Origin of the sequence: Pseudomonas sp. ArH3a (assembly GCF_022648765.1) — a bacterium.
Lineage (GTDB): Bacteria > Pseudomonadota > Gammaproteobacteria > Pseudomonadales > Pseudomonadaceae > Aquipseudomonas.
This window is the reverse complement of record NZ_CP080330.1, coordinates 5,885,515-5,932,500: the sequence shown is the minus strand read 5'-3', so window position 1 is coordinate 5,932,500 and position 46,986 is coordinate 5,885,515. Positions and strand designations below refer to the sequence as shown.

Annotated in this window: 38 protein-coding genes and 2 rRNA genes (2 of these 40 cut by a window edge); 27 read left to right on the top strand and 13 right to left on the bottom strand. The window is 60.9% G+C overall.

Going from position 1 to position 46,986, the window contains the following annotated elements; translation table 11 throughout:
* From K0P33_RS27235 to K0P33_RS27200, 8 genes are all read left to right on the top strand, one after another.
* Positions 1–542: ribosomal RNA gene (locus K0P33_RS27235) — 23S ribosomal RNA — on the top strand; it begins 2,350 nt to the left of the window's first position.
* A 170-nt stretch (positions 543–712) separates the two neighbouring features.
* Positions 713–828: ribosomal RNA gene (rrf, locus tag K0P33_RS27230) — 5S ribosomal RNA — on the top strand.
* A 172-nt stretch (positions 829–1,000) separates the two neighbouring features.
* Positions 1,001–4,453, top strand: a complete 3,453-nt coding sequence (gene recC / locus K0P33_RS27225; RefSeq protein WP_242152529.1) for an exodeoxyribonuclease V subunit gamma — start codon at positions 1,001–1,003, stop codon at positions 4,451–4,453.
* Positions 4,450–8,121, top strand: coding sequence for an exodeoxyribonuclease V subunit beta (gene recB, locus K0P33_RS27220; protein WP_242152525.1), 3,672 nt, complete (start codon positions 4,450–4,452; stop codon positions 8,119–8,121). Before recC ends, recB begins: the two co-directional genes overlap by 4 nt.
* Positions 8,118–10,184 (top strand): exodeoxyribonuclease V subunit alpha, encoded by a 2,067-nt coding sequence (gene recD, locus K0P33_RS27215; protein ID WP_242152522.1) that lies wholly within the window; start codon positions 8,118–8,120, stop codon positions 10,182–10,184. The genes recB and recD overlap by 4 nt, the downstream gene beginning before the upstream one ends.
* 160 nt (positions 10,185–10,344) lie before the next feature.
* Positions 10,345–10,911: a YfiR family protein gene (locus K0P33_RS27210; protein ID WP_242152518.1), complete on the top strand. Its 567-nt coding sequence runs from the start codon at positions 10,345–10,347 to the stop codon at positions 10,909–10,911.
* On the top strand, positions 10,908–12,170 hold the full coding sequence (locus K0P33_RS27205; protein WP_242152515.1) for a diguanylate cyclase: 1,263 nt from the start codon (positions 10,908–10,910) through the stop codon (positions 12,168–12,170). Before K0P33_RS27210 ends, K0P33_RS27205 begins: the two co-directional genes overlap by 4 nt.
* A 4-nt stretch (positions 12,171–12,174) precedes the next feature.
* Positions 12,175–12,666 carry an OmpA family protein gene (locus tag K0P33_RS27200; RefSeq protein ID WP_094951800.1) on the top strand — a complete coding sequence of 164 codons (492 nt, stop codon included), beginning with the start codon at positions 12,175–12,177 and terminating at the stop codon, positions 12,664–12,666.
* Between the two features lie 318 nt (positions 12,667–12,984).
* On the opposite strand, the gene K0P33_RS27195 is transcribed toward K0P33_RS27200, so the two are convergent.
* Positions 12,985–13,275 (bottom strand): DUF3077 domain-containing protein, encoded by a 291-nt coding sequence (locus K0P33_RS27195; protein WP_094951799.1) that lies wholly within the window; start codon positions 13,273–13,275, stop codon positions 12,985–12,987.
* A 323-nt stretch (positions 13,276–13,598) separates the two neighbouring features.
* Entirely contained in the window at positions 13,599–14,546 is a 948-nt protein-coding gene (locus tag K0P33_RS27190; RefSeq protein WP_094951798.1) for a LysR family transcriptional regulator, read from the bottom strand.
* 129 nt (positions 14,547–14,675) lie between these two features.
* On the opposite strand from K0P33_RS27190, the gene K0P33_RS27185 reads away from it, so the two are divergent.
* A complete protein-coding gene (locus tag K0P33_RS27185) occupies positions 14,676–16,193 on the top strand; it encodes a CoA-acylating methylmalonate-semialdehyde dehydrogenase (protein WP_094951797.1) in 1,518 nt (505 codons plus the stop codon).
* A gap of 15 nt (positions 16,194–16,208) precedes the next feature.
* Positions 16,209–17,096, top strand: a complete 888-nt coding sequence (gene mmsB / locus K0P33_RS27180) for a 3-hydroxyisobutyrate dehydrogenase (RefSeq protein ID WP_094951796.1) — start codon at positions 16,209–16,211, stop codon at positions 17,094–17,096.
* Positions 17,097–17,153: 57 nt separating this feature from the next.
* Here mmsB and K0P33_RS27175 read toward each other — a convergent pair whose 3' ends face one another.
* Both K0P33_RS27175 and K0P33_RS27170 read right to left on the bottom strand, forming a co-directional pair.
* Positions 17,154–18,437, bottom strand: a complete 1,284-nt coding sequence (locus tag K0P33_RS27175) for an OprD family porin (protein ID WP_242152513.1) — start codon at positions 18,435–18,437, stop codon at positions 17,154–17,156.
* A gap of 95 nt (positions 18,438–18,532) precedes the next feature.
* Positions 18,533–18,877 (bottom strand): cupin domain-containing protein, encoded by a 345-nt coding sequence (locus K0P33_RS27170; RefSeq protein ID WP_003194115.1) that lies wholly within the window; start codon positions 18,875–18,877, stop codon positions 18,533–18,535.
* Between the two features lie 386 nt (positions 18,878–19,263).
* Here K0P33_RS27170 and kynB point away from each other — a divergent pair, with 386 nt between their 5' ends.
* Together kynB and kynA are read left to right on the top strand one after the other, a co-directional pair.
* Positions 19,264–19,914 (top strand): arylformamidase, encoded by a 651-nt coding sequence (gene kynB / locus K0P33_RS27165; protein WP_094951794.1) that lies wholly within the window; start codon positions 19,264–19,266, stop codon positions 19,912–19,914.
* A complete protein-coding gene (kynA, locus tag K0P33_RS27160; RefSeq protein WP_242152510.1) occupies positions 19,911–20,768 on the top strand; it encodes a tryptophan 2,3-dioxygenase in 858 nt (285 codons plus the stop codon). Before kynB ends, kynA begins: the two co-directional genes overlap by 4 nt.
* A 161-nt stretch (positions 20,769–20,929) precedes the next feature.
* Here the strand turns inward: kynA and K0P33_RS27155 are convergent, their stop codons facing one another.
* The 4 genes from K0P33_RS27155 to antA form a co-directional block, all read right to left on the bottom strand.
* Positions 20,930–22,333 carry an amino acid permease gene (locus K0P33_RS27155; RefSeq protein WP_094951792.1) on the bottom strand — a complete coding sequence of 468 codons (1,404 nt, stop codon included), beginning with the start codon at positions 22,331–22,333 and terminating at the stop codon, positions 20,930–20,932.
* Positions 22,334–22,404: 71 nt separating this feature from the next.
* Positions 22,405–23,412: an anthranilate 1,2-dioxygenase electron transfer component AntC gene (gene antC, locus K0P33_RS27150; protein ID WP_094951791.1), complete on the bottom strand. Its 1,008-nt coding sequence runs from the start codon at positions 23,410–23,412 to the stop codon at positions 22,405–22,407.
* Between the two features lie 112 nt (positions 23,413–23,524).
* Positions 23,525–24,016: an anthranilate 1,2-dioxygenase small subunit gene (gene antB / locus K0P33_RS27145; protein ID WP_094951790.1), complete on the bottom strand. Its 492-nt coding sequence runs from the start codon at positions 24,014–24,016 to the stop codon at positions 23,525–23,527.
* Positions 24,016–25,407 carry an anthranilate 1,2-dioxygenase large subunit gene (antA, locus tag K0P33_RS27140; protein WP_242152507.1) on the bottom strand — a complete coding sequence of 464 codons (1,392 nt, stop codon included), beginning with the start codon at positions 25,405–25,407 and terminating at the stop codon, positions 24,016–24,018. Before antA ends, antB begins: the two co-directional genes overlap by 1 nt.
* A 326-nt stretch (positions 25,408–25,733) precedes the next feature.
* On the opposite strand from antA, the gene K0P33_RS27135 reads away from it, so the two are divergent.
* A complete protein-coding gene (locus K0P33_RS27135; RefSeq protein ID WP_242152503.1) occupies positions 25,734–26,726 on the top strand; it encodes a helix-turn-helix domain-containing protein in 993 nt (330 codons plus the stop codon).
* Between the two features lie 133 nt (positions 26,727–26,859).
* Here K0P33_RS27135 and K0P33_RS27130 read toward each other — a convergent pair whose 3' ends face one another.
* On the bottom strand, positions 26,860–27,735 hold the full coding sequence (locus K0P33_RS27130; protein WP_094951787.1) for a LysR family transcriptional regulator: 876 nt from the start codon (positions 27,733–27,735) through the stop codon (positions 26,860–26,862).
* Between the two features lie 114 nt (positions 27,736–27,849).
* On the opposite strand from K0P33_RS27130, the gene K0P33_RS27125 reads away from it, so the two are divergent.
* From K0P33_RS27125 to catA, 3 genes are read left to right on the top strand one after another with little or no spacing between them, the layout of a single operon-like run.
* A complete protein-coding gene (locus K0P33_RS27125) occupies positions 27,850–28,977 on the top strand; it encodes a muconate cycloisomerase family protein (RefSeq protein ID WP_242152500.1) in 1,128 nt (375 codons plus the stop codon).
* Between the two features lie 12 nt (positions 28,978–28,989).
* Complete coding sequence (catC, locus tag K0P33_RS27120) at positions 28,990–29,280, top strand: muconolactone Delta-isomerase (protein ID WP_094951785.1); 291 nt, start codon at positions 28,990–28,992, stop codon at positions 29,278–29,280.
* Positions 29,281–29,321: 41 nt separating this feature from the next.
* Complete coding sequence (catA, locus tag K0P33_RS27115) at positions 29,322–30,251, top strand: catechol 1,2-dioxygenase (protein WP_242152498.1); 930 nt, start codon at positions 29,322–29,324, stop codon at positions 30,249–30,251.
* Positions 30,252–30,379: 128 nt separating this feature from the next.
* Here the strand turns inward: catA and K0P33_RS27110 are convergent, their stop codons facing one another.
* Entirely contained in the window at positions 30,380–30,853 is a 474-nt protein-coding gene (locus tag K0P33_RS27110; protein ID WP_003176072.1) for an Lrp/AsnC family transcriptional regulator, read from the bottom strand.
* 143 nt (positions 30,854–30,996) lie between these two features.
* Here K0P33_RS27110 and kynU point away from each other — a divergent pair, with 143 nt between their 5' ends.
* Together kynU and K0P33_RS27100 are read left to right on the top strand one after the other, a co-directional pair.
* A complete protein-coding gene (gene kynU, locus K0P33_RS27105; protein WP_242152496.1) occupies positions 30,997–32,247 on the top strand; it encodes a kynureninase in 1,251 nt (416 codons plus the stop codon).
* A 137-nt stretch (positions 32,248–32,384) separates the two neighbouring features.
* Complete coding sequence (locus K0P33_RS27100) at positions 32,385–33,791, top strand: amino acid permease (protein ID WP_094951782.1); 1,407 nt, start codon at positions 32,385–32,387, stop codon at positions 33,789–33,791.
* Here K0P33_RS27100 and K0P33_RS27095 read toward each other — a convergent pair.
* Positions 33,737–34,633: a LysR substrate-binding domain-containing protein gene (locus tag K0P33_RS27095; RefSeq protein WP_242152494.1), complete on the bottom strand. Its 897-nt coding sequence runs from the start codon at positions 34,631–34,633 to the stop codon at positions 33,737–33,739. The genes K0P33_RS27100 and K0P33_RS27095 overlap by 55 nt on opposite strands.
* Before the next feature lie 286 nt (positions 34,634–34,919).
* Between K0P33_RS27095 and K0P33_RS27090 the strand changes: the two genes are divergently transcribed.
* From K0P33_RS27090 to K0P33_RS27070, 5 genes are all read left to right on the top strand, one after another.
* Positions 34,920–35,684, top strand: coding sequence for a sulfite exporter TauE/SafE family protein (locus tag K0P33_RS27090; RefSeq protein WP_242152492.1), 765 nt, complete (start codon positions 34,920–34,922; stop codon positions 35,682–35,684).
* A gap of 122 nt (positions 35,685–35,806) precedes the next feature.
* The gene (locus tag K0P33_RS27085; RefSeq protein WP_094951779.1) at positions 35,807–36,397 is read left to right on the top strand and encodes an NAD(P)H-dependent oxidoreductase; all 591 of its coding nucleotides are present in this window, start codon (positions 35,807–35,809) and stop codon (positions 36,395–36,397) included.
* 31 nt (positions 36,398–36,428) lie between these two features.
* On the top strand, positions 36,429–37,325 hold the full coding sequence (locus K0P33_RS27080; protein ID WP_094951778.1) for a LysR family transcriptional regulator: 897 nt from the start codon (positions 36,429–36,431) through the stop codon (positions 37,323–37,325).
* A 103-nt stretch (positions 37,326–37,428) separates the two neighbouring features.
* Positions 37,429–38,322 carry an NAD-dependent epimerase/dehydratase family protein gene (locus tag K0P33_RS27075; protein ID WP_242152491.1) on the top strand — a complete coding sequence of 298 codons (894 nt, stop codon included), beginning with the start codon at positions 37,429–37,431 and terminating at the stop codon, positions 38,320–38,322.
* A gap of 1,034 nt (positions 38,323–39,356) precedes the next feature.
* Complete coding sequence (locus K0P33_RS27070; RefSeq protein ID WP_242152489.1) at positions 39,357–40,802, top strand: SulP family inorganic anion transporter; 1,446 nt, start codon at positions 39,357–39,359, stop codon at positions 40,800–40,802.
* A 4-nt stretch (positions 40,803–40,806) separates the two neighbouring features.
* On the opposite strand, the gene K0P33_RS27065 is transcribed toward K0P33_RS27070, so the two are convergent.
* Complete coding sequence (locus K0P33_RS27065; protein ID WP_094949342.1) at positions 40,807–41,199, bottom strand: lysozyme inhibitor LprI family protein; 393 nt, start codon at positions 41,197–41,199, stop codon at positions 40,807–40,809.
* 248 nt (positions 41,200–41,447) lie between these two features.
* Here K0P33_RS27065 and K0P33_RS27060 point away from each other — a divergent pair, with 248 nt between their 5' ends.
* From K0P33_RS27060 to K0P33_RS27045, 4 genes are read left to right on the top strand one after another with little or no spacing between them, the layout of a single operon-like run.
* Positions 41,448–42,797 (top strand): gluconate:H+ symporter, encoded by a 1,350-nt coding sequence (locus K0P33_RS27060; protein ID WP_242152487.1) that lies wholly within the window; start codon positions 41,448–41,450, stop codon positions 42,795–42,797.
* Positions 42,798–42,823: 26 nt separating this feature from the next.
* Positions 42,824–43,684 (top strand): MurR/RpiR family transcriptional regulator, encoded by an 861-nt coding sequence (locus K0P33_RS27055; RefSeq protein ID WP_242152485.1) that lies wholly within the window; start codon positions 42,824–42,826, stop codon positions 43,682–43,684.
* 1 nt (position 43,685) lies between these two features.
* Positions 43,686–45,149, top strand: coding sequence for a D-aminoacylase (locus K0P33_RS27050; RefSeq protein ID WP_242152483.1), 1,464 nt, complete (start codon positions 43,686–43,688; stop codon positions 45,147–45,149).
* Positions 45,150–45,178: 29 nt separating this feature from the next.
* A complete protein-coding gene (locus K0P33_RS27045) occupies positions 45,179–45,547 on the top strand; it encodes a glyoxalase superfamily protein (protein WP_094949345.1) in 369 nt (122 codons plus the stop codon).
* Between the two features lie 640 nt (positions 45,548–46,187).
* Here K0P33_RS27045 and K0P33_RS27040 read toward each other — a convergent pair.
* Positions 46,188–46,986: the end of a methyl-accepting chemotaxis protein gene (locus K0P33_RS27040; RefSeq protein ID WP_094949346.1), read on the bottom strand. It continues 1,121 nt past the right edge of the window; the window shows 799 of its 1,920 coding nt (coding positions 1,122–1,920); the start codon falls outside the window, past its right edge; it ends in the stop codon at positions 46,188–46,190.

Genomic DNA, 46,986 nt, shown 5'->3' with positions numbered 1-46,986 from the left:
TCGAGCAGGTACGAAAGTAGGTCTTAGTGATCCGGTGGTTCTGTATGGAAGGGCCATCGCTCAACGGATAAAAGGTACTCCGGGGATAACAGGCTGATACCGCCCAAGAGTTCATATCGACGGCGGTGTTTGGCACCTCGATGTCGGCTCATCACATCCTGGGGCTGAAGCCGGTCCCAAGGGTATGGCTGTTCGCCATTTAAAGTGGTACGCGAGCTGGGTTTAGAACGTCGTGAGACAGTTCGGTCCCTATCTGCCGTGGACGTTTGAGATTTGAGAGGGGCTGCTCCTAGTACGAGAGGACCGGAGTGGACGAACCTCTGGTGTTCCGGTTGTCACGCCAGTGGCATTGCCGGGTAGCTATGTTCGGAATAGATAACCGCTGAAAGCATCTAAGCGGGAAACTAGCCTCAAGATGAGATCTCACTGGGACCTTGAGTCCCCTGAAGGGCCGTCGAAGACTACGACGTTGATAGGTTGGGTGTGTAAGCGCTGTGAGGCGTTGAGCTAACCAATACTAATTGCCCGTGAGGCTTGACCATATAACACCCAAGCAATTTGACTACTTCGGACTTGGAAACAAGTAGAAGCATCAGATTGCGGTGTGTGAAGACGATAGAACCGAAAGTTCGATCTCACAAAACACCGAAAGCTATCACATACCCAATTTGCTGAAGCGAGGCCATAAGGTCACGACTCAGTACCCGAATTTCTTGACGACCATAGAGCATTGGAACCACCTGATCCCATCCCGAACTCAGCAGTGAAACGATGCATCGCCGATGGTAGTGTGGGGTTTCCCCATGTGAGAGTAGGTCATCGTCAAGATTAAATTCCAGAACCCCTGTTTGCTAACGCAAACAGGGGTTTTGTTTTGGGCGGTCGAAAACTGTAGCAACCTATGGACCATCGCTTAATGCGGCCCGCCTCGTTTGCAGCTTGCGGTCGCCTTCAATGCTAAAGTCCATGCCTCGATTTTGCTTTTCCCAAGGAAGCCGTTATGCCGGATGCGACGTCCCTCAGCGCTGGATTCATGGTGGTTCACGGCAACCGCCTGGACGAACTGCGCAGCCTGGTAGTCAGCTGGATGCGCCGTTATCCGCTCGCTCCCCTGGAAAACGAAATCGCCCTGGTGCAAAGCAACGGCATCGCCCAATGGCTGAAACTAGCCCTGGCCGAAGACCCGGAAGAGGGTGACACGGGCGGCTGCGGCATTGCTGCGGCCATCGATGTGCAGCTCCCCGGCAGTTTCATGTGGCAGCTCTATCGCATGGTCCTGGGCAAAGACGAGATCCCACCCAAGTCCCTGCTCGATAAAGCCCCACTGACCTGGCGCCTGATGCGCCTGCTCCCGGAGCTCATCGACCAACCGCATTTCGAGCCCCTGCAGCGCTTCCTCACCCACGACACTGACCTACGCAAACGCTATCAACTCGCCGAACGTCTGGCCGACTTGTTCGACCAATACCAGGTCTATCGCGCTGACTGGCTAGAAGACTGGGCCGCCGGCCGCCACCAACTGCGCAATGGTCGAGGTGAATCAAAACCCCTTAACCCCGCGAACTGCTGGCAGGCAGAACTATGGCGTGCACTGCTGTTGGACGTAGGTGAAGAGGGCATGGCCGAAAGCCGCGCCGGTGTTCACCAGCGCTTCATCGAACGCATCAATACCCTGGAGAAAGCCCCGCCAGGCTTGCCGTCCCGAGTGATCGTTTTCGGCATTTCGTCACTGCCCGCGCAAGCCCTGGAAGCCCTCGCCGGCTTAGCAAGGTTCAGCCAAGTCTTGCTCTGTGTGCACAACCCTTGCCGCCACCATTGGTCCGACATCGTCGCCGACAAAGACCTGCTGCGTAACGAATACAAACGCCAAGCGCGCAAGGCTGGCATGCCGGTCGTCATCGACCCACAAACCCTGCACCAGCACGCACACCCGTTGCTCGCCGCCTGGGGCAAACAGGGCCGTGATTACATCAGCCTGCTGGACAGTTACGACGACCCCAACAGCTACCGCGCCGCCTTCCGCGACGGCCGCATCGACCTGTTCAGCGAAAGCGAGCCCACTACGCTGCTCAATCAGTTGCAGGACGACATTCTCGAACTGCGCCCACTCAACGAAACACGCGAGCTGTGGCCGGGCGTCGACCTCAATAACGACAGCTCCATCCGCTTCCATATCGCCCACAGCGCCCAACGCGAAGTGGAAATTCTCCACGACCAATTACTCCAGCGCTTCAGCGCCGATCCCACGCTGCGCCCGCGCGACATCATCGTCATGGTCCCCGACGTCGACAGCTACGCGCCGCACATTCGCGCCGTGTTTGGCCAGCTTGAGCGAAGCGACCCACGCTTTATCCCGTTCACTCTCACCGACCAAGGCCAGCGCGGCCGCGACCCTCTGCTGATCGCCGTCGAACACCTGCTCAAACTCCCCGACAGCCGCTTCCCCGTCAGCGAAATCCTCGACCTGCTCGACGTCCCCGCCCTGCGCGAACGTTTCGCCATCAAGGAACGCGATCTGCCTACGCTGCACCGCTGGATCGAAGGCGCAGGCATCCGTTGGGGCCTTAATGCCGAACAACGCGCCGGCCTCGGCCTTCCCCATGAGCTGGAACAAAACAGCTGGCGGTTCGGCCTGCGCCGCATGCTGCTGGGTTACGCCGTCGGCACCGGTGTCGCCTGCGACGGCATTGAACCCTACGACGAAATCGGCGGCCTTGACGCGGCCCTCATCGGCCCCCTGGTCTCGTTGCTCGATGCGCTAAACGACGCCCATCAAGCCCTGTCCCAACCGGCAGCCCCTCAAGCATGGGGCGAGCGCCTGCAACGCCTGATGCAACTGTTCTTCCTGCCCAGCAGCGAACACGACGACTACCTGCTGGGCCAACTCGAACAGCTCAGAGAAGACTGGCTGGAAACCTGTGAGTCCGTCGGCCTACAAGATGAGTTACCGCTCACCGTAGTTCGTGAAGCCTGGCTGGCCGGCTTGGACCAAGGCCGGCTGTCCCAGCGTTTTCTCGCTGGAGCTGTCAATTTCTGCACCCTGATGCCCATGCGCGCCATCCCGTTCAAACTCGTCTGCCTGCTCGGCATGAACGACGGCGACTACCCGCGCGCGCAACCGCCGCTGGACTTCGACCTGATGGGCAGCGACTACCGCCCCGGCGACCGTTCCCGCCGCGAAGACGACCGCTACTTGCTGCTCGAAGCCCTGCTGTCCGCCCGCGACCAGCTCTACATCAGTTGGGTAGGCCGCAGCATCCGCGACAACAGCGAGCGTCCGGCCTCGGTACTGATCGGCCAACTACGCGACCATATCGCCAGTGGCTGGCATAACGCACACACAGAACAACCGCTGCTGGATGCGATGACCCAGGAACACCCGCTTCAACCGTTCAGTGCCCGCTACTTCCATGCAGGCGATCCGCTGTTCAGCTACGCACGCGAGTGGCAGTTGCTCCACGAAGCACCCGACGCTCTCTTAAAAGAAGACGAACTGGCGCAACACCAACAAGAAGAACCCTTGAGCCTCGGCCAGTTGCAGGACTTCCTGCGCAACCCGGTCAAACACTTCTTCAGCCAGCGTCTGAAAGTGTTCTTCGAAGCCGCCGAAGTGCCGCTGGCCGATGAAGAACCCTTCGTGCTCGACGCGCTGCAACGCTACAGCCTCAGCGACAGCCTGCTGAACGCCGCACTGACCCAGCCCGACCACGTGGATCGAGCGCTCAACGCCCAAGCACTGCGCCTGCAAGGCAGCGGCTTGTTGCCGATGGTCGGTTTTGGCGAATGCCTGCGTAACGAACTGATCGAGCCTCTGCCCGATCTGCTGCAGCGCTACCAACACTTATTGGCGCTCTGGCCCACGCCACAAACAACCGCCGAACCGATCAGTTTTGAGCATCAAGGCCTCCAGCTGGAAGGCTGGATCAGCGGCCTGCATCGGCGCGGTGATGGCGGATTGCTAAGTGTGACCACCATCCCCAACAGCATCGGCTCAATCAAGACGCGCAAGTGGCATCGCCTTATCCGCCCGTGGGTCAATCACGTGGTCGCCTGTGCCTGCGGCCTGCCGCTCAGCACCGGGTTGGTCGCCAGTGACGACACCTTGCTCCTGGCCCCGCTGGAAAAGTTCGCTGCCCAGGAAATCCTCGGCAACCTGCTGCTGGCCTGGCACACCGGCATGCGCAAACCACTCCCGGTTGCCGTCAAAACCGCCTTCGCTTGGCTTGGCCAAACCGACCCCGCCAAGGCCCAGGCCGCCGCCAGTAAAGCTTACGAAGGCGACGGCCTGACCACCGACGGCGAACGCCGCGAAACCCCGGCGCTCACCCGCCAGTTCCCCGACTACGCCACGCTCATCGCCAGTGAAGAATTCGAAGGCTGGGCCGAAACCCTGTATCGCCCGTTGATCAACGCCCCCTGGCGATCGCTCAGCAGTGAGGAGGCCAGCGCATGATCACTAAACCTTTGGCTCTGGCCTTCCCGCTCAAAGGCAGCCAGCTGATTGAAGCCAGCGCCGGCACCGGCAAGACCTTCACCATTTCCGCCCTGTATCTGCGCCTGGTGCTGGGCCACGGTGGTGATGAGTCTGGCTTCGGCCGCGAACTGTTGCCGCCGCAAATCCTGGTGGTGACCTTCACCGACGCCGCCACCAAAGAGCTGCGCGAACGCATCCGCATTCGTCTGGCCGAGGCCGCGCGCTTCTTCCGCGAAGAAATCGAGCAACCGGACACCCTGATCGCCGACCTGCGCGACGAATACCCACCCGAGCAATGGCCAGCCTGCGCCAATCGCCTGGACATCGCCGCCCAATGGATGGACGAGGCCGCCGTCTCGACCATCCACAGTTGGTGCCAGCGCATGCTGCGCGAACATGCGTTCGACAGTGGCAGCCTGTTCACCCAAACCCTGGAAACCGACCACAGCGACCTGCTCGGCGAAGTGCTGCGCGACTACTGGCGGCTGTTCTGCTACCCGATGCACGACGACGCGCTCAATTGGGTACGCAAAAATTGGAGTGGCCCCGCCGCGCTGATGCCGCGCGTGCGTGCGCTGTTCGGCAGCGAACGGCCTACCGACGAAAGCCGCGAGCCCGCCGAGCTGATCAACGCCTGCCTGCAAGAGCGCCGCCAAGCGCTGGTCACCCTCAAGGCGCCGTGGCAACAATGGGCCGTCGAGCTGCGCGACATCTGCCTGCAAGCCGTGGCCGCCAAAGCCGTCGATGGCCGCAAGATGCAAGCGCGTTACTTCGAGCCCTGGTTCGAAAAGATCAGCGCCTGGGCCGCTGACGAAACCGTTGAGCAACTGGACATCGGCACCGGCTTCACCCGCCTGACGCCCGACGGCATGGCCGAAGCCTGGAAGGGCGAGCCGCCGCGCCATCCCGGCATCGACGCCATGGCCCACCTCAAAGCCAGCCTCGACGCGTTGCCCACCCCCGACGCCGCCGTGTTGCAACACGCCGCCGGCTGGGTAGGTAAACGCTTCGAAGAAGAAAAACGCCGCCGTGCCGAAATGGGCTTCGACGACATGCTGATCCGCCTCAACGCCGCCCTGCAAACAGATGGCGGCGAGCGCCTGGCCAGTGTGATCCGCGAGCAGTTCCCGGTCGCCCTGATCGACGAATTCCAAGACACCGACCCGGTGCAATACAGCATCTTCGACAGCATCTACCGCATCGAAGAAAACCACCTCGACAGCGGCCTGTTCCTGATCGGCGACCCCAAGCAGGCGATCTACGCCTTCCGTGGCGCCGACATCTACACCTACCTGCGCGCTCGCCAGTCCACCACCGGCCGCCACCACACCTTGGGCACCAACTTCCGCTCCAGCCATGCGATGGTCGAGGCGGTGAACCACGTGTTCCAGCGCGCGGAAACCGGCCGTGGCGCATTCCTGTTTCGCGAGCCGAATGGCGATAACCCGGTGCCATTCCACTCGGTGCTGTCCCAAGGCCGCAAAGAGCAACTGCAAGTCGATGGCCACACGCTGCCGGCGATGCACCTCTGGCACCTGCCCACCGATCAACCGATTTCCAACGCGGTGTATCGCCAACAACTGGCCGCTGCCTGCGCCACGCACATTGTCGAGTTGCTCAATGGCGGACAGCAAGGCACGGCCGGCTTCGTAAAAGAACACAGCTTTAAAGGCGTACTGCCGTCAGACATCGCCATCCTCGTGCGCGACGGCAAGGAGGCCCAAGCCGTGCGCGCCGAGTTGGCCGCCCGTGGCTTGCGCAGTGTGTACCTGTCGGACAAAGACTCAGTCTTCGCCGCCCAGGAAGCCCACGACCTGCTGGCCTGGCTCAAGGCCTGCGCCGAGCCGGACGTCGAGCGCCCACTGCGCGCCGCGCTGGCCTGCGTCACCTTGAACTTGTCATTGCCGGAACTGGAGCGTCTGAACCAGGACGAATTGGCGTGGGAAACCCGCGTGATGCAGTTCCGTGGCTACCGCGCGATCTGGCGCAGCCAAGGCGTGCTGCCGATGCTGCGGCGGCTGCTGCACGATTTCAAACTGCCGCAAACCCTGATCGCCCGCAGTGACGGCGAACGTGTGCTGACCAACCTGTTGCACCTCAGCGAGCTGCTGCAACAGGCCGCGTCGGAGTTGGACGGCGAACAGGCGCTGATCCGCCATCTGGCTGAGCACTTGGCGCTGTCGGGCCAGGCCGGTGAGGAGCAGATCCTGCGCCTGGAAAGTGATGAGCAACTGGTCAAGGTGGTGACCATCCACAAGTCCAAAGGCCTGGAATACGACTTGGTCTTCCTGCCGTTCATCTGCTCGGCCAAACCGGTGGATGGCAGCCGTCTGCCGCTGCATTACCACGACGAACACGGCAAATCCCAGGTCAGCCTGCGGCCCACCGCCGAGCTGATTGCCCAAGCCGACGATGAGCGCCTGGCCGAAGACCTGCGCTTGTTCTACGTCGCCCTCACACGCGCCAAACATGCGTGCTGGCTCGGCATTGCCGACCTCAAGCGCGGCAATAACAGCAGCTCGGTACTGCACCTGTCAGCCCTGGGTTACTTGCTCGGCGCCGGTGCATCGTTGGGCGAGTCCGCCGCACTGGCGCGCTGGTTGCTGGACCTGCAAGAAGGCTGCGCCGCCATCCACTACGCCCCCGTGCCCGACGCGCAAGACAGCCTGTTCCACCCGCCGCGCAACGAAGCCATCTTGCTCGCGCCGTTGCTGCCCAAGCGCAAGGCCGCTGAAAACTGGTGGATCGCCTCCTACAGTGCATTGCGCATTGGCGACAGCATGAGCGCCGCGCCCCTCGAAGCGCCGGAAAGCCCACAAGCCCAGAAGCTGTTCGACGACGAGCGCCTCGACCCTGATGCACCGCGCGAAGTGGCGGCGTCCGGCGGCGACATTCACCGTTTCCCACGCGGACCTAACCCCGGCACCTTCCTCCACGGCCTGCTGGAATGGGCGGGAGAGGAGGGTTTCAACGTCACCCCCGAGGCCATCGCAAAAGCCGTGGGCGCGCGCTGTAATCGGCGCGACTGGGAAGGTTGGATCGTCACCCTCAGCGGTTGGCTGGGCCACCTGCTGCAAACGCCGCTGCCTGTGGATAACGATCGCGTCACCCTGAGCAGCCTGCAGCAGTACCAGATTGAAATGGAGTTCTGGTTCGCCAGCCACAAAGTCGATGTGCTCGCCCTCGACAAGCTGGTGTGCCAATACACCCACAACGGAGTGTCCCGCGTCGCCGCCGAACCGGTGCTGCTCAACGGCATGTTCAAAGGCTTTATCGACCTGACCTTCGAACACGACGGCCGCTATTACGTGGCCGACTACAAATCCAACTGGCTCGGCCCTGACGATTCGGCCTACACCTTAGACGCCATGGAACAGTCGATCCTCGAGCATCGGTACGACCTGCAATACGTGCTTTACCTACTGGCCCTGCACCGCCAACTCAAGGCACGCCTGCCGGATTACGACTATGACCGCCACGTCGGCGGTGCGCTGTACCTGTTCCTGCGCGGCACCCAAGCCGTGAGCCAGGGCGCCTATTTCACCCGGCCACCCCGGGAACTGATTGAAGGCTTGGACCTGTTGTTCCAGGGCAAACCCATACCGCCCAAGGTCGAGCCCGCCTGGGAACAAGGAGTGCTGTTATGAGCCTGTCGCCGTTACCGCTTGAGGCGTTAGTGCCCCTCAGCCGCGCCGCGGACCTGGTGCAACTGCTGGCGCGTTGGGTTGACCGTGGCTGGCTGCGCGCGCTGGACAAAGCCTTCGTCGGCTTCCTGCACGAACTCGATCCGCAGGCCGACCCGCTGGTCTTGCTCGCTGCCGCATTAACCAGCCACCAACTGGGCCATGGCCACGTGTGCCTCGACCTGTTCGAAACCCTCAAAGCGCCGGATTTCGCCTTGTCGCTGCCACCCGAAGGCGACCTGCAAACCGGCGCCATGGTGTTGCCGTCGCAATTGCTCGACGGCCTCGACGGCGCCCATTGGTGCCATGCGTTGGCCTCGAGCCAATTGGTCGCGCTGGCCGTCGATGGCAGCGACGCCGCGCAAAGCCGCCCCTTGGTGCTGTCCGGCAAACGCCTGTATTTGCGCCGCTACTGGACCTACGAACGGCGCATCGACACGGCTTTGCGCCTGCGCCTGGCCACCCAGGAAAACGTCGCGGCTGATTTGCCGCAGCGCCTCAACAGCCTGTTCGACCAGCCGCCGCCCGATGGCGTGATCGACTGGCAGAAACTCGCCTGCGCCCTGGCCACTCGCGGTGCCTTCAGCATCGTTACCGGCGGCCCGGGCACCGGCAAGACCACCACTGTGGTGCGCCTGCTCGCGCTGTTGCAGGCGCCCGCCGTGGAAGCCGGCAGCCCGTTGCGCATCCGTTTGGCCGCGCCCACCGGCAAAGCCGCCGCACGCCTCACCGAATCCATCAGCCAGCAAGTGCTGTCGCTGAACGTGCCGGGCAGCGTGCGGGAAAAAATCCCGACCCAGGTCACCACTGTTCACCGCCTGTTGGGCAGCCGCCCGGGCACGCGGCACTTCCGCCACCACATTGGCAACCCATTGCCCCTGGACGTGCTGGTGGTGGACGAAGCCTCGATGATCGACCTGGAAATGATGGCCAACCTGCTGGACGCCTTGCCGCCTCACGCACGCTTAGTGTTGCTGGGCGACAAGGACCAACTCGCCTCGGTGGAAGCCGGCGCCGTACTCGGCGACTTATGCCGCGACGCCGAAGCCGGCTGGTACAGCCCCGACACGCGCCAATGGCTGCAAGCAGTGAGCGGCGAAGACCTCAGCGCCAGCGGCCTGCACGAAGACCTCGACGCCACCCACCCACTGGCCCAACAAGTGGTGATGCTGCGCTACTCGCGGCGTTTCGGCGAAGGCAGCGGCATCGGCCAACTGGCGCGCTGGGTCAACCAGCAAAACGCCGAAGAGGCGCGCAAACTGCTCGCCGCCCGCAGCCACCACGACCTGTTCTGCCTCAGCCTCAAGGGCGAGCACGACCATGCCCTTGAGCGCCTGGTGCTGGACGGGCAGGGCGACGAAGCCCAGGGTTATCGCTATTACCTGAACCTGCTGCAAAGCGCGCGCCCAGCCCTCGATACACCCCGTGAAGACTTGGCCTGGACCCACTGGGCCCAGCAACTGCTGCAAGCCTTCGACGCGTTCCAACTGCTCTGCGCCGTGCGCAAAGGCCCCTGGGGCGTGGAGGGGCTGAACCTGCGCATCACCGCCGCCTTGCGCAAAGTGCGGCTGATCGAAGGCGACGACCAATGGTACGAAGGCCGCCCCGTGCTGATGACCCGCAACGATTACGGCCTGGGCTTGATGAACGGTGACATCGGCATCGCCCTGAAGCTGCCCGAAAGCGACGGCGGCCCCCACGTGCTGCGCGTGGCCTTCCCACGCAACGATGGCCAGGGCGGCGTGCGCTTTGTACTGCCCAGCCGTCTGAATGACGTAGAAACCGTGTACGCCATGACCGTGCACAAATCCCAGGGCTCGGAATTTACCCACACCGCGCTGATCCTGCCGGATGCACTGAACCCGGTGCTGACCAAAGAACTGATCTACACCGGCATCACCCGCGCCAAGCGCTGGTTCAGCTTGATCGAACCGCGTGGTGGCGTGTTTGAGGAAGCCGTACGGCGCAAGGTCAAGCGCTTGAGCGGGCTGATGCTGGAATTGGACGTGCCGGCTGAAAAAAACTGACTGATCGGTCATGAAATATTTCTGATTCAGTCGACTGATTTTTCTGAAAAAATAGCGGATCTCGCGAAGTCGGCTCTTCGCGGGGTTTTCCGTTGCTGTGCTATCGTTGCGGCATTAGCCTGAAAAAAAACCTGAAAAAACACCTGAGAGAATTGCTGCAATGACCGTGGCTGTCTCGCCCACAGAGCGTAGTTTGAGCTGGAGACGCATGTTACTGGTGGCGGTTCTGTGCCTGCTCGCGCCGTTTGCCAATGCGCAAACGCCAAGCCCGGCAGACCACCGTGCCCAGGCAGTCACCCAAGTGGTACTCGGCATCCTCAGTTACGCGCGCTGGCCGGTGGAGCCTGCACAACTGCGGCTGTGCATCGTCGGCCCCACCCAATACACCGATGATCTGATCAAAGGCACCACTCAGGCCACGGGGCGCCCGGTAGTGGTGAAGCGCCTGCTGGCCGACAATCCTGACATCCTCAGTGCTTGCGACGCCGTGTACATCGGCAAACTCTCCGACGATGAGCGCACTCGGCTGTTCGCGTCGCTGATCGGCCACCCGGTGCTCAGCATCAGCGAAGGCGGCGACCGATGCACCGTGGGCAGCCTGTTCTGCCTGCGCGTGGGCGATGCGCAGGTGTCGTTTGAGGTCAACTTGGACTCCGTCGCCCGCAGTGGCGTGCGCATTCACCCCAGCGTGTTGCAACTGTCCCGTCGTCGAGCGCCGACGCCATGAGTAACCCGAAAGCGCGGCCGACGTTGCGTTCGGTCATTGGCCGTGGGCATTTGATCCTGGCGTTGGTCGCCGTGACCTTGGCCAGCGTGTCCCTGACCCTGCTCGGCGTGCTGGCGCTGCGGGTGTATGCCGAGCACAACCTGCACCTGATCGCGCGTTCCATCAACTACACCGTGGAAGCGGCGGTGGTGTTCGACGACAGCGCCGCGGCTACCGAAGCCCTGAGCCTGATTGCGTCGACTGAAGAGGTGGCCCAGGCTGAAGTCTTTGATGACAGCGGCAAGTTGCTCGCGCAATGGGTGCGGCCGGATACCGGGCTGCTGTCGCGGGTTGAACTGGCAGTCGCGCACACCTTGCTCGAGCAGCCCATCAGCCAGCCGGTTTTGCATCAAGGGCAAGCCGTCGGCAGCATTCACCTGGTCGGCCATGGCGGCAGCCTGCTGCGCTTCCTGCTCAGCGGCCTGGCCGGGATCCTCATCTGCACCGCCCTAAGCGCCTGGGTGGCGCTCTACCTGGCGCGCCGCTTGCTGCAGGGCATTACCGAACCGCTGCAAAGCCTCGCCGCCGTGGCCCACGCCGCCCGTAGCGAGCGCGACTTTGACCGGCGCGTGCCACCGGCGCAGATCGCCGAACTCGACAGCCTGGGCAGCGACTTCAATGCCTTGCTCGGCGAGATGGAAGCTTGGCAAAGCCACCTGCAAAGTGAGAATGAAACCCTGGCCCACCAGGCCAGCCACGACAGCCTGACCGGCCTGCCCAATCGCGCGTTTTTCGAAGGCCGGCTGATTCGCGCCCTGCGCAGCGCCGCCAAGGTCAACGAACGGGTCGCCGTGTTGTTCCTCGACAGCGACCGCTTCAAAGACATCAACGACAACTTCGGCCACGCCGCCGGTGATGCCGTGCTGGTCGCCGTCGCCGAGCGCGTGCGTGCGCAATTGCGTGAAGATGATCTGGTAGCGCGCTTGGGCGGCGATGAATTTGCGGTGCTGCTGGCGCCGCTGCACAAAGTTGAAGACGCGCAGCGCATCGCCGACAAGATCATTGCCAGCATGGACAAACCGATCCCACTGCCCGGCAACACCCAGGTGTTGACCTCTCTCAGTATCGGCATTGCCGTTTATCCCGATCATGGTGCCACCCCCGGCACCCTGCTTAATGCCGCCGATGCGGCGATGTACCAGGCCAAACGATTATCCCAGGGCGGCCAGCAAACGGCGGAATCGGAGCCCACCGCCGCAAATGTTAACCACAGGAGTTGATCCCTTGTTCTCGACCGCACGTTTTATGTTTATTACCTTACTGGTGGCATTCCTTGCCCTCGGCGGCTGCCAGACGCCCCCACCCAAAGGCCTGACCCCGGCCCAAGTCGCAGTCCTCAAACAACAAGGCTTCGAACTCACCGACGAAGGCTGGGCCTTCGGCCTGTCGGGCAAAGTGCTGTTCGGCAGCGACGTTGAAAGCCTCAACAAAGCCAGCACCGACATCGTCGAACGCATCGGCAAAGCCCTGGTCGGCGCCGGCATCGACCGCGTACGCGTAGACGGCCACACTGACGCCTCGGGCAAAGAGAGCTACAACCAGCAACTGTCCCTGCGCCGCGCCAAAAGCGTGGGCAAAGTGCTGACCGGTGTGGGCATGAAAGAAGAAAACATCCAACTGCGCGGTCTGGGCAGCAGCGAACCGGTGGCGCCGAACACCACGGTAGCGGGGCGCACCGAGAATCGGCGCGTGTCGATTGTGGTGATCGCCGACTAAGCGCCTCACCGCTAGAAGCGGACGCAGAGCGTCCAAGGCGGTATTCCCACGCAGAGCGTGGGAACGATCTAAACGATCTCAAATGTTGCAATGCAATCCAAGGTGGGAGCTGGCTTGCCTGCGATAGCGGTGTATCAGTAGCCGATGTGCTGACTGACCCACCACCATCGCAGGCAAGCCAGCTCCCACACTTATATCCGATCGTTCCCACGCCCCGCGTGGGAATGCATCCTGTGACGCTCTGCGTCACGACTTCAACAGCAGACGCAGAGCGTCCGGGGCGGCATTCCCACGCAGAGCGTGGGAACGATCTGGCGTTTAGCTCGCGGGCGTCATCGCCTGCGTCAAGTCATCCACCACGGCCTTGCCCATCTCACACAGGTAATGCGCGGCCCATGCGTATTGCTCGCCGCGCACATCCATGGCGGCTTCCATGGCGAGTTTCTTGGAGTAAAAAAGCAGGGTGGAGGCGTGTTCCAGGGCTTGCTCAATCGGCATGCCGGAGTTGACGCGGAAAAGGGGTTTTTGGTTTTCGCCGTAATCGCCGAAGGTGACGATGCCGAGGGTGGTGATGGAGGAAAGCGGTGGATCGGGGACGATTTTTGACATGATGTTTCCCAAATTTGCAGTAGGGGTCACCACGGCATGTCGCTAAACATGAAGAGGTGGCAGCTGTACACGGGTTAGCGAACCGGTAAATTTGGGAACCCGGCAGACCCGAAGGTCTCCCGCGTACAGCCGCCATAAAACGGTAAAGACAGGTAGACCTGGCAATACTCTGGCATCACATCCCAACTAATCCGAGTCGCTAAACCCGATCGCTGATGAGCAGCGAAGTCAGGAGGCTAGTGACCCAAACGGTAAGGCGCAATAGGGCAGAGAGTCTCTAGGAAACGTCCTGCAAATTAAAGCGAATCGTCGTTGATGGCCCTTTAATCCGCGAATTTTATCTCCCGCGTCTCCCCCATCAACAGCCCCTGATTCTGCTCCGTCACTTCCCTGATGTAGTCCCACAACAACGTAATCCGCTTCAGCTTCCTCAAATCCTCCCGGCAGTACATCCAAAACTGCCGTGTAATCGCAATCTCCTCCCCCAACACCGGCAACAACCGCGGATCCTGCGCCGCCAAAAAGCACGGCAATATCGCCATCGACCGGCCCTGCTGCGCCGCGACGTACTGCGCTATCACGCTGGTACTGCGCAAACTCGCGCTGGCGCCGGGCACCACATTCGCCAGGTACAACAGCTCCGAGCTGAACGCCAAGTCATCCACATAGCTGATAAACGGATGCTCAGCCAAGTCCGCCGGGCGCTGGATGGGCGGGTGTTGGTCGAGGTAGTCCTGGGTCGCGTACAGCTGCAGTTTGTAGTCGCACAGTTTGCAGCACACGTACGGCCCGTGTTCCGGGCGTTCCAGGGCGATGACGATGTCGGCTTCGCGCTTGGACAGGCTGATGAAGTGGGGCAGGGGCAGGATGTCGACTGAGATGGCCGGGTAGGTGTCGACGAAGTGGCTGAGCTGCGGGGTGACGAAAAAGCTGCCGAAGCCTTCGGTGCAGCCCATGCGCACATGGCCGGACAGCGCCACGCCGGAGCCGGAGACTTGCTCGCAGGCCATGTGCAAGGTGCTTTCGATGGACTCCGCGTAACCCAGTAAACGCTGGCCCTCGGGGGTGAGCACAAAACCGCTGGTCCGGGATTTTTCGAACAGCAGCGTGCCGAGCGACACTTCCAACGAGCTGATACGCCGCGACACGGTGGTGTAGTCCACCGCCAGGCGTTTAGCGGCGACGCTGGCCTTGCGGGTGCGGGCCACTTCGAGGAAAAACTTCAGGTCATCCCAATTCAGGGAGCCCAGTGATGTGATGTTTTTTTGCATATTGGACCGGCTTTTATGTGCGTTCTTATTAGAGATTTGCACATCTATACTCCAAAAACAGTCCGAACGCCTCATTCCCAAGGCGATTCACGCGCCTTGTCTCTGCATAACTACAAGATTGGAGACCACATGAACGCTTCTGCCGACATTTCCGTGCAACAGGTCAAGTTGCTGATCAACGGTGAATGGGTCGAGTCAAAGACCACCCACTGGCAAGACATCGTCAACCCGGCCACCCAGCAAGTGCTGGCCAAAGTCCCTTTCGCTACCGCCGATGAAGTCAATGCGGCCATCGACGCTGCCCATCAGGCCTTCCAGACTTGGAAGCTGACGCCGATCGGCGCGCGCATGCGCATCATGCTCAAGCTGCAAGCCTTGATCCGTGAACATTCCAAACGCATCGCTGTGGTCCTCAGCGCCGAGCAGGGTAAGACCATTGCCGATGCCGAGGGCGATATTTTCCGTGGCCTGGAAGTGGTCGAGCACGCGTGCTCTATCGGCACCTTGCAGATGGGCGAATTCGCTGAAAACGTCGCCGGTGGCGTCGACACCTACACCCTGCGCCAGCCTATCGGCGTGTGCGCGGGTATCACGCCGTTCAACTTCCCGGCGATGATTCCACTGTGGATGTTCCCGATGGCGATTGCCTGCGGTAACACTTTCGTCCTCAAGCCGTCCGAGCAAGACCCGCTGTCGACCCTGCTGCTGGTAGAGCTGGCGCTGGAAGCTGGCGTGCCGGCTGGCGTGCTCAACGTCGTACACGGCGGCAAAGATGTGGTGGATGCGCTGTGCACCCATAAAGACATCAAGGCGGTGTCCTTCGTCGGTTCGACTGCTGTGGGTACTCACGTGTACGACCTGGCCGGTAAGCACGGCAAGCGCGTGCAGTCGATGATGGGCGCCAAGAACCACGCCGTGGTGCTGCCGGACGCCAATCGCGAACACACGTTGAATGCACTGGTCGGTGCCGGTTTCGGCGCGGCGGGCCAGCGTTGCATGGCCACCTCGGTGGTGGTGCTGGTGGGCGCGGCCAAGCAATGGCTGCCGGACCTCAAGGCGTTGGCGCAAAAGCTCAAAGTGAATGCCGGCAGTGAAGCCGGTACGGATGTCGGCCCGGTGATTTCCAAACGTGCCAAGACGCGCATCCTGGAACTGATCGAAAGCGGCGTGAAAGAAGGCGCGAAGCTGGAGCTGGACGGGCGCGACATCAAGGTGCCGGGCTTCGAGCAAGGCAACTTTGTTGGCCCGACCCTGTTCTCGGGCGTGACCACTGACATGCAGATTTACACCCAGGAAATCTTCGGCCCGGTGCTGGTGGTGCTGGAGGTTGCGACCCTCGATGAGGCCATCGCGCTGGTCAACGCCAACCCGTTCGGCAACGGCACCGGCCTGTTCACCCAAAGCGGTGCGGCGGCTCGTAAGTTCCAGAGCGAAATCGATGTAGGCCAAGTCGGCATCAACATCCCGATCCCTGTGCCGGTGCCGTTCTTCAGCTTCACCGGTTCGCGTGGTTCCAAGCTCGGCGACCTGGGCCCGTACGGCAAGCAAGTGGTGCAGTTCTACACCCAGACCAAAACCGTGACGAGCCGCTGGTTCGACGACGACACGGTCAATGATGGCGTCAACACCACCATCAACCTGCGCTGATTTGGGGAGACGACCATGAAGATTGCATTTATCGGCTTGGGCAACATGGGCGCGCCCATGGCCCGCAACCTGATCAAGGCCGGGCACGCGCTGAACCTGTTCGACCTGAACCAAACCGTGCTCAAAGAATTGGCCGAGTTGGGCGGCACCATCAGCGACTCACCACGCGATGCCTCGAAAGACGCCGAGCTGGTGATTACCATGCTGCCGGCCGCAGCCCATGTGCGTAGCGTGTGGCTGAATGAGGACGGCGTTTTGGCCGGTATCGGCAAAGGCGTACCTGCCGTGGATTGCAGCACCATCGACCCGCAAACTATCCGCGATGTGTCCGCAGCCGCGGCCAAGCAAGGTGTGGTGGTGGCCGATGCGCCTGTCTCCGGCGGCACCGGCGGCGCCCAGGCAGGGACTTTGACCTTCATGGTCGGCGCCCCCCTGGAACTGTTCGCCACCCTGCAACCGGTGCTGGCGCAGATGGGCCGCAACATTGTGCATTGCGGCGACATCGGCACCGGCCAGATCGCCAAGATCTGCAACAACCTGCTGCTCGGCATCAGCATGGTCGGCGTCAGCGAAGCCATGGCCCTGGGCGATGCACTGGGCATCGACACCCAAGTGCTGGCCGGCATCATCAACAGCTCCACCGGGCGCTGCTGGAGTTCCGACACCTACAACCCATGGCCGGGCGTGATTGAAACCGCGCCGTCTTCGCGCGGTTACACCGGTGGTTTTGGCGCCGACCTGATGCTCAAGGACCTGGGCCTGGCCACCGAAGCGGCGCGCCAGGCCAAGCAACCGGTGATTCTCGGTGCCGTGGCCCAGCAGTTGTATCAATCGATGAGCCAGCGCGGGGAAGGCGGCAAGGACTTCTCGGCGATCATCAACAGCTATCGCAAACCCAAGTAGGGGCGTTTCCGAGAGCCCGCCTTGCGCGGGCTCTCGGGTTTTTGCGCAGGGCGAGCGTTACCACAGTGGTCGTTCGTAGCTGACGATCAGGCGGGTTTCGTCGATATCCCGTTCAAAGTTGGAACGCACCATGGCGTTGCGCACGCGCACTTTTACGTTTTTCAGGGTCGGGTTCTGGAACACATAGGTCACGTCGATATCCCGTTCCCACTCGCGACCGTCTGAACGCCCAGGGCCTAGGTCCACGTTGCTGCCCGAGGCATAGCGGGTAAACAGCGAGAGGCCGGGAACGCCGAGTGACGCGAAGTCGTAGTCGTAGCGAAGTTGCCAGGACTTTTCGTCTTTATTGGCGAAGTCGCTGTATTGGAAAAAGTTTACCAGTGAGGAGAAGCTTCCCCTCAAGGCTGCAAACCCCGTGTTGCCTTGCATGGTTTGATAGGCGCCGGTCCATTTATGTGAACCCATTGAATAACTCAACTGCGCGCCCAGCGCGGTGTTGTCGATGTTGGTATTACCGTTATCGGTGGAGCGCGCATAACGCAGTTCGCTTTTCAGGCTTTGGTTCTCTGCCACCGGATAAGTGTGTTGAAGGGCGGCGGCGTGTTGGGTGTAGAGATTATCCAGCGCGCTGTAGTAATAACTGCCAGTGATTTGTTTGTTGAACGCGTAACTGCCGCCGGCAAAGTCGAATGCATCCGATTGATTCTTCCCACGCACAACAATGTTTTTGCGTGTGCCCGTGCCGACACCCAATGCTTCGTAGTTGGTGGAATTGGGTTGATTGACCTGGGTGATTCTGCCCAAGTCCAGCTTCAAGTCTTGCACTTCCTGCGAGTGCAGGTAGGCGCCTCTGAAGAGTTGCGGGTGCAAGCTCCCGATGTTTTTTTCCAGGAAGGGGAGTGGTGGCATCACCAGCGTGCCGATTTTCAGCGTGCTGTGCGACGCCCGGAGTTTGGCCGTAACGCCGACCTCGCCGTAGCTGTCTTCGGCTTTGCCGGAGTCACGCACGGGCAGCAGGCCGGACCGGGTTCGGCTCGCACTTGAGTCGAGTTTGAACCCGGCCATGCCGAGCACGTCGACGCCTACGCCCACGGTGCCTTCGGTAAACCCCGATTCAAGTTGCAAGGCGAAACCTTGCGCCCACTCTTCCCGCTTGGACTGTGTGGCCTCGGGGTCGCGGTAGTCGCGGTTGTAGTAAAAGTTTTTCAGTTCAAGCTTGCCGGTGCTGTCGCTGATGAAGTCAGCGAGTGCGTAGGGCGTCAGAAAGAGGCTGAGGTTTAAAGCGCATACTTTGGTTATTAGGTTCATTGATGCAGCCTGCGTGAGAGGGATGGTGCTCATCGCAGGTTGCTGTAAACCCTTCTAACTCGGTCTAAGACTTGTTTGAAGGAGGGCAGGATTTATCTGATTCTATGTAGGGTGTTCCGCTCCAGGTGTCAGGCAAATACAAAGTACTTACGCACCGTCTCGACCACTTCCCACGTCCCTTTCATGCCGGGCTCCACCACAAAGATATCCCCAGCGCGCAAGTGAATCGGCGCCATCCCTTCGGGGGTGATCACGCAGTAGCCTTCCTGGAAGTGGCAGTATTCCCACTTCACGTATTCCACGTACCACTTGCCCGGGGTGCAAATCCAGGTGCCCATGATCTTGCTGCCGTCTTCGCTGGTGTAGGCGTTGAGGTTGACGGTGTGCGGGTCGCCTTCGAGTTTTTCCCATTTGCAGGCATCCAGGACCGGCAGTGGGTGGGTGTCGCGCAATACGGTGATGGGCTTGGACATGATGGCTCCGAGGCAGTGAATGCAAAGATGCACCCTAAGGCCTTGGGCGTTGTGTCAGTGGTCTGAACTCGACATCGGGATGCTCAGAAGCGCAACCGCACAGTGATTCATCATGCCCCCTAGAACCCTGTGGGAGCCGGGCTTGCCCGCGATGACGGCGCCACAGCTTGCCTCTCATCGCCTGACACGGCGCCATCGCGGGCAAGCCCGGCTCCCACAAGGATTTGAGTTGTTTGAACGATTGCGGCCGGGCGCTAGATTTGTGCGTCAATCCCCCACTTCCTCGCAGTATGTGCGAAAGAATTCCCGCCTGGCGCTGGAATAAGCAAGAAAATGCACGGCTGGCCCTCGTATCATTCACCCAGGTAACAGCCGAGAGCCTTGAAATGAACCCAATAAAAACGTGGTGGGATATCAGCCCGCCCTTGAGTACGGCCACCCCGACTTGGCCGGGCGATACGCCGTTCCAGGAAGAGCGCGTGTGGCAGTTTGGCCCCGAGTGCCCGGTGAATGTGGGCCGCGTGACCTTCTCGCCGCACACCGGCGCCCATGTGGATGCACCGCTGCATTACAGCGCGGACGGCGCGCCGATTGGTGAGGTGTCGCTGGACGTGTACATGGGCCCGTGCCGGGTGTTGCATTGCCTGGGCAGTGGCGCGCTGGTGCAGCCGCATCAACTGCAAGGGCGTGTGGATAACCTGCCGGAGCGCGTGCTGCTGCGGACTTATCCACAAGCGCCGCTGACGGAATGGGATTCGAACTTCACCGCCATCGCGCCGCAAACCATTGAGCTGCTCGCCAGCCTGGGTGTGCGCCTGATCGGTATCGATACGCCCTCGCTGGACCCGCAACAGTCCAAGACCATGGATTCCCACAACGCCGTGGCCCGCCACGGCATGGCGATTCTCGAAGGCATCGTGCTCGATGACGTACCGGAGGGCGACTATGAACTGATCGCGCTGCCGCTGCGCTTTGCCAACTTGGACGCGAGCCCGGTCCGCGCCATTCTTCGCCCGCTCAAGGAGCTTACGCGATGAGCCAATGTCCCTTCTCTGCTGACTACCAACCGTCGGAAGAATGGCATAACGCCGAGCTGAATTTTTCCGAGTCGATGAGCTACGGCGATTACCTGGACCTGGGCAAAGTCCTCAGCGCCCAGCATCCGTTGTCGCCGGACCACAACGAAATGCTCTTCATCATCCAGCACCAGACCTCCGAGCTGTGGATGAAACTGATGCTCCACGAACTCAAGGCCGCCCGCGAACACGTGCGCCTGGGTGAGCTGTCGCCGGCGTTTAAGATGCTGGCGCGGGTGTCGCGTATCTTCGATCAACTGGTGCACGCCTGGGCGGTGCTGGCGACCATGACGCCGTCGGAATACAAGGCGATCCGCCCGTTCCTGGGGCAGTCGTCGGGGTTTCAGTCGTTCCAGTACCGCGAGATCGAATTTATTCTCGGCAACAAGAGCGCAGCGCTGTTGCGCCCGCATGCGCACCGGCCTGAGTTGTTGCAGGAGTTGCAGGTGGCGATTGCCACACCGTCGCTGTATGACGAGGCGGTTAATTTGATGGCCAAGGCGGGTTTGGCGATTGACCCCAAACGCGCCGAGCGCGACCCGACGGCGGCCACGGTTCACGATGAGTCCGTGGAAGCGGCCTGGCGTGAGGTGTATCGCGACCCGAGCCGGTATTGGGATTTGTATCAGTTGGCCGAGAAGTTTATTGATTTGGAGGATTCGTTCCGCCAATGGCGCTTCCGGCATGTGACCACGGTGGAGCGGATTATCGGCTTCCAGCCGGGTACGGGCGGCACCGAGGGCGTGGGTTACCTGCGCAAGATGCTCGACACCGTGCTGTTCCCCGAGCTGTGGCGAGTGCGTTCCACGCTCTAAACAAAAAAGCCCCGGAATCCCGGGGCTGATCGTTCCCACGCTCTGCGTGGGAATGGCGCTTCACAATGTGGGAGCTGGCTTGCCTGCGATGGCGGTGTATCAGTCACCACCTCCAGTGGCTGACACACCGCTATCGCGGGCAAGCCCGGCTCCCACAGGGATCACTGTGCATTCACTACAGCGTTACCCTTTCTGATCCGCAACCGATACGCCACATAGATAACCCCCACCCAAATCGGCATCGCATACACCGACTCACGAATGCCCGGAATCGCCAGCATCACGCTGATGATCATCACCATGAACGCCAGGCACAGGTAGTTGCTGAACGGGAACCAGAAGGTCTTGAACGACGGCACCACGCCTTGCTCGCCCATGGCTTTGCGGAACTTGATGTGGGTGAGGCTGATCAGCGCCCAGTTGATCATCAGCGAGGCAACCACCAGTGCGAACAGCAGCTCCAGCGCGCTGTGCGGTGCGACGTAGTTGACCACCACGCACAGCATCGTCACCAGCGCCGAAATCGCCAGGGCGCGCAGCGGTACGCCTTGCTTGTTCAGCTTCATCAGCGCTTTGGGCGCATCGCCTTGCTCGGCCAGGCCGAACAGCATGCGGCTGTTGCAGTACACGCCGCTGTTGTACACCGACAACGCTGCGGTCAGCACCACGAAGTTGAGGATGTGTGCGGCGGTGTCGTTACCGATCAGCGAGAAAATCTGCACAAACGGGCTGCCGCTGTAGGCATCGCCCGAGGCGCCGAGGGTTTGCAGCAGTTGGTCCCACGGGTACAGCGACAGCAGCACGGTCAGGGCGCCGACGTAGAAAATCAGAATCCGGTAGACCACCTGGTTGATCGCTTTGGGGATCACTTTGCGCGGCTCGCTGGCCTCGGCGGCAGTGATGCCCACCAGCTCCAGGCCACCAAACGAGAACATGATGAAGGCCATCGACATCAACAGCCCCATGCCGCCATTCGGGAAGAACCCGCCGTGGCTCCACAGGTTGCTCACCGAGGCTTGCGGGCCGCCGGTGCCGCTGAACAGCAGGTAGCAGCCGAGCACGATCATGCCGACAATCGCCACCACCTTGATGATCGCAAACCAGAACTCGGCTTCACCGAAGAACTTCACGTTGAGGGTGTTGATCAGGTTCACCGCGACAAAGAACACCAGTGCGCTGACCCAGGTCGGGATCTCCGGCCACCAAAACTGAATGTATTTGCCCACGGCCGTCAGTTCGGCCATGCCCACCAGCACGTAGAGGACCCAGTAGTTCCAGCCGGCCAGGAAGCCCGCGTAACCGCCCCAGTATTTGTGCGCGAAGTGGCTGAAGGAGCCGGCTACCGGTTCTTCGACGATCATCTCGCCGAGCTGGCGCATGATCAGGAACGCGATGAACCCCGCAATCGCGTAACCCAGGATCATCGACGGCCCCGCCGACTTAAGCACCCCGGCCGAGCCGAGGAACAACCCCGTGCCAATCGCCCCTCCCAAGGCAATCAGCTGAATATGCCGGTTCTTCAGGCCACGCTTGAGGCCTACCGGGTTAACCATGTCATCCGCCATTAACATTCCCTTCTACTTGTTTTTCTCAGGGTTGATTGCACGCCGCACCGCCCCTCAGAACTGCTGAGGGGTCAGATATTACTCTGCGTAAACTTTTCGTAATACAGCTGAACGCCATCAAGTGCCTGATCCGCCAGCCATTGTTGGATGGATTCGACCATCGGCGGGGGGCCGCACACGTACATATCTGCCGATCTGTCCCGCAATTCGGCCAGGTCGAAATGTTCGGTGAGGTAGCCGCGCTTGCCGGTCCACGCAGGTGATGGGTCGCTCAGTACTTCGGTGTAGCGAAAATTCGGGATTTTTGCAGCGTAGGCGTGGATGCGCGCCGCTTCGCATAAGTCTTCGGCCCCGCGAACGCCGTAGTACAGGTGCACCGGCTGCTCGCAACCGTTGGCCGCCAGTTCATCGAGCATGCCCAGTAACGCCGACAACCCGGTGCCGCCTGCCACCAGCACCAGCGGTTGGGTGACATGGCGCAGGTAGAAAGCACCCAATGGCGCCTCCATCAGCACTTCGTCACCGACCTGGCAACGCTCGCGCAGGTAGTTGCTCATGACGCCATCGGGCAGCAGGCGCACCAGAAACTGCAATTGATTGCCCGGGCGGTTGGCGAAGGAGTAGGAGCGCCAACTGTCGGTGCCGGGAACCGATAGGCGGGCGTATTGGCCTGGCAGGAAGTCCAGCGGCGCCTCCATTTGCACCTGCAAAATGGCCGTGCTGGCCGAGACCTGCTGCACTTCGCTCACCGTGCCGCGCACTTGCACTGGCCCCGGCGCATTGCACAAGCTCGAATCAAAATCGAAGTAAAACGTTGCGTCGGACTTCACCCTAGTCTGGCAACTGAGCATCTTGCGTTGCTGCAGGTCGAGGCTGGAGAGGGCTTCTTCGTCGACATAATCCTGGCTGTAATCGCCGGACTCGCAACGCCCCTGGCAGGTGCCGCACACGCCTTCGCGGCAATCCAGGGGGATCTTGATGCCGTTGCGCAGCGCAGCGTCCAACAGGATTTCGTGGGCGCCCACCGGGAAAAATAGGGTTTTGCCATCGGCAAAGCTGAAGGCCACTTTGTGATTCATTTGTTGTTCTCCGCGTATTTGTGGCTGCGCACACCCTGTGGCGAGGAGGCTTGCCCGCTTTCCACAACAAGCCCGCTTGCCACAGGGCGATGCTCGCCACAAAAGTTCGCTGCTACAGGTGATAAAAATCCAGCACCGAGTTGATGGTGTCGTTGAGCAGCAAGGCGTGTTTGCGGGTGATCAACCAGCTGTCGCCATGGGGTTTGAGGCTGTAGGTGGCGCTGCCATAGAACTGCTCCGACATGGCCAGCCGATAGAACAGCGTGTGCCAGTTCAGCTTCACGTCCAGTAACCCACCCGGTTGCTCGGCAATCCGCACATTATTGATCAGGTGCAACGTGCGCGGCATTGGTGTGGCCGACGCCGCCTTGCCGGTGCGCAGTCGGAACACGCGGTCTTCCAGCCCCGAACGGTTGGCGTAATAGATCAGCGACATCTCGCGCTTGGGGTCGCGGGTGTAGACGTGTTCCGAGTCCCACTGCGGCAGGTGGAACTCACTTTGCGGGTCGAACAACTGCACGTAGGCGTCCCAGTCCTGAGCGTCGCACAGCTCGGATTTACGGTAGAAGAACTGCTCGATCTGGTACTGCAATTGCGCATTCATCACTTCACCTCCCGCAGTGTCAGCGCTTGTTGGTCCAGGCCCTTGAGCAGGAACTGCTGCCAATTGCGGTGCTGGTTCACGTACAGGCCTTCGTGGGTGAACTCGGTGCCGGTCATCGCCGGTTGGATGCCGATTGCTTCGCTGTTCGGCGTCGGGCCGGTTTCCCAGCGGTGGCTGCCGCGTGAGATATCACTCCAGCGCTCCAGGCGGCCCTGGAAGCCGCGTTGGGCTTCGCGAAACTCCACCAGGTCATCGGGTGTGCCCATGCCGGACACGTTGAAGAAGTCCTCGAACTGGCGGATACGGTTTTCGCGGTCGGCGTCAGATTCGTTTTTCACGCCCAGGCACTGGCTGATGATCTCGGTCTTGTTCCACGCCACCGGGCGAATAATCCGCAGCTGCGAGCTGATCTGGTCGAGGAAGAACAGGCTTGGGTAGATATTCAGGTTGCGCAGGCGGTGCATCATCCACTCGGCCTTCTGCTGGCCGTGCTCTTCCACCAGGCGCGGCATGATGGTGGCGTAGCCGGAACGCACGGTGGGGTTGGGCATGTCGCTGAACAACAGGCTGTGGCCGTTGTTGAAGGCGAACCAGCCGTCATCGGTGTTCGCATCGCCCGCGCCGAGCTTGCTGTAGTCCAGTGTGGTGCCTGAACCCGTGCCGTTTTCGGTGTTCACCTGTTGGCGATGCTGCACCGTGGCCACGTAGTTGTAGTGCACGGTGCTGACGTGATAACCGTCCAGGCCGTTTTCGTTTTGCAGCTTCCAGTTGCCGTCGTAGGTGTAGGCGGATTTACCCGGCAGCACTTCCAGCTCGCCGGTGGCGGACTGCGCGACCATCATGTCGAAGAACACTGTGGCGTCGCCGAGGAAGTCTTCCAGGCTGTTTGTGCCGTTCACGTCCAGGCTGATAAACACAAAGCCCTTGTAGCTTTCGATGCGTGCCTTTTTCAGACCGCGGGTGGCTTTGTCGAAACTTTCCGGGTATTCGCCCGGCGCCTTGACCTTCACCAGCCGGCCGTCGCTCTTGTAGCACCAGGCGTGGAACGGGCAGGTGAAGGTCGATTGGTTGCCCTTGCCGACCCGCGTGAGCGTGGTGCCGCGATGCTGGCAGGCGTTGATCAGCGCGTTCAGCTGGCCTTCGCCATCGCGGGTGATGATCATCGGCTGGCGCCCGGCGCGCATCGTCACGAAGTCGTGGTTATGGGCCAGCTCGCTTTCGTGGCAGGCGTAGATCCAGTTCTTTTCGAAGATCAGTTCCATCTCCAGGTCGAACAGTTCCGGCTCGGTGAACATGTCCCGGGCGATGCGGAACACTTCATCGGCCGGGCGAAAATCCAGGCAGCTTTCGATAAACGCTTTCCACTGCTCGACGCTTCTTGCACCACTCATGGGAGGCACCTTTTTGATAGGGGCTAATCGGTGGTTCATTAAAGGCAGCGGGGCAGGGCGCGGGCTATCCGCTTAATGGGGGAAGGTAAGCCGCAAAGTTGCGCCGTAAATGTGGGCAGCAAATACCCAGTTCGGTGCAGCTCGGTGACGCGATGCGCTACTGTCATATCAAGGGAAAGTCGCAAAAAACCTGCGACTTATCCACATAGTCGACCGTTGCTATCCACGCAGTTGCATTGAGGCTGGCGTGGCTTGGAACTTGCTGTCGATTGCTAACGACGCGCCGCCAGAGCGCGCAACAGCCTAACCGCCGTGGGTGCACCCTGATGAGTAGCCATACACGCGATATCCATATTCAACGCTTCGACCTGGAAGGCGCCTGCAGCTGGATGTCCGGCATTTGCGGGCCACACCGCCTGGCGACGGCCACGCCCGAACGCCTGCGTTTTCACCACAGCGCCAACGTGTTCAAGTCCCGCGCCACCACCTTGGGCGTGATCGAATACGGCACCGACGTGACCATCGACATCGAAGACGCCGAGCACTTCAGCAGCTACAGCCTCAGCCTGCCGCTGGTGGGTGAGCAGGAATTGAGCAAGGACGGCGTGCGCCTGAGTTCCAACCGCGATCAAGGCGTAATCATCTCGCCCAACGAGCATCAGGTGCTGGCGATTTCCGGCGACTGCCGCAAGCTGCAGGTGGTGATCACGCGGGCGGCGATGAGTGAATCCCTGGAAGGCTTGCTGCAACGGCCGATTGAAACGCCGCTGCGCTTTGAGTCGGTGATGGACGCGGTGGACGGCGCTTCGGCATCCTGGTGGCGCATGGCGCGCTACTTCATTGCGGAGCTTGAGCGCAGCAGCGAGTTGTATGAGCAGGCGGCGTTTACCCGTGACCTGGAAAGTTCGCTGATCAAGGGGTTGATCCTCGCCCAGCCGAACAACTATTCAGAGGAATTACGCGACGTACTCGGTGTGAAGCTGCCGCACTACTTGATTCGGGCGCGGCAGTTCATCCATGAAAACGCCCGCGAAGCGGTGCATCTGGAAGACCTTGAAACCGCTGCGGGTGTGTCGCGGTTCAAGCTGTTTGATGCCTTTCGCAAATACTTTGCGCTGTCGCCCATGGCTTATCTGAAGAAATACCGGCTGGGGGCCGTGCGCCAGGAAATACTCGAGCACGGCTCGACGTGCACTATTTCCGAAATCGCCCTGGGCTGGGGCTTTACGCACTTGGGACGGTTTTCAGCGGAATACCGCAAGCTGTTTGATGAATCCCCCAGTCAAACCCTGCAACGCACGCGCCTGCGCAGCCTTTGAAAACAATGAGGATCAAACTGTGGGAGCTGGCTTGCCTGCGATAGCGGTGGGCCAGTTAGTAAAGATGCCAACTGATCCACCGCCATCGCAGGCAAGCCAGCTCCCACATTGGATAGGGGGTGGCTTTGGGAGCTCAGATCAACTCTTCCACCAGTTGCAAACAATGACTCAGCCCCGGCGACTGATCATTCACCCGGCGGCTAAGAATGATCGGCGAAGTCGCGGTGGTTTCCACAATCGGCGTGTAGCCGATATCCGCGCGGTGCAGCACCTGCACCGAGGCCGGCACCAGCGTCACGCCCATGCCCGCGCCGACCAGGCCGATGGCGGTCTGCAATTCGTTGGTCCACTGCGCCACCTTGAGGCTCAAGCCGTGGGCGTCGAACAGTGCGATCACATGGTCGGCATAGCTGGGGCGCGGGTTGCCGGGGTAGAGCACAAACGGCTCGGCGGCCAATTGGGCGAGGGTGGTGGGTGCGCCGAGCAACGGGTGGCCGGCGGGCAGTACGGCGACCAGTCGATCCTCTACCAGCACGCGCTGGACGATGGCCGGGTCGTCGATGCGAATCCGCCCGAAGCCTACGTCAATACGCCCAGCCTTGAGCGCTTCGACCTGCTGCAAGGTGGTCATCTCCGACAAGCCCAATTCCAGCTCCAGCGCCTCATGGTTGCGCAGGCGCCGAATCAACTCCGGCAGCACGCCGTACAAGGTCGACGGCGCAAAGCCGATACCCAGCCAGGTCTTCTCGCCCTGGCCGATACGCCGGGTGGTGTCGCAGACCTTGCCCAGCTGTTCGAGCAGCACATTGGCGTGCTCATAGAAAAATCGCCCGGCCTCAGTCAGCCGCAGCGGTCGGCCGCGCTCGAGCAGAATCACGCCCAATTCATCTTCCAATTGCTGGATCTGCCGGCTCAACGGTGGTTGGGCGATGTGCAGGCGTTCGGCGGCACGGGTGAAGTTGAGGGTCTCACCCAGCACCTGGAAATAGCGCAGATGACGCAGTTCCATGACGGCTCCTTTCATACCTTGAGGGTATTGTGCGAGACCCATTCTATATTGGAAGCCAGGGAAAATACGGCACAGAATCGGCTCGAACATATAAAGAACCCAACGGGTATAGCCATGCCGATTTGCGCCATCGAGTCGATCGACACCATCATCGTCGACCTCCCCACCCTTCGCCCGCACAAGCTGGCGATGCACACGATGCAAAACCAGACGCTGGTGATCATCCGCCTGCGCTGCGCCGATGGCATCGAAGGCATCGGCGAAGCCACCACCATTGGCGGCCTGAGCTACGGCAACGAAAGCCCCGACAGCATCAAGATCAACATCGACCGCCACTTTGCGCCGCTGTTGATTGGCCAGGACGCGAGCAATATCAACGCGGCCATGTTGCGCCTGGAGCGCAGCATTCGTGGCAACACCTTTGCCAAGTCCGGGATCGAAAGTGCTTTGCTCGATGCCCTCGGCAAACGCCTCAACCTGCCGGTCAGCGAACTGCTCGGCGGGCGCGTGCGCGATGCCTTGCCGGTGGCCTGGACCCTGGCCAGTGGCAACACCGAACAAGACATTGCCGAAGCTGAAAAGATGCTCGACCTGCGCCGCCACCGCATCTTCAAATTGAAGATTGGTGCCGGTGAAGTCGGCCGCGATCTGGCCCATGTAATCGCGATCAAAAAAGCCCTGGGCGAACGCGCGAGTGTGCGTGTCGACGTCAATCAGGCCTGGGACGAAGCTGTGGCCCTGCGCGCGTGCAAGGTGCTCGGTGATAACGGTATCGACCTGATCGAACAACCGATCTCGCGCAACAACCGCAGCGGCATGGCCCGGCTGAACCTGTCGAGCCCGGCGCCGATCATGGCCGACGAGTCCATCGAATGCGTGGAAGACGCCTTCAACCTGGCCCGCGAAGGCGCGGCCTCGGTGTTCGCCCTCAAGATCGCCAAGAACGGCGGCCCGCGCGCGGTGTTGCGCACGGCTGCGATTGCCGAAGCGGCCGGTATCGGTCTGTACGGCGGCACCATGCTCGAAGGCGGCATCGGCACCCTGGCCTCGGCGCATGCCTTCCTGACCTTGAACAAGTTGGCCTGGGACACCGAACTGTTCGGCCCGCTGCTGCTCACCGAAGACATCCTCACCGCGCCGCCGGTGTACCGCGATTTTGCGCTGCATGTCTCCACCGCGCCGGGCCTGGGCCTGACCATTGATGAAGAGCGTTTGGCGTTCTTCCGTCGTGACAAACACTAAGAGGCGCCTGCCATGTTGTTCCACGTAAAAATGACTGTGAACCTGCCACTGGACATGAACCCCGAGCACGCCGCTGGTCTGAAGGCGCAAGAGAAAGCCCTGGCGCAGCGGCTGCAACAAGAGGGCAAATGGCGCCACCTGTGGCGCATCGCCGGGCACTACGCCAACTACAGCGTGTTCGACGTCGACAGCGTGCAGGACCTGCACGACCTGCTGATGCAACTGCCGCTTTTTCCCTACATGGCCATCGAAGTGAACGCCTTGTGCCGACACCCTTCGTCGATCCATGAGGACGACCGCTGAGCCTGCTTTGCCCCCAATAATGACAAGATGAGGATTGCACCATGTCCATCCGACTTTCCCAGACTGCCCACGCTCAACAGTTTCTCGAAGAAGCCAGCGGCAACCTTAACGACGCCGGCAACCCGCGCACCAAGGCGCTGATCTACCGGATCCTGCGTGACGCGGTGAACATCATCGAAGACCTGGAAGTGACCCCGGAAGAGTTCTGGAAGGCGGTCAACTACCTCAACGAGTTGGGCAAGAACCAAGAGGCGGGTTTGCTCGCCGCCGGGCTGGGCCTGGAGCATTACCTGGATTTGCTGATGGATGCTGCGGACGAGGAGGCCGGTAAATCCGGCGGCACCCCGCGCACCATCGAAGGCCCGCTGTATGTGGCCGGCGCGCCGCTGAGCAAGTACGAAGCGCGGCTGGACGATGGCAAGGATGACGCAGTGCCGCTGTTCATGCGCGGGCAAGTGCGCGACACCGACGGCAAGCCGCTGGCGGGGGCGATTGTCGATGTGTGGCAGGCGAATACCGGTGGCACCTATTCGTGGTTTGACCCGACGCAGTCGGAATTCAACCTGCGTCGGCGCATTGAGACCGATGCCCAGGGCAACTACCGTTTTCGCAGCATCGTGCCGTCCGGCTACGGCTGCCCGCCGACTGGGCCGACTCAACAGCTGCTCGACCAACTGGGGCGTCATGGACAGCGGCCGGCGCATATTCACTTCTTCATCTCGGCGCCGGGGTACCGGCATTTGACCACGCAGATCAACCTCTCGGATGACCCGTACCTGCATGATGATTTTGCTTATGCGACGCGTGATGAGTTGATTGCGCAAATTCGCTTCAGTGAGGATCAGCAACTGGCGCGGGAGTTTGGGGTGGAAGGGCGGTTTGCGCAGATTGATTTTGACTTTGAGTTGCAGGTGGCTGACGCACCGGTAGAGCAAAAACGCATGCAGCGCGTGCGCGCCCTAGAAGACTAAACACGGGCTGATCGTTCCCACGCTCCGCGTGGGAATGCTGCCCTGGACGCTCTGCGTCCGCTCTTAGAGGCTTGACACAGAGCGTCACAGGATGCATTCCCACGCGGAGCGTGGGAACGATCATGGTGCTATTTGCGCACGACTAAGTCCAACACCTCATCCCGATCCTTGATCTTCTGCAACACAATCTCCGAGCGAATATCCATCACCCCGGCCGTGCGGTTCAGGTGGTTCACGATGAAGTCCGAAAAGTGCTTCAAGTTCCTCGCCTGCACGCGCAGCACATAGTTGCTGGCGCCGGTAATCACATACGCACTGGCCACCTCCGGCCAGCCTTGCACCTTCTTGATAAACGTCTCATGCCAATCCTCCACGTCCTGGCGCAAGGAAAGGTGCACGATGGCTTCCAACTCGATTCCCAGCTGTTCGGCGTTCAACACTGCGCGGTAGCCGCTGATGATTCCCTCGCTCTCCAGCAGGCGCAAACGGCGCAGGCAGGCGGAGGGCGATAGGGCGACTTTTTCCGCCAGTTCCTGGTTGCTGATGCGCCCATCCTGTTGCAAAAAATGCAGGAGGCGCAGGTCGGTGGCGTCGAGAATCATGCTTAGAATAAATCCGCGTGTTTTTGGGTTAAATTCGAATTTCCTACAGCTTAATTAGCCTGTTACCCACCACTTTGCACGAAAATTCTCTAAAACTTCGTTCATTATTTGGTCCATATTCACTTATAAAAACAGGACAACCCATGACCACCCGAAGCCACTGCCAAGCCCTCGACGCCCAGGACCCGTTGGCGCCGCTGCGCCATCAGTTCGCCTTGCCTGAGGGCGTGATCTACCTCGACGGCAACTCCCTCGGCGCACGCCCGGTGGCGGCGTTGGCGCGGGCGCAGCAGGTGATCGCCGACGAGTGGGGCAATGGTTTGATTCGCAGCTGGAACAGCGCCGGCTGGGCGGATTTGTCCCAGCGTTTGGGTAACCGTCTGGCGCCTCTGATCGGCGCGCGCGACGGTGAGGTGGTAATCACCGATACCACCTCGATCAACTTGTTCAAGGTGCTCAGCGCCGCGTTGAGCGTGCAGCGCCAACGTGTGCCCGGGCGTAAGGTGATCGTCAGCGAGGCGAGCAATTTTCCCACCGACCTGTACATCGCCCAAGGCCTGGCCGAGTTGCTGCAACAGGGTTATTCGTTGCGACTGGTGAACAGCCCCGATGAACTGCCGCAGGCCATCGACCAGGATGTGGCAGTGGTGATGCTTACCCACGTCAACTACAAGACCGGCTACATGTACGACATGCAGGCGCTCACCGCCTTGAGCCACGAATGTGGCGCGTTGAGCATCTGGGACCTGGCGCATTCGGCGGGCGCGGTGCCTATCGACCTGCACAAGGCGGGGGCCGATTACGCGATTGGCTGCACCTACAAATACCTCAATGGCGGGCCGGGTTCCCAGGCGTTTGTGTGGGTCAACCCAGCGTTGGTGGACCTGGTGCGCCAGCCGTTGTCGGGCTGGTTCGGGCATACCCGGCAGTTTGCGATGGAAGCTCAATACGCCCCGAGCAGCGGCATCGCACGCTACCTGTGCGGCACCCAGCCGATCACCTCGCTGGCCATGGTCGAATGCGGCCTGGAGATTTTTGCCCAGACCGACATGGCCAGCCTGCGGACTAAATCCCTGGCGTTGACTGACCTGTTTATCGCGCTGGTGGAGGCCCGCTGCGCCGCCCACGGCCTGGTGCTGATTACGCCACGTGAACACGCCAAACGCGGCAGCCATGTGAGCTTCGAACACCCCGAAGGGTATGCGGTTATCCAGGCGCTGATCGCCCGGGGCGTGATCGGCGATTACCGTGAGCCGCGCATCATGCGGTTTGGTTTTACCCCGCTGTACACCAGCTTTACCGAGGTATGGGACGCCGTGGAAATCCTCGGTGACATTCTCGATAACCACACCTGGGATCAACCGCAGTTCAAAGTGCGCAACAGCGTCACTTAAGAGCACCGCAAAACTAATGTGGGCGCTGGCGTGCCTGCGATAGCGTCAGTGAATTCACCGCCGCTATCGCAGGCACGCCAGCGCCCACAGGGTTCGGCACCGGCAGTAACAACCACAATAATAAAGGGGCACACCACGTGACCACGCCAGACAACGGTTTTGCAGAGATCACCCACCGCGAGCTGGGCCTGCGGCGCCAGCTCACTTCCGGCCAGATGAGCATGATCGCCATCGGTGGTGCTATTGGCACCGGGCTGTTCATGGGCAGCGCCTATGCCATCGGCTATGCGGGGCCGAGTGTGTTGGTGAGCTATGCCATCGGCGCGCTGATCACCTTGCTGTTGATGGGCTGCCTGGCGGAAATGACGGTGGCGCATTCCACCTCGGGCTCGTTTGGCGCCTACGCCGAGTTCTACATCAGCCCGCTGGCCGGGTTCCTGGTGCGTTATGCCTACTGGGCGGCGATTGTGCTGGCCGTGGGCGCCGAGGTCACGGCGGTGGCGATGTACATGAAGTACTGGTTCGCCAACGTGCCGGAGTGGGTGTGGATCGTGTCGTTTTCCAGCGTGCTGGTCCTGCTCAATGCGATCAGCGTGAAGACCTTCGGCAACTTCGAGTACTGGTTCTCGACGATCAAGATCAGCGCCATTGTCGGCTTCATCATCCTCGCGGTGTACGTGGTGTTCGGCTCGGGTAACCCGCAATTTGGCGTGCAGAACTACACGGCCCACGACGGCTTTTTCCCGCATGGTTTGAGCGGTATGTGGATCGCGGTGATCGTGTCGATCTTCAGCTACCTGAGTGTGGAGATGATTGCAGTGGCCGCCGGTGAAGCCGCCGACCCGGAGCAGGCGGTGAAGAAAGCCTTCCGCGCTACCATCGTGCGGCTGGTGGTGTTCTACCTGCTGACCCTGGCGCTGATGCTGGCCATCGTGCCGTGGAATCAGGCCGGCCAGACGCAGAGCCCGTTTGTCACAGTAATGCAGACCATTGGCATTCCCGGCGCCACCGGGGTGATGAACTTCGTGATTCTGATCGCAGCGCTGTCGGCGATGAACAGCCAGCTCTACATCACCACACGCATGATGTTCAGCCTGTCTCGCGCAGGCTTTGCGCCCAAGTCCATGGGCGCCTTGAGCAAGAACGGGATTCCGCTGAATGCGCTGCTGCTGTCCAGCTCGGGCATTGCCCTGGCGACCTTGCTCAACGTGGTGTACCCGGAAAGCTCGTTCACCTTGATGATGGCAATCTCGATGTTTGGCGCGATCTTCACTTGGTTCATGATCTTCCTCACGCACCTGTTCTTCCGCCGTTATCGCAAGCGCCATGGCGGGGCGAAGCTGTCGTTCCAACTGCGCCTGTTTCCCTACAGCACGCTGTTGGGCCTGGTGCTGATGGGCGCGGTGATGATCACCACGTACTTCACCGAGGCGTTCAAGATGACCCTGGTGTTCGGCGTGCCGTTCCTGCTGATTCTGTCGGCGGTGTACTACGGGTTTTTCCGCAAGGGCAGGGCCAAGGCGTCGAACAAGGCCTTGGCATAGCCGGGCAATTGCTCGAAGGACCGCGCGCATAACAGCAGCGTGCGACAGGCCCAGTCTTCTTGCAGAGGGTGGGCCTTGACGCGGCGCTCCAGCGGCCAGCGCTCCAGTGCGGCCTGGGGCACGATGCCCAGGCCCGCGCCGCCGGCGACCATGCGAATCAGCCCGTCAAAACCATCGGCACGGATCCGGGTTTGCAGACGAAAGCCCGCGTGCAGCGCCTGTTCTTCCAGGTACACCGCCAGTGCACTGTTGGCGGTGAGGCCTACGTAGTCGTATGGCAGGCTGTCGATGAAACTCACGGTGCCCGCCGTCAGCGGATGGTCCAGAGGCATGATCAGCACTAACGGGTCGTCGCGAAACGCCAGGGTCTGCAGGCCGTGGGTGTCCACCGCGTCGGAAATAATCCCAAGGTCCGCCGTGCCTTGGCGCAACGCCTGGGTGATGCGCAGGCTGGGCAGCTCTTGCAGGTCGATATCGAGGTTGGGGTGTTCGCGTAGAAAATCTGCGAGTAGCTCCGGCAGGTATTCGCTCAGGGCCGTGGTGTTGCACAGCAGGCGCACCTGGCCTTTGACGCCATTGGCGTATTCGGCCAGGTCCTGTTGCAGGTGCTCGGCCTGTTGCAGCAGCAGGCGCGCGTGGCGGGCCAGGGCCTTGCCCGCTGGCGTCGGTGTGACGCCACGACGGCCGCGCTCGAGAAATTCGATGCCCAATGAAGCTTCCATCGCACGGATGCGAGCGCTGGCGGCGGCCAGGGATAAATGGCTGCGGGCCGCGCCTGCGGTGATGTTGCCGGCGTCGAGAATGTTCAGGTAGAGGCGCAGGTCGATCAGGTCAAAGTGCATGGCTGGGTCTCTCGGGTGACTGAACTGGCCTCATCGCAGGCAAGCCAGCTCCCACACTTGGATTTGTGAACACATTTGAAAAGTGGGAGGCAAGCAGCCCCACACTTGGATTTGTGAACACATTTGAAAAGTGGGAGGCAAACAGCCCCACACTTGGATTTGTGAACACATTTCAAGTGTGGGAGCTGGCTTGCCTGCGATGGCGCCCTCAGCCTTATGAAAAACAAGAGGCTGCCTCAGTATATGGCGAATTTTCATAACCGCCTTAACACCCCACAATCGACCGATGACTACCTTCCTAGCGTTCTACCAAAACCTCGGCCCCGGCTTGACGCTGCTGGTACTTGGCACTTTCCTGCTGGCGGGTACCGTCAAAGGCGTCATCGGCCTGGGCCTGCCTACCGTGGCCATGGGCATGCTCGGCCTGGCTATGCTTCCGGCGCAGGCTGCGGCATTGCTGATCATTCCTTCGACAGTCACCAACCTCTGGCAACTGGCATTCGGCGGCCACTTGAGCGCGTTGCTCAAGCGCCTGTGGCCGATGCTGTTGCTGATTTTCCTTGGCACCGGGCTCGGCACGCTGTGGTTGGGCATAGACGGTGGGCATTGGGTGGTGCGCGCGCTGGGCGCGGCGTTGTTGGCGTATGCCTTGAGCGGGCTGTTCCTGCCTGCATTCAAGGTGAAACCTCACACCGAGCGCTGGCTGGGCCCGTTGTGTGGGCTGATCACCGGCATCATCACCTCGGCCACTGGTGTGTTCGTGATTCCCGCCGTGCCGTACCTGCAAGCCTTGGGCTTGAGTCGGGATCAGCTGGTGCAGGCCTTGGGGCTGTCGTTTACTGTGTCTACGCTGGCGTTGGCTGCCGGCTTGGCCTGGCGTGGGACCTTGGGCGGTGGCGAAATCAATGCCTCGCTGTTGGCGCTGCTGCCCGCGTTGTTGGGCATGTGGCTGGGCCAGGCGCTGCGTCAGCGCATCAGTGCGGTGCTGTTCAAACGGGTATTTTTTATCGGCATGGCAGTGTTAGGTGGTCATCTGCTGATCAGCGGCTAAGGCAAGAGTACGGCGTTATTCGTGCGTTTTGGTCAAATGTATTTTGCCGCACCGCTGCTTATTCACAGGGTTGAATGTCGATAGCCTGCCGGCAGATATTTTCAACCCTCTGGATACCTCCCATGAAAAAAGTACTCCTGCTTAACGGCGGCAAGCAATTCGCCCACTCCGACGGCCGTTACAACACCACCTTGCATGACGCCGCCGTGGCCGTGCTCGACCGTGGCGGCATCGACGTCAACGTTACCCACATCGACGAAGGCTACGACGTGGCCGAAGAAGTGGCCAAATTCCTCTGGGCTGATGTGATCATCTATCAAATGCCCGGCTGGTGGATGGGCGCGCCATGGATCGTCAAAAAGTACATCGACGAAGTCTTCACCGAAGGCCACGGCAGCCTGTATGCCAGCGATGGCCGCACGCGTTCCGATTCGTCGCAAAAGTACGGCAGCGGCGGCCTCATTCAGGGCAAGCAGTACATGCTGTCGCTGACCTGGAACGCGCCGCAGCAAGCCTTCGACGCCCCCACCGACTTCTTCGAAGCCAAGGGCGTGGACGCGGTGTACTTCCCGTTCCACAAGGCCAACGAGTTTCTCGGCATGACCAGCCTGCCGACCTTCCTGTGCGTGGACGTGATGAAACGCCCGGCCATCGAGGCTGACGTGGCGCGCTACCAGCAGCATCTGGCGCAGGTGTTTAACCTGCCGGTGTAAGCTGCTACCCACCGATCAAGAAGGACAGCCTGTGAAAGCCCGATCCGATGAGTTACAGATCTTCGTCAGCGTGATTGAGTGCGGCTCGATTTCCGCCGCGGCGGAGCAGGTCGGGCAGACGCCCTCGGCGGTCAGCCGCACCTTGTCGCGCCTGGAAGCCAAGCTCGACACCACACTGATCAACCGCACCACGCGGCGCATGGACCTGACCGAAGAGGGCAAGTACTTCTTCGAGCAGGCCAAGGTGATCCTGGCGCAGATGGATGACTTGGAAGAACGCCTGTCGTCGCGCCAGAAAAACCCGGCCGGGCGCCTGCGCATCAATGCCGCCGTGCCGTTCATGCTGCACGGGATCGTGCCCTACATTGCCGAGTTCCGCAGCCTCTACCCCGAAATACAGCTGGAGCTGAACAGCGATGACTTGATCATCGACCTGCTGGAACAGAGCACCGACATTGCCATTCGCATCGGCGCGCTCGCCGACTCCACATTGCACGCCCGTTCCCTGGGCTGTACGCCGCTGCATATCCTCGCCAGCCCCGACTACCTCAAGCAATACGGCACGCCCACCACGGTTGCCGAATTGGCGGACCACACGTTGCTCGGCTTCACCCAAACTGAAACCCTCAACCATTGGCCGCTGCGCCATGTGGAAGGCGACCGGTGGCTGATCCAGCCGAGCATCGCCGCCTCCAGCGGCGAAACCCTGCGCCAGTTGGCGTTGGAAGGGCAGGGCATTGGCTGCCTGTCGAACTTCATGACGGTCGAAGACATCAACGCCGGGCGCCTGGTGCCGGTGCTGGAGGCGTTCAACAGTGGCTATCGCCAGCCGATCCACGCGGTGTTCTACCGCAACTCGCAGTTGGCGCTGCGCATCCAGTGCTTCCTGGACTTCATTCAGGCCAAGTTGGCGCGGTATGCCTGCTGATTCGTGACCTGTGCGCAAGATTGAATTGGGCAACAGGGTCTTATTCGACAGGGATGGGGCCTCGATACTGGACGCATCACTTACCCAGTCAGGAGCACACTCCATGAACGTATTCGTTACCGGCGCAGCAGGGTTTATCGGCGGTTCCATTGCCACCGGCCTGGTCAAGGCTGGCCATAGCGTTACCGGCCTGGTGCGCAGCGCCGAGCAGGCCGCTGAAATGACCGCCCAGGGCATCACTCCGGTGATCGGCACCCTGGACGACGCAGCCGTGTTGACCGAGCAGGCTTCGAAGGCTGATGCGGTGATCAACGCCGCCAGCAGCGACCATCGGGCTGCAGTGGAGACCTTGCTGGCTGCGTTGAAAGGTTCGAACAAGCCGTTCCTGCACACCAGTGGTTCGAGCATCGTCGGTGACGCATCGGGCGGTAAGGCCAGTGATGTCATCTACTTCGAAGACAACTTGCCGGCGCCGACCGTCGATAAGGCCGCGCGTGTGGCCATCGACAACCTGATCCTGGCGGCCGCCCAAGACTGCGTGAATTCGGCGGTGATCTGCAACACGCTGATCTACGGCCACAGCTTGGGCGTGAAGCGTGACAGCGTGCAATTGCCGCGACTGCTCAAGCAGGCGCGCAAAAGTGGCGTGGTACGGCATGTGGGCAGCGGGCAGAACATCTGGTCTAACGTGCACATTGAAGACGTGGTGGCGCTGTACCTGCTGGCACTTGAGAAGAATGTGCCGGGCACTTTCTACTTTGTGGAAAGCAGCGAAGCGGCATTTGTCGACATGACCACCGCCATCGCCCAAGCGCTGAAACTGGGCCAACCACAGGACTGGCCGTTGGCCGAGGCCGAAGCCGAGTGGGGCTATGAAATGGCCAACTATGGCCTGGGTTCCAACAGCCGTGTACGTGGCAAGCATGCCCGTGAACTGCTGGGCTGGGCGCCGAAGCGGACGTCGGTGGTGGAGTGGATTCGCAACGAAATGGTGTGATTTTTACGGGGCCGCTGGGTACATATCCGTTATTTGGGTGATGGCTGCTATTGGTTCCGCTCTTACAGCGGGTCACTTTTGGAAAAGAGCCCCAAAAGTAACCAAAAGGGCTCTTGCCCCACCACTCGGTGCCTCGCCTAGGCTCGGCATGCCCTCACTCCGGCTTGAATCCGTGGGCCGCCGCCATGGGCCATCCTTGGCCCATCGCGGCTAACCCGGCGTCCTGCCGGGTTACCCACGGATTCAAGCCTGCGTTCGGCCATCGTGGTTAACGGGGCGCCTCAGATCAAGATCAAGATCAAAAGCAAGAGCACGGCGGCCTAGTAGCCGACCTGAGTGGTTGAAGCAAAAGCAGGGCAAAAGCACAGCAGAAGCACAGCAGAAGCAGATCTGCTTTTCTGTGGGAGCTGGCTTGCCTGCGATGCAGGCACCTCGGTGTATCAGGTACACAGAGTTGATGCCATCGCAGGCAAGCCAGCTCCCACATTGGATTGAGTTCAGCTTCCACTATCAGGTCGGCTGTCAGGCCGCCTCGGCTTCGCTTTTGATTTAACCACTCAGGTCGGCTACTAGGCCGCCGTGCTTTTGATCTTGATCTTGATCTGAGGCGCCCCGTTAACCACGATGGCCGAACGCAGGCTTTGGAGCGTGGGTAAACCGGCAGGACGCCGGTTTAGCCGCGATGGGCCAAGGATGGCCCATGGCGGCGGCCCACGGTCCAAAGCCTGCGTGAGGGCACACCGAGCCTAGGCGAGGTGCCGAGTGGTGGGGCAAGAGCCCTTTTGGTTACTTTTGGGGCTCTTTTCCAAAAGTGACCCGCTGTAAGAGCGGAACCAATATCAGCCATCACCCAAATAACGGATATGTACCCAGCACCCCCGCGACAACCAAAGAATTCAACCCATAAAAAGTTGCGTAGATACCTATGCTGCGATAGCGGCAACTCGGTTCACTTGTTGTTACACATTACTGGCCCCGCCCACCGCAATTCCGTACCATTCCCCGCCTTATTCCCCGCAACGCCCTGGTACCTCATGAACCTCACCCGTCTGCGCGCCGATGCCCTGGCCGGCCTCACCACGTCTTTTGCTCTGCTGCCCGAATGCATCGCCTTCGCCTTGGTCGCCCACCTCAACCCGCTGATGGGGCTCTACGGCGCCTTTATCATTTGCACGCTCACTGCATTGTTCGGCGGCCGGCCCGGCATGGTCTCCGGCGCGGCAGGCTCGATGGCGGTGGTGATCGTCGCACTGGTGGTGCAACACGGCGTGGAGTACTTGCTCGCGACGGTATTGCTCGGCGGGCTGATCATGATTGCGTTCGGCCTGCTGCGCCTGGGCAAGCTGGTGCGCATGGTGCCGCACTCGGTGATGCTCGGCTTCGTCAACGGCCTGGCGATTATCATCGCTTTGGCGCAACTGGAGCATTTCAAAAGCGGTGAAAGCTGGCTCAGCGGCACACCGTTATACGTGATGACCGGCCTGGTCGCGGCGACCATGGCGATTGTCTACCTGCTGCCGCGCCTGACCCGCGCCGTGCCGCCCGCCTTGGTGGCGATCCTCGGTGTTGGCCTGGCGGTGTACCTGCTCGGCCTGCCGACCCGGACGTTGGGCGACATGGCCCACATCGCCGGCGGCCTGCCAACCTTCGCACTGCCGCAAATCCCCTGGACTTTGGAAACCCTGGGCATCATCGCGCCCTATGCGTTCCTGATGGCGATGGTTGGCCTGCTGGAAACCCTGCTGACCCTGAACCTTACCGACGAAATCACCGAGACCCGTGGCTACCCCGACCGCGAAAGCGTCGCGCTGGGCGCGGCGAATATGGTCTCGGGCCTGTTCGGTGGCATGGGCGGTTGCGCGATGATCGGGCAAACCGTGATCAACTTGAGCTCCGGCGGGCGCGGGCGCTTCTCCGGGGTGTTTGCCGGGGTGATGATCCTGCTGTTCATTCTGTTTCTGTCGCCGCTGATTGAGCGGATTCCGCTGGCGGCGCTGGTGGGGGTGATGTTTGTGGTGTCGCAGCAGACCTTCGCTTGGGCGTCGTTGCGGGTGATCAACAAAGTGCCGGTCAATGACGTGCTGGTGATTCTGGCAGTGACGGTGATCACGGTGTTCACCGACCTTGCCACGGCGGTGCTGTGCGGCATTGTGATTGCGGCGCTGAATTTTGCCTGGCAACAGGCGCGTGAGTTGTACGCCGATGAGCATCTGGAAGCCGATGGCAGCAAACTCTATCGCCTGCACGGTACGCTGTTTTTTGCCTCGACCACGCCGTTCCTGAACCAGTTCGACCCGGCCAATGACCCGGCCGAGGTGACGCTGGATTGCCGTCACCTGAGCTTTGTCGACTACTCCGCGATTGCCGCGCTGATGACCCTGCGTGAGCGTTACAGCAAGGCGGGGAAACATCTGCGGGTGCTGCATTTGTCGGAGCGCTGCAAGAAGTTGCTCAAGCGCGCCCGGGTGCATCATGAGTAACTGATTACGGCCCGACCAGGTCTTCCAGCTCCTGGGCGCGGGTCTGGGTCATGTCCAGCAGGCAGCCGGCGCCGTTGACTTGGTCGATGGTGCCGCCAGTGGCTGAGCCTGCGAAGGCGCAATTGGCGTCGCGGTATTTGATCCACAGGCGCTGAACATCCTGCAATTGCTGCTTGCGGTCGCCGTCCTGGGCGGCGAGGGCAGTTTTGTAGGCTTTGTTCAGGCGCTCATCTTGCACCTTGGCTTCTTTGGCGTTGCAATTGACCATGTCGGCGGTGGTGTTGGCGCCGTCCATGCATTTTTTCAGCGCCGCATTCTCGGCGGCCGAAGCGTTGCTGCACAAGGCCAGCAACAGCGCGCTGGCGGCGAAAGGCACAAGCAGGGTTTTGCGATTCATTGTGAGGATTCCTGATCGAAAGTTGGGCTGCCCTCTGAGACTCGGCCTCGGCAGTTGAGTTTCTGCGCGCAACAAAACTTCATGTAAGAACACCCCCCGGATTTTCATGAGCTGGCGCTGGGCATGCCCCAAAGCGACAGCGCTTATCTGTGGGCGAAAATTACTTTCATAAAAATTGAAAATTCAGCTTGGTAATGATTTATGAGTTTCACAACCAATTCGACGTGACCCTTTCCAAGGAGTACCGCATGGCCGCACCACTGGGCTTGGGGCTGTTGGCATACGCTGCCATCGCCATCATTGCATTGATCGTGCTGATTGCACGTTATCGACTCAACCCGTTTATTGTCATCACCTTGGTGTCCATCGGGCTGGCGCTGATGGCCGGCATGCCGGCGGACACCATCATGGGCTCGTACGAAGCGGGTGTCGGTAAAACCCTGGGGCATATCGCCCTGGTGGTGGCGCTGGGCACCATGCTCGGCAAGATGATGGCCGAGTCCGGCGGCGCCGAGCAGGTGGCGCGCACGCTGATCAACCGCTTTGGCGAACGCAATGCGCATTGGGCGATGGTGTGTATCGCCTTCCTGGTGGGGCTGCCGCTGTTTTTCGAGGTCGGTTTTGTGTTGCTGGTACCGATTGCCTTTACCGTGGCGCGGCGCGTTGGGGTGTCGATCCTGATGGTCGGCCTGCCGATGGTCGCCGGTTTGTCGGTGGTGCATGCGCTGGTGCCGCCGCACCCGGCGGCGATGATGGCGGTGCTGGCGTATAACGCGTCGGTGGGGCAGACCGTGCTTTATGCGATTCTGATCGGTATTCCCACGGCGATCATCGCCGGCCCTCTGTACGCCAAGTTCATCGTGCCGCGCATTCACCTGCCGGCGGAAAACCCGCTGGAACGCCAGTTTATCGACCGCGAACCGCGCACCCGTCTGCCGAGCTTTGCGCTGACCATGGGCACCATCCTGTTGCCGGTGGTGCTGATGATGATTGGCGGCTGGGCCAATGTGATTTCCACCCCAGGCACCGCTTTTAACCAGTTCCTGTTGTTTATCGGCAACTCGGTAATCGCCCTCTTGGTGGCGACTTTGGTGAGCTTCTGGACCTTGGGCCTGGCCCAGGGTTTCAACCGCGAAGCGATCCTCAAGTTCACCAACGAATGCCTCGCCCCGACCGCCAGCATCACCTTGTTGGTGGGCGCGGGCGGCGGTTTGAATCGCATCCTGGTGGACGCGGGCGTGACCAATGAAATTCTCGGCCTGGCCCATGCCTTTCACTTGTCGCCGCTGGTGATGGGCTGGTTGTTTGCAGCGTTGATGCGCATCGCCACGGGCTCGGCCACTGTGGCCATGACGACGGCGTCCGGTGTGGTCGCGCCCGTCGCCATGGGCTTGGGTTATCCACACCCTGAATTATTGGTGCTGGCTACCGGTGCGGGCTCGGTGATCTTTTCCCACGTCAACGACGGCGGCTTCTGGCTGATCAAGGAATACTTCAATATGACGGTGATCCAGACCTTCAAGACCTGGACCGTATTGGAGACGCTGATTTCGGTGGTCGCCTTCGGTCTTACGTATGGACTGTCTCTTATTTTATGAGCTGCATTTTGTAACCCGGAGCCCCCATGGACATCCTCTACCAGATCCGCGCCCGCCAGGATTCCTTCAGCGCCGGCGAAGGGCGTATCGCCAAGCTGATGCTTGATGACGTGGGCTTTGCTGCGTCGGCCAGCCTGGAAGAGTTGTCACAACGCGCCGAGGTCAGCACGGCGACCTTGTCGCGCTTTGCGCGCAGCGTGGGTTGCCGCGACTTGCGTGATTTGCGCCTGCAATTGGCGCAGGCCAGCGGGGTGGGCAGCCGCTTTCTGGACCCTGCGGGGTTGCCGGAGCAGTCGGCCTTTCATCGGCAGATTCTCAGCGATATCGAATTAACGTTGCGCCAGCACCTGTCAGGTTTTAACCAGGCGAGTTTCGTCGATGCGGTCAGCCTGCTGGGCAAGGCGCGGATGATCCATGCATTCGGCATGGGCGGCCCGTCGAGCTTGTGCAGTGAAGAGTTGCAGGTGCGGTTGGTACGCCTGGGTTACCCGATTGCCGCCTGCCGCGACCCGGTGATGATGCGTGTAACGGCCGCGACCTTGGGCCCTGAGCATGCGCTGATTGTTTGCTCGCTCTCCGGCCTCACGCCCGAGTTGTTGGACGTGGTGAGGCTGGCGCGCAACTACGATGCGCCCATCGTCGCCATCACCTTGGCCGATTCACCGCTGGCTCAGCTGGCGGACGTGTTATTGCCGCTGCAACCGGCCGAAACCAGTTTTATCTACAAGCCCACCGCCGCGCGCTACGGAATGCTGTTGGCCATCGACCTGCTCGCCACTGAGCTTGCGCTGGCGATGCCGGACGACAACCAGGAACGCCTGCGCCGGATCAAGCTGGCCCTGGACGATTATCGCGGCGGCCCCGATAGCCTGCCGCTTGGAGATTGATATGAAGTACGACACGCTGATTCGCCAGGCGCTGATCATTGATGGCAGCAACACGCCGGGCTACGTCGCCGATGTAGGGCTGCGCGGCGGGCGTATCGAGACGATCGGCGATCTTGCGACCGCGCACGCCGAGCATGAAATCGATGCGAATGGCCGCGTCTTGGCACCCGGTTTTATCGACGTGCACACCCACGATGATACCGTGGTGATCCGCCACCCACAGATGCTGCCCAAGCTCAGCCAGGGCGTGACCACGGTGATCGTCGGCAACTGCGGCATCAGCGCCTCGCCGGTGACGTTGCGCACAGATCCGCCGGACCCGATGAACCTGCTGGGCAAGCGTGAGGCCTTTGCTTACCCGCGTTTTGCCGATTACCGCGCTGGCGTGGAAAGTGCCCATCCGGCGGTCAACGTTGCGGCGTTGATCGGCCATACAGCGCTGCGCAGCAACCATATGGACGATCTGCACCGTACCGCCACGCCGAATGAAATCGCCGCCATGCGTGTGCAGTTGCAAGAAAGCCTGGAAGCCGGCGCTCTGGGTTTATCCACAGGCCTGGCCTACGCCAGCGCGTTCAATGCCGAGACCGATGAGGTGCTGCAACTCAGTGAGGAACTGACGGCCTTCGGTGCGGTGTACACCACCCACTTGCGCAGCGAATTTGAACCGGTGCTGGAGGCGATGGACGAGGCCTTCCTGATTGGCCGACATGCCCAGGTGCCGGTGATTATTTCTCATCTCAAATGTGCCGGCGCGGGTAACTGGGGGCGTAGTCCGCAGCTGTTGGCGTCGCTGGAGTTGGCTGCAAAAAACCATCCAGTGGGCTGTGATTGCTACCCCTACGCGGCCAGCTCCTCGACGCTGGACCTCAAGCAGGTCACCGATGCATTTCGCATCACCATCACGTGGTCGACGCCACACCCGGAAGTCGGCGGGCGCGATTTGCAGGACATCGCCGCCGAGTGGGAGGTTTCGCTGCTGGACGCGGCACGTCGCCTGCAACCAGCGGGGGCGGTGTACTACGGGATGGATGAAGCGGATGTACGCCGCATCCTCGCGCATCCGCTGTCGATGGTCGGGTCTGATGGTTTGCCGGAAGACCCGTTCCCCCATCCACGGTTGTGGGGCGCGTTTCCGAGAGTGCTGGGGCATTTCAGCCGAGATGTGGGGTTGTTCCCGCTGCACACGGCGGTGCACAAAATGACCGGGCTGTCGGCCGCGCGTTTTGGCTTGGCCGAGCGTGGCGAAATTCGTGAAGGGTATTGGGCTGATCTGGTGTTGTTCGACCCGTTGAGTGTGCGCGATGTGGCGGATTTCAAAGAGCCCCAGCGTGCGGCACAGGGCATTGATGGCGTGTGGATCAACGGGGTGTTGAGCTACAGCGATGGGCAGGCCAATGGTCAGCGGCCGGGGCGATTCCTGGCGCGCAATGGGGATTTGCGTGGTGGGTTTTCGTCTCTATAGTGGGCGCTTTCATACCCGGAGCTGTCGCCATGCACTTAGGAAAAGTCACCCCCATTTTGCGGATTTTCGACGAGGTCAAAGCGTTGGAATTCTACGTCGACTTCCTCGGGTTCAAGGTCGACTGGCAGCATCGCTTCGAGGCGAATTTTCCGTTGTATTTGCAGGTGTCGTTGGGCGAATGTGTGCTGCATTTGTCCGAGCATCATGGCGATGCTTCGCCGGGGTCGGCGGTGCGGATTCAGGCGCAAGAGGTGGACGCGTATCAGCAGCAGTTGCTGGCCAAAGATTACCGTTATGCCAAGCCCGGGGTTGAGGAAACGCCGTGGGGCTCGCGGGAGATGAGCATCAGTGATCCGTTTGGGAATCGGCTGGTGTTTGTTGAGGAAGGCGAGGGCTGATGGGTAAATTGCAGGCAATAAAAAACCGCCTTAGTAGGGCGGTTTTTTATTGCAAACCCAGTTTGCGGCTGGGGTTGCTATCTCAAAAGACGCATCGACCCGCAGTCGGATACTACCGTTGGTCATGTCATCACGCAAGACGGAATGATGGCCGGCATGGTTACTTTAGGCATCCTTTCTCTTGCTTGATTTGACTGCAAAAGCTTGCGATGAATCTATCAGGCGATACTGGATATTTGACCACTGTTCGACACACCTTAGACGGGAATGTTGGTTAGGATCTTCCCCGTTCTGCGTTTGTCGCTTTTTAGGTGAGCCGGGTATGCGCGCGAATTCTGGACCGACCGCTACGGGCTAGTAATCCGTGCCGGATTGATGCGGAAGGGCCATTAGCCCGGCCACCTCAAAGGACGCATCGACCTGCGTCTGAAGGCTCACGTGTTCCGGTAAGTGCGCTGGAGGTAAGGCCCAACTCAAGGAGGGCCGAGTATGTCTAAGTTTGCACGACGTACGTGGAACCTCGTAGTGAATGCCCTGCGTGTTTATCACGTGTGGACATTCCTGCGGGACAGCTTTGATGACCTGTAAGGTCTGAGAAGTGGCGCCGCCTCGGCTTAAATCGAGGCGGCTTTTTGGTTTTTTAAACCCGGAAATGACTGACCATCTGCTGCAACTGGCTGCCCAAACGCGCCAGTTCCACACTCGACTTCGCCGTCTCGTCACTTGCCGTTGCGGTCTGCTCCGACACATCACGCACGTTCACAATGCTGCGGCTGATCTCTTCAGCCACGGCGCTTTGCTGCTCGGCCGCCGCAGCAATCTGCTGGTTCATCGACTGGATGTTCGACACCGTACGGGTGATGTTTTCCAGTGACACACCCGCCTTGCGCGTCAGTTCGACGCTGCTGTCGGTGAGGCTGCGGCTGTTGTTCATCACGGTGGCCACTTGTTGGGTGCCGTTCTGCAAACCCGCCACCAGGCCTTCGATTTCTTCGGTGGATTTTTGGGTGCGTTGGGCCAGGCCACGGACTTCGTCGGCGACCACGGCAAACCCACGACCGGCTTCACCGGCACGCGCCGCTTCAATCGCGGCGTTGAGCGCCAGCAGGTTGGTCTGCTCGGCCACGGCCTTGATCACATCCATCACGCTGCCGATCTTGTTGCTCTCTTGTTGCAGGTGCGTCATGGCGTCGGTGGAGCGCGCCACCTCAGCGGCCAGGCGTTCGATCTGGGCGATGGCCTCGGCCACCACTTTGTCGCCCGCGCGGGCTTGGCCATCGGCATCGGCAGCGGCCAGCGATGCTTGTTCAGCATTGCGTGCGACTTCCTGCACGGTGGCAGTCATTTCGTGCATCGCCGTGGCGACTTGATCGGTCTCGATCTTCTGGCTGTTGACGCCGGCACTGGTCTGCTCGGTGACGGCCGACAGCTCTTCGGCA

Bases quoted from the DNA above. Each gene is read 5' to 3' on its own strand.
- recD (WP_242152522.1), top strand. From the start codon at position 8,118: ATGAGCCTGTCGCCGTTACCGCTTGAGGCGTTAGTGCCCCTCAGCCGC.
- K0P33_RS27090 (WP_242152492.1), top strand. From the start codon at position 34,920: ATGACTACCTTCCTAGCGTTCTACCAAAACCTCGGCCCCGGCTTGACG.
- K0P33_RS27085 (WP_094951779.1), top strand. From the start codon at position 35,807: ATGAAAAAAGTACTCCTGCTTAACGGCGGCAAGCAATTCGCCCACTCC.
- K0P33_RS27175 (WP_242152513.1), bottom strand. From the start codon at position 18,437: ATGAGCACCATCCCTCTCACGCAGGCTGCATCAATGAACCTAATAACC.
- K0P33_RS27190 (WP_094951798.1), bottom strand. From the start codon at position 14,546: ATGCAAAAAAACATCACATCACTGGGCTCCCTGAATTGGGATGACCTG.
- kynU (WP_242152496.1), top strand. From the start codon at position 30,997: ATGACCACCCGAAGCCACTGCCAAGCCCTCGACGCCCAGGACCCGTTG.
- catA (WP_242152498.1), top strand. From the start codon at position 29,322: ATGTCCATCCGACTTTCCCAGACTGCCCACGCTCAACAGTTTCTCGAA.
- K0P33_RS27135 (WP_242152503.1), top strand. From the start codon at position 25,734: ATGAGTAGCCATACACGCGATATCCATATTCAACGCTTCGACCTGGAA.
- antC (WP_094951791.1), bottom strand. From the start codon at position 23,412: ATGAATCACAAAGTGGCCTTCAGCTTTGCCGATGGCAAAACCCTATTT.
- K0P33_RS27170 (WP_003194115.1), bottom strand. From the start codon at position 18,877: ATGTCCAAGCCCATCACCGTATTGCGCGACACCCACCCACTGCCGGTC.
- K0P33_RS27205 (WP_242152515.1), top strand. From the start codon at position 10,908: ATGAGTAACCCGAAAGCGCGGCCGACGTTGCGTTCGGTCATTGGCCGT.
- K0P33_RS27045 (WP_094949345.1), top strand. From the start codon at position 45,179: ATGCACTTAGGAAAAGTCACCCCCATTTTGCGGATTTTCGACGAGGTC.
- K0P33_RS27070 (WP_242152489.1), top strand. From the start codon at position 39,357: ATGAACCTCACCCGTCTGCGCGCCGATGCCCTGGCCGGCCTCACCACG.
- antB (WP_094951790.1), bottom strand. From the start codon at position 24,016: ATGAATGCGCAATTGCAGTACCAGATCGAGCAGTTCTTCTACCGTAAA.
- recC (WP_242152529.1), top strand. From the start codon at position 1,001: ATGCCGGATGCGACGTCCCTCAGCGCTGGATTCATGGTGGTTCACGGC.
- K0P33_RS27155 (WP_094951792.1), bottom strand. From the start codon at position 22,333: ATGGCGGATGACATGGTTAACCCGGTAGGCCTCAAGCGTGGCCTGAAG.
- antA (WP_242152507.1), bottom strand. From the start codon at position 25,407: ATGAGTGGTGCAAGAAGCGTCGAGCAGTGGAAAGCGTTTATCGAAAGC.
- recB (WP_242152525.1), top strand. From the start codon at position 4,450: ATGATCACTAAACCTTTGGCTCTGGCCTTCCCGCTCAAAGGCAGCCAG.
- K0P33_RS27065 (WP_094949342.1), bottom strand. From the start codon at position 41,199: ATGAATCGCAAAACCCTGCTTGTGCCTTTCGCCGCCAGCGCGCTGTTG.
- K0P33_RS27060 (WP_242152487.1), top strand. From the start codon at position 41,448: ATGGCCGCACCACTGGGCTTGGGGCTGTTGGCATACGCTGCCATCGCC.
- catC (WP_094951785.1), top strand. From the start codon at position 28,990: ATGTTGTTCCACGTAAAAATGACTGTGAACCTGCCACTGGACATGAAC.
- K0P33_RS27185 (WP_094951797.1), top strand. From the start codon at position 14,676: ATGAACGCTTCTGCCGACATTTCCGTGCAACAGGTCAAGTTGCTGATC.
- kynB (WP_094951794.1), top strand. From the start codon at position 19,264: ATGAACCCAATAAAAACGTGGTGGGATATCAGCCCGCCCTTGAGTACG.
- K0P33_RS27055 (WP_242152485.1), top strand. From the start codon at position 42,824: ATGGACATCCTCTACCAGATCCGCGCCCGCCAGGATTCCTTCAGCGCC.
- K0P33_RS27130 (WP_094951787.1), bottom strand. From the start codon at position 27,735: ATGGAACTGCGTCATCTGCGCTATTTCCAGGTGCTGGGTGAGACCCTC.
- K0P33_RS27050 (WP_242152483.1), top strand. From the start codon at position 43,686: ATGAAGTACGACACGCTGATTCGCCAGGCGCTGATCATTGATGGCAGC.
- K0P33_RS27075 (WP_242152491.1), top strand. From the start codon at position 37,429: ATGAACGTATTCGTTACCGGCGCAGCAGGGTTTATCGGCGGTTCCATT.
- K0P33_RS27095 (WP_242152494.1), bottom strand. From the start codon at position 34,633: ATGCACTTTGACCTGATCGACCTGCGCCTCTACCTGAACATTCTCGAC.
- K0P33_RS27210 (WP_242152518.1), top strand. From the start codon at position 10,345: ATGACCGTGGCTGTCTCGCCCACAGAGCGTAGTTTGAGCTGGAGACGC.
- K0P33_RS27195 (WP_094951799.1), bottom strand. From the start codon at position 13,275: ATGTCAAAAATCGTCCCCGATCCACCGCTTTCCTCCATCACCACCCTC.
- mmsB (WP_094951796.1), top strand. From the start codon at position 16,209: ATGAAGATTGCATTTATCGGCTTGGGCAACATGGGCGCGCCCATGGCC.
- K0P33_RS27110 (WP_003176072.1), bottom strand. From the start codon at position 30,853: ATGATTCTCGACGCCACCGACCTGCGCCTCCTGCATTTTTTGCAACAG.
- kynA (WP_242152510.1), top strand. From the start codon at position 19,911: ATGAGCCAATGTCCCTTCTCTGCTGACTACCAACCGTCGGAAGAATGG.
- K0P33_RS27125 (WP_242152500.1), top strand. From the start codon at position 27,850: ATGCCGATTTGCGCCATCGAGTCGATCGACACCATCATCGTCGACCTC.